Source organism: Streptomyces sp. NPDC002520, from assembly GCF_053595235.1.
On record NZ_JBSFXG010000042.1, the window covers coordinates 1 to 55610 of the forward strand.

General features: G+C 71.1%; 54 protein-coding genes, 1 pseudogene and 2 riboswitches (1 of these 57 running past the window's edge). Of the genes and pseudogenes, 36 read left to right on the forward strand and 19 right to left on the reverse strand.

Annotated features, from left to right (window positions below; all coding sequences use genetic code 11):
* The first annotated feature begins 171 nt into the window (after positions 1–171).
* Complete coding sequence (locus ACWD5D_RS37500; RefSeq protein ID WP_451377275.1) at positions 172–1005, forward strand: transposase family protein; 834 nt, start codon at positions 172–174, stop codon at positions 1003–1005.
* Positions 1006–1355: 350 nt separating this feature from the next.
* Here the strand turns inward: ACWD5D_RS37500 and ACWD5D_RS37505 are convergent.
* The 10 genes and pseudogenes from ACWD5D_RS37505 to gcvT all read right to left on the reverse strand — a co-directional run.
* Positions 1356–2048: pseudogene (locus ACWD5D_RS37505) on the reverse strand (tetratricopeptide repeat protein); the annotation flags it as partial.
* Between the two features lie 358 nt (positions 2049–2406).
* A complete protein-coding gene (locus tag ACWD5D_RS37510; protein WP_451377276.1) occupies positions 2407–2766 on the reverse strand; it encodes a hypothetical protein in 360 nt (119 codons plus the stop codon).
* Between the two features lie 1004 nt (positions 2767–3770).
* Positions 3771–4190 (reverse strand): PIN domain nuclease, encoded by a 420-nt coding sequence (locus ACWD5D_RS37515; protein ID WP_350781766.1) that lies wholly within the window; start codon positions 4188–4190, stop codon positions 3771–3773.
* A complete protein-coding gene (locus ACWD5D_RS37520) occupies positions 4190–4432 on the reverse strand; it encodes a type II toxin-antitoxin system VapB family antitoxin (protein WP_293996899.1) in 243 nt (80 codons plus the stop codon). Before ACWD5D_RS37520 ends, ACWD5D_RS37515 begins: the two co-directional genes overlap by 1 nt.
* A gap of 37 nt (positions 4433–4469) precedes the next feature.
* A complete protein-coding gene (locus ACWD5D_RS37525) occupies positions 4470–4901 on the reverse strand; it encodes a nucleotidyl transferase AbiEii/AbiGii toxin family protein (protein ID WP_451377277.1) in 432 nt (143 codons plus the stop codon).
* Positions 4901–5368 (reverse strand): type IV toxin-antitoxin system AbiEi family antitoxin domain-containing protein, encoded by a 468-nt coding sequence (locus tag ACWD5D_RS37530; protein WP_451377278.1) that lies wholly within the window; start codon positions 5366–5368, stop codon positions 4901–4903. The genes ACWD5D_RS37525 and ACWD5D_RS37530 overlap by 1 nt, the downstream gene beginning before the upstream one ends.
* Before the next feature lie 346 nt (positions 5369–5714).
* Complete coding sequence (locus tag ACWD5D_RS37535) at positions 5715–7097, reverse strand: L-serine ammonia-lyase (protein WP_451377279.1); 1383 nt, start codon at positions 7095–7097, stop codon at positions 5715–5717.
* Between the two features lie 85 nt (positions 7098–7182).
* Entirely contained in the window at positions 7183–8445 is a 1263-nt protein-coding gene (glyA, locus tag ACWD5D_RS37540; RefSeq protein WP_451377280.1) for a serine hydroxymethyltransferase, read from the reverse strand.
* A 14-nt stretch (positions 8446–8459) separates the two neighbouring features.
* Positions 8460–8837, reverse strand: a complete 378-nt coding sequence (gene gcvH, locus ACWD5D_RS37545; protein ID WP_451377281.1) for a glycine cleavage system protein GcvH — start codon at positions 8835–8837, stop codon at positions 8460–8462.
* A gap of 140 nt (positions 8838–8977) precedes the next feature.
* A complete protein-coding gene (gene gcvT / locus ACWD5D_RS37550; protein WP_451377282.1) occupies positions 8978–10096 on the reverse strand; it encodes a glycine cleavage system aminomethyltransferase GcvT in 1119 nt (372 codons plus the stop codon).
* A 37-nt stretch (positions 10097–10133) separates the two neighbouring features.
* Positions 10134–10255: riboswitch (glycine riboswitch) on the reverse strand.
* A riboswitch (glycine riboswitch) is annotated at positions 10256–10353 on the reverse strand. It lies immediately after the preceding riboswitch.
* Positions 10354–10501: 148 nt separating this feature from the next.
* Between gcvT and ACWD5D_RS37555 the strand changes: the two genes are divergently transcribed.
* From ACWD5D_RS37555 to ACWD5D_RS37600, 10 genes are all read left to right on the forward strand, one after another.
* Positions 10502–11203, forward strand: coding sequence for an AAA family ATPase (locus ACWD5D_RS37555; protein WP_451377283.1), 702 nt, complete (start codon positions 10502–10504; stop codon positions 11201–11203).
* A gap of 64 nt (positions 11204–11267) precedes the next feature.
* Positions 11268–12059 (forward strand): enhanced serine sensitivity protein SseB, encoded by a 792-nt coding sequence (locus tag ACWD5D_RS37560; RefSeq protein WP_451377284.1) that lies wholly within the window; start codon positions 11268–11270, stop codon positions 12057–12059.
* Positions 12060–12229: 170 nt separating this feature from the next.
* Positions 12230–12991 (forward strand): enhanced serine sensitivity protein SseB C-terminal domain-containing protein, encoded by a 762-nt coding sequence (locus tag ACWD5D_RS37565; RefSeq protein ID WP_451377341.1) that lies wholly within the window; start codon positions 12230–12232, stop codon positions 12989–12991.
* A gap of 322 nt (positions 12992–13313) precedes the next feature.
* Entirely contained in the window at positions 13314–14321 is a 1008-nt protein-coding gene (locus tag ACWD5D_RS37570; RefSeq protein WP_451377285.1) for an ABC transporter permease, read from the forward strand.
* Positions 14322–14389: 68 nt separating this feature from the next.
* Positions 14390–16186, forward strand: coding sequence for an ABC transporter substrate-binding protein (locus ACWD5D_RS37575; RefSeq protein WP_451377286.1), 1797 nt, complete (start codon positions 14390–14392; stop codon positions 16184–16186).
* A 110-nt stretch (positions 16187–16296) separates the two neighbouring features.
* Positions 16297–17295: an ABC transporter permease gene (locus ACWD5D_RS37580; RefSeq protein WP_451377287.1), complete on the forward strand. Its 999-nt coding sequence runs from the start codon at positions 16297–16299 to the stop codon at positions 17293–17295.
* Positions 17292–18389 (forward strand): ABC transporter ATP-binding protein, encoded by a 1098-nt coding sequence (locus ACWD5D_RS37585; RefSeq protein ID WP_451377288.1) that lies wholly within the window; start codon positions 17292–17294, stop codon positions 18387–18389. The genes ACWD5D_RS37580 and ACWD5D_RS37585 overlap by 4 nt, the downstream gene beginning before the upstream one ends.
* Positions 18390–18403: 14 nt before the next feature.
* Entirely contained in the window at positions 18404–19771 is a 1368-nt protein-coding gene (locus ACWD5D_RS37590; protein WP_451377289.1) for a dipeptide ABC transporter ATP-binding protein, read from the forward strand.
* 99 nt (positions 19772–19870) lie between these two features.
* On the forward strand, positions 19871–21262 hold the full coding sequence (locus ACWD5D_RS37595; RefSeq protein WP_451377290.1) for a M1 family metallopeptidase: 1392 nt from the start codon (positions 19871–19873) through the stop codon (positions 21260–21262).
* A gap of 65 nt (positions 21263–21327) precedes the next feature.
* A complete protein-coding gene (locus ACWD5D_RS37600; protein ID WP_451377291.1) occupies positions 21328–21987 on the forward strand; it encodes a trimeric intracellular cation channel family protein in 660 nt (219 codons plus the stop codon).
* Here the strand turns inward: ACWD5D_RS37600 and ACWD5D_RS37605 are convergent.
* Positions 21896–23179, reverse strand: coding sequence for an alpha/beta hydrolase (locus tag ACWD5D_RS37605; RefSeq protein WP_451377292.1), 1284 nt, complete (start codon positions 23177–23179; stop codon positions 21896–21898). The genes ACWD5D_RS37600 and ACWD5D_RS37605 overlap by 92 nt on opposite strands.
* 176 nt (positions 23180–23355) lie before the next feature.
* Between ACWD5D_RS37605 and ACWD5D_RS37610 the strand changes: the two genes are divergently transcribed.
* Positions 23356–24252, forward strand: a complete 897-nt coding sequence (locus ACWD5D_RS37610) for a thioesterase family protein (protein WP_451377293.1) — start codon at positions 23356–23358, stop codon at positions 24250–24252.
* Between the two features lie 95 nt (positions 24253–24347).
* Positions 24348–24806 (forward strand): WYL domain-containing protein, encoded by a 459-nt coding sequence (locus ACWD5D_RS37615; protein ID WP_451377294.1) that lies wholly within the window; start codon positions 24348–24350, stop codon positions 24804–24806.
* A 28-nt stretch (positions 24807–24834) separates the two neighbouring features.
* Here the strand turns inward: ACWD5D_RS37615 and ACWD5D_RS37620 are convergent, their stop codons facing one another.
* Positions 24835–25461 carry a TetR family transcriptional regulator gene (locus ACWD5D_RS37620; RefSeq protein WP_451377295.1) on the reverse strand — a complete coding sequence of 209 codons (627 nt, stop codon included), beginning with the start codon at positions 25459–25461 and terminating at the stop codon, positions 24835–24837.
* A 160-nt stretch (positions 25462–25621) separates the two neighbouring features.
* Between ACWD5D_RS37620 and ACWD5D_RS37625 the strand changes: the two genes are divergently transcribed.
* The 3 genes from ACWD5D_RS37625 to ACWD5D_RS37635 all read left to right on the forward strand — a co-directional run bounded on the left by ACWD5D_RS37625 (position 25622) and on the right by ACWD5D_RS37635 (position 27419).
* Positions 25622–25786: a hypothetical protein gene (locus ACWD5D_RS37625; RefSeq protein ID WP_451377296.1), complete on the forward strand. Its 165-nt coding sequence runs from the start codon at positions 25622–25624 to the stop codon at positions 25784–25786.
* A 31-nt stretch (positions 25787–25817) separates the two neighbouring features.
* Positions 25818–26090 carry a DUF4190 domain-containing protein gene (locus ACWD5D_RS37630; RefSeq protein ID WP_451377297.1) on the forward strand — a complete coding sequence of 91 codons (273 nt, stop codon included), beginning with the start codon at positions 25818–25820 and terminating at the stop codon, positions 26088–26090.
* 159 nt (positions 26091–26249) lie between these two features.
* On the forward strand, positions 26250–27419 hold the full coding sequence (locus ACWD5D_RS37635) for a cysteine desulfurase family protein (RefSeq protein WP_451377298.1): 1170 nt from the start codon (positions 26250–26252) through the stop codon (positions 27417–27419).
* A 328-nt stretch (positions 27420–27747) separates the two neighbouring features.
* On the opposite strand, the gene ACWD5D_RS37640 is transcribed toward ACWD5D_RS37635, so the two are convergent.
* Positions 27748–28383 (reverse strand): N-acetylmuramoyl-L-alanine amidase, encoded by a 636-nt coding sequence (locus ACWD5D_RS37640; protein ID WP_451377299.1) that lies wholly within the window; start codon positions 28381–28383, stop codon positions 27748–27750.
* A 93-nt stretch (positions 28384–28476) separates the two neighbouring features.
* On the opposite strand from ACWD5D_RS37640, the gene mnmA reads away from it, so the two are divergent.
* Positions 28477–29601 (forward strand): tRNA 2-thiouridine(34) synthase MnmA, encoded by a 1125-nt coding sequence (gene mnmA / locus ACWD5D_RS37645; protein ID WP_451377300.1) that lies wholly within the window; start codon positions 28477–28479, stop codon positions 29599–29601.
* A gap of 30 nt (positions 29602–29631) precedes the next feature.
* On the opposite strand, the gene ACWD5D_RS37650 is transcribed toward mnmA, so the two are convergent.
* Positions 29632–30414 carry an alpha/beta fold hydrolase gene (locus tag ACWD5D_RS37650; RefSeq protein ID WP_451377301.1) on the reverse strand — a complete coding sequence of 261 codons (783 nt, stop codon included), beginning with the start codon at positions 30412–30414 and terminating at the stop codon, positions 29632–29634.
* Between the two features lie 63 nt (positions 30415–30477).
* The gene (locus ACWD5D_RS37655; RefSeq protein ID WP_451377302.1) at positions 30478–30801 is read right to left on the reverse strand and encodes a DUF427 domain-containing protein; all 324 of its coding nucleotides are present in this window, start codon (positions 30799–30801) and stop codon (positions 30478–30480) included.
* 52 nt (positions 30802–30853) lie between these two features.
* Between ACWD5D_RS37655 and ACWD5D_RS37660 the strand changes: the two genes are divergently transcribed.
* The 5 genes from ACWD5D_RS37660 (at position 30854) to ACWD5D_RS37680 (ending at position 37864) form a co-directional block, all read left to right on the forward strand.
* Positions 30854–31393: an LOG family protein gene (locus tag ACWD5D_RS37660; RefSeq protein WP_451377303.1), complete on the forward strand. Its 540-nt coding sequence runs from the start codon at positions 30854–30856 to the stop codon at positions 31391–31393.
* A gap of 7 nt (positions 31394–31400) precedes the next feature.
* Positions 31401–32099 carry an SDR family oxidoreductase gene (locus ACWD5D_RS37665; protein WP_451377304.1) on the forward strand — a complete coding sequence of 233 codons (699 nt, stop codon included), beginning with the start codon at positions 31401–31403 and terminating at the stop codon, positions 32097–32099.
* Positions 32100–32141: 42 nt separating this feature from the next.
* The gene (locus ACWD5D_RS37670; protein WP_451377305.1) at positions 32142–33149 is read left to right on the forward strand and encodes a methionine synthase; all 1008 of its coding nucleotides are present in this window, start codon (positions 32142–32144) and stop codon (positions 33147–33149) included.
* Positions 33150–33164: 15 nt separating this feature from the next.
* On the forward strand, positions 33165–35363 hold the full coding sequence (gene ligA / locus ACWD5D_RS37675; RefSeq protein WP_451377306.1) for an NAD-dependent DNA ligase LigA: 2199 nt from the start codon (positions 33165–33167) through the stop codon (positions 35361–35363).
* A gap of 260 nt (positions 35364–35623) precedes the next feature.
* Positions 35624–37864 (forward strand): putative bifunctional diguanylate cyclase/phosphodiesterase, encoded by a 2241-nt coding sequence (locus ACWD5D_RS37680; protein ID WP_451377307.1) that lies wholly within the window; start codon positions 35624–35626, stop codon positions 37862–37864.
* 168 nt (positions 37865–38032) lie between these two features.
* Here ACWD5D_RS37680 and ACWD5D_RS37685 read toward each other — a convergent pair whose 3' ends face one another.
* The gene (locus tag ACWD5D_RS37685) at positions 38033–38611 is read right to left on the reverse strand and encodes a TetR/AcrR family transcriptional regulator (protein ID WP_451377308.1); all 579 of its coding nucleotides are present in this window, start codon (positions 38609–38611) and stop codon (positions 38033–38035) included.
* Positions 38612–38698: 87 nt separating this feature from the next.
* Here ACWD5D_RS37685 and ACWD5D_RS37690 point away from each other — a divergent pair, with 87 nt between their 5' ends.
* From ACWD5D_RS37690 to gatB, 6 genes are all read left to right on the forward strand, one after another.
* Entirely contained in the window at positions 38699–39070 is a 372-nt protein-coding gene (locus ACWD5D_RS37690) for a DUF4267 domain-containing protein (RefSeq protein ID WP_451377309.1), read from the forward strand.
* A gap of 135 nt (positions 39071–39205) precedes the next feature.
* Positions 39206–39700 (forward strand): cupin domain-containing protein, encoded by a 495-nt coding sequence (locus ACWD5D_RS37695; protein WP_451377310.1) that lies wholly within the window; start codon positions 39206–39208, stop codon positions 39698–39700.
* Positions 39701–39861: 161 nt separating this feature from the next.
* The gene (gatC, locus tag ACWD5D_RS37700; protein ID WP_073498632.1) at positions 39862–40158 is read left to right on the forward strand and encodes an Asp-tRNA(Asn)/Glu-tRNA(Gln) amidotransferase subunit GatC; all 297 of its coding nucleotides are present in this window, start codon (positions 39862–39864) and stop codon (positions 40156–40158) included.
* 6 nt (positions 40159–40164) lie between these two features.
* Entirely contained in the window at positions 40165–41658 is a 1494-nt protein-coding gene (gatA, locus tag ACWD5D_RS37705) for an Asp-tRNA(Asn)/Glu-tRNA(Gln) amidotransferase subunit GatA (protein ID WP_451377311.1), read from the forward strand.
* Positions 41655–41897 carry a hypothetical protein gene (locus ACWD5D_RS37710; protein WP_234536361.1) on the forward strand — a complete coding sequence of 81 codons (243 nt, stop codon included), beginning with the start codon at positions 41655–41657 and terminating at the stop codon, positions 41895–41897. Before gatA ends, ACWD5D_RS37710 begins: the two co-directional genes overlap by 4 nt.
* A 15-nt stretch (positions 41898–41912) precedes the next feature.
* The gene (gene gatB / locus ACWD5D_RS37715) at positions 41913–43427 is read left to right on the forward strand and encodes an Asp-tRNA(Asn)/Glu-tRNA(Gln) amidotransferase subunit GatB (RefSeq protein ID WP_451377312.1); all 1515 of its coding nucleotides are present in this window, start codon (positions 41913–41915) and stop codon (positions 43425–43427) included.
* Positions 43428–43531: 104 nt separating this feature from the next.
* On the opposite strand, the gene ACWD5D_RS37720 is transcribed toward gatB, so the two are convergent.
* Positions 43532–44335 carry an SAM-dependent methyltransferase gene (locus ACWD5D_RS37720; RefSeq protein WP_451377313.1) on the reverse strand — a complete coding sequence of 268 codons (804 nt, stop codon included), beginning with the start codon at positions 44333–44335 and terminating at the stop codon, positions 43532–43534.
* 184 nt (positions 44336–44519) lie between these two features.
* On the opposite strand from ACWD5D_RS37720, the gene ACWD5D_RS37725 reads away from it, so the two are divergent.
* The 6 genes from ACWD5D_RS37725 to ACWD5D_RS37750 all read left to right on the forward strand — a co-directional run bounded on the left by ACWD5D_RS37725 (position 44520) and on the right by ACWD5D_RS37750 (position 50054).
* Positions 44520–44849: a hypothetical protein gene (locus ACWD5D_RS37725; RefSeq protein ID WP_451377314.1), complete on the forward strand. Its 330-nt coding sequence runs from the start codon at positions 44520–44522 to the stop codon at positions 44847–44849.
* An 87-nt stretch (positions 44850–44936) separates the two neighbouring features.
* Positions 44937–45500 carry a GNAT family N-acetyltransferase gene (locus tag ACWD5D_RS37730; RefSeq protein ID WP_451377315.1) on the forward strand — a complete coding sequence of 188 codons (564 nt, stop codon included), beginning with the start codon at positions 44937–44939 and terminating at the stop codon, positions 45498–45500.
* A gap of 59 nt (positions 45501–45559) precedes the next feature.
* Positions 45560–46147 (forward strand): hypothetical protein, encoded by a 588-nt coding sequence (locus ACWD5D_RS37735; RefSeq protein ID WP_451377316.1) that lies wholly within the window; start codon positions 45560–45562, stop codon positions 46145–46147.
* A 194-nt stretch (positions 46148–46341) separates the two neighbouring features.
* On the forward strand, positions 46342–46533 hold the full coding sequence (locus ACWD5D_RS37740) for a hypothetical protein (protein ID WP_451377317.1): 192 nt from the start codon (positions 46342–46344) through the stop codon (positions 46531–46533).
* A gap of 155 nt (positions 46534–46688) precedes the next feature.
* Positions 46689–49760, forward strand: coding sequence for a helix-turn-helix transcriptional regulator (locus ACWD5D_RS37745; protein WP_451377318.1), 3072 nt, complete (start codon positions 46689–46691; stop codon positions 49758–49760).
* Positions 49761–49799: 39 nt separating this feature from the next.
* Positions 49800–50054, forward strand: coding sequence for a DUF6191 domain-containing protein (locus tag ACWD5D_RS37750; RefSeq protein WP_451377319.1), 255 nt, complete (start codon positions 49800–49802; stop codon positions 50052–50054).
* 16 nt (positions 50055–50070) lie between these two features.
* Here the strand turns inward: ACWD5D_RS37750 and ACWD5D_RS37755 are convergent, their stop codons facing one another.
* Entirely contained in the window at positions 50071–51240 is a 1170-nt protein-coding gene (locus tag ACWD5D_RS37755) for a PQQ-dependent sugar dehydrogenase (RefSeq protein ID WP_451377320.1), read from the reverse strand.
* A 143-nt stretch (positions 51241–51383) separates the two neighbouring features.
* Positions 51384–52382, reverse strand: coding sequence for an aldo/keto reductase (locus ACWD5D_RS37760; protein WP_451377321.1), 999 nt, complete (start codon positions 52380–52382; stop codon positions 51384–51386).
* Between the two features lie 74 nt (positions 52383–52456).
* Between ACWD5D_RS37760 and ACWD5D_RS37765 the strand changes: the two genes are divergently transcribed.
* Both ACWD5D_RS37765 and ACWD5D_RS37770 read left to right on the forward strand, forming a co-directional pair.
* Entirely contained in the window at positions 52457–53410 is a 954-nt protein-coding gene (locus tag ACWD5D_RS37765; RefSeq protein ID WP_451377322.1) for a 2-hydroxyacid dehydrogenase, read from the forward strand.
* A gap of 407 nt (positions 53411–53817) precedes the next feature.
* On the forward strand, positions 53818–55610 hold the 5' portion of the coding sequence (locus ACWD5D_RS37770; RefSeq protein ID WP_451377323.1) for a putative bifunctional diguanylate cyclase/phosphodiesterase. Its footprint extends 1381 nt past the window's final position; only the first 1793 of its 3174 coding nucleotides appear in the window; the start codon lies at positions 53818–53820; its stop codon lies off the right edge, out of view.

Consider the following 55610-nt stretch of genomic DNA (forward strand, 5'->3'; position numbering starts at 1 on the left):
AGCCTGGACAGGTCGAACCGGTGCGCGACAAGCTCAGGCGCCTGGCTGACCGAGGCTGGCTGCACCGCACCCCCGCCGGCCGCTTCACCGCACTGCCGCAGTCGTCCGTCTGACCGGCCGCGGCCTGATTCCGGCGTAACGCGTGTGCCCCCGGCGGGAGTTGGGGATTCCATGCGAAAGAACACCAGCCCCGCCGAGGGCACTGAAGGGCTTGTCTACCAGTGCCGCCTGCCGCTGTCGAGCGCCACCCTGGACCTGGTTGCCGGCCTGGTCCGCGGTCACCTGAAGAAGATCCGCTCCCGCTGGCGCAAGCTCCCGCCCGGCCGGATCGCTCTGATCGTCCTGGCGGTCCTCCGGCACGACCAGCGGCTTTCCGACATGGCGGGCGGCAACGACGTCTCCGCGTCCACCGTGCGCCGCTGGCTGATAGAAGTGATCGGGTTGCTGTCGGCCCGTGCCCCGCGCCTGGACCGAGCCCTGAAGAAAATCGCCCGGAAGGGTGGCGTCGTCGTCCTGCTCGACGGCACCCTCGTCCGCACCCGCCGACGCACCGGGGACGAGAACCGGCCGAACTACAGCGGGAAGCACAAGGCCCATGGCCTGCTGTTTCTCGCTCTGACCGACGAGGCGGGCAACCTGGTGTGGATCTCGGCAGCGAAGCCGGGGCGCTCCAGCGAGATCACCACCGCCCGTCACAACAGGATCACTACCCGACTGCGGGAGGCCGGTCTGGGTGCTCTGGCCGATCTCGGCTTCGTCGGCCTGGACGACGACCCCGACGACCCGGTGATCGTCACCGGCCGACGGGCGAGTCGCGGCCATCCGCTCACCGACGCTCAGAAGGAGGCGAACCGGCTGGTCAGCCGCGAGCGAGCGGCCAACGAGCACGGTTTCGCCGACCTGAAGAACTGGCGGATCCTCACCAAGGTCCGCATGAACGCCCGACATGCGACCACGCTTCTTCGGGCTCTCCTCGTGCTGACGAACGCCGAGGTCCACCGCTGACGGACGATCACCTGCCGCCGATCACACCCCCGACCGGCACGAGTATCCCAACCGCGATCCATGCCAGCCCCGGGACCTGCAACTTCAGGTTGAAACACGCTCATTGGGGACTCCAGGCGGAAGATGGCGGACGCGGTGAGGAGTGCGCCATGTCGGTGCCACCAAGTGCCGAAGCTGCGTGCACACCCCAGGAGCAGGGCCACGAGGAGCCCTGCCACCACGTTCTCGACGAGGTTCATGTTTCCAGGCTCCAGCGGCGTTGAGCCGATTGGACAGTTCTGGACAACGGGAGGCACAAGACTTGGCTTCTGCCCATGCGGCAGCGCCTGGACCTCGGCCTCCAACAGTGCAAGCGAACGGGCCGGGTACCCAGCGTCCCGGTAGGCGCAGCCGAGGTTCGCGCGGATGGCAATGGTCTCCGGGTGCGCCTCGCCGTGGACCTCCTCGCATCGGGCCAGGGCCGTTTCGAGGTGCTGCGCTGCCTGGTCGGGGCGTCCGGCGGTCAGATAGGCGTAGGCGAGGTTGTTCCGGCTGGTGATGGTTTCGGGATCGCTGTCGCCGAGAGCCTGCTGCCATTGGGCGAGGACGGCGGTGTACATCGGAATGGCGCGGGACAGGTTGCCTGAGGCGAGATAGGCCGCCGCTAGGCCGTTTTGGCTGTTCAGCGTGGCGGGATGGGTTGGTCCTAGGGATCGCTGGTGCTGCGTGAGTGTGGTTTCGTGCAGAGAGGCGGCACGATCCAGGTCGCCGGACTCCTTGTAGGTGCGAGCCAGTTCCTCGCAGCTGACGAGAGTGTCGGGGTGGTCGTCGCCAAGTGCTTGTCTACGCCGGGCCAGCGTCTCCTCGTGGAGTGTGATAGCACGGGCCAGATCGCCGGATTCACGGTAGGAGTTGGCGAGGTTGGAGGTGACGGTGAGCGTCCCCGGATGTGAGTTGCCGAAGACCTGCGCGCACTGGGCGACCATCGGTTCGAGGATCGCGATGGACCGGTCGAAGTCCCTGGCTCCGTGGTAGGCGTTGGCCAGGTTCGCACGGACCGTCATGGTGAGTTCGTGCTCGGCGCCGGCAAGTGTTTCGCAGCGGGCGTGGGCCGCCGTGAGCAGCGGAACGGCGCGGGCGTCGTGACCGAGGCCATGGAGGTAGCGCGCAGCGCTCGCGTACCGTCCGGCGGGAAAGGTGTCAGCGTGTCCGTCAGGAGTGGTGGCTGCGAGCGCGACGAGGTGCGGGAGCAGCCGTCCCAGTCGGGGGACCGGCCAGAGTTGGGCGGTTCTCTCAGTGGGGTGACCGCGGCGCACAGCAGCCGTTCGGCCTCCAGCCGACCGGCCGGTGCCGTGCTACCGAGGGTCGACTGGTTCCGGAGGGTGGTCTGAACCAGCCGGTGGACGCTCACAGTGTCCCGGGTCAGGGAGACCATGCAGTAGACGCCAAGGATCCCAAGGGCCTCATGGAGGTCGTCGCTGTCGCCGGCGGCAGGGTCAGGAGTTCCACCGGGATGTCATCGGGAGCCAGCCACGCCAGCGTGGACAGGACGGAGACTGCGAGGGGGTTGCGCTCGGTGAGGGCGCTGATCGTCTGGCTCCAGATCCGGGCGATGGTGCGCTCTGGGTCGACGCCGTCGGGAGCCTTGTCCAACTTGCCGACCAGCCTTCGGCGGTAGCTCTCGATGCCGATCGTCGGGTTCTGTGCGAGGTAGGCGCCGGCCTGCTCCAGCGCGAGAGGAAGCTGCCCGAGGTCAGCGGCGAGGGCCCGGGTCTCCTGCATCTGACGGGGGGCGGCGGAGTCCCACCGAACACGTGCCGGCAGAGGAGCTTGCCCGCTTCGGCCAGGTCGAGTACGTCCAGGGCGAGCGTCGCGACCGAGGTCGACCATCCGGCTGCCCGTCGGCTGGTGGCGATGACGTAGCCGTCCGGCGCGCCGATGTAGGGTCGCAGATCGGCCGGGTCCTCGACGTTGTCGAAGACCAGCAGCCAACCTGGATGCCACTGCAGCCACATCATCGCCCAGGCGGCACGTTCCTCGGTGGACTCGCTGCGGGCCCATGCGGGGATCAGGCGCAGAGCGAGGTCGGCCAGCGACTGCTCGATGCGGTCGGGCGAACCGGCGGTGATCCACCACGCCACGGTGTGGTCGCGACGGTGCCCGTGGGCATACGTGAGCGCGAGAGTACTCTTCCCGACGCCGCCGAGGCCTTGGATGACGGCAGCCCCGGCAGCCCGCTCCCCAGGCTGCGCCTCGAACAAGCCGTGCAGCCGATCCAACGCGTCCGTGCGACCGAGACACAGCGGGACAGGCGGCAGGTTGGTGAGCCCGCCCGGCGCCTGAACATCACGCGCCGAGTTAAGTAACTCGGCCGACAGGACGGTGACCGGGCCGGTGATCGCCGTTCCGATGCGTTGGGCGGCGATGGACCCGGCCCCTGTCGCCTCGAAGGTGAAGTTCGTCACCGCGCGGCCCGCCGACCCCCGCCGCCGAGGATGGCAGCCGATTGTTCCCCGCCGCTTTCGGGCGCGGCCCGGCCCGGAAGAGACTGCCGCACCGACGACCTGCTGCGTGCACTCATCTCAGTCCCCTCTCCGGGCCAGCCGGATGTCTCGCTCTCCAGCACGCAGCGTATGGCGTTCCCCATGGCGGGTCAGTATGGGCCGGGCTGCGGCGGCGGGCGGTGGCCTGGAGTTCTGGGCCTCCGGCACTCACGCGATCGCCGATGTCGAGGCCGGCACGCTCCCTGTAGGAGTCAGTGGTCTCAATTGCGGTCTCAGTACCGTTCAGCGGTCGGCGATGCCTGGTGGCACGACCCACTCGGTGGGTTGGCCGGTGAGGGAGGCGATCATGTCGAAGTCGCCGTCGTAGTGGAGTACGGTCAGCCGGTTCAGCTCCGCTGTGGCGGCGATGAGAAGGTCGGGGAGTGACAGTGCCCGGTGGAAGCCTGCGTTGAGAGCGTGGCGCTGGACCTCCAGGGCGCGAGTGAAAGTGTGGTCGTCACTGTGCAGGTAGTCGAAGGCACGCAGCCAGGTACTGATTCGCGTTGCCTCGGCGGTGTCCCGGGCCGAGTGGATCATCTCGTATTCGGTGGGTTGGCAGACTGAGAGCAAGTAGCGCTCGTGGAGGGGCTTGAGTACCTCTCTGACGCCGGGTTTTGTCCAGCGCGCCAGAGCGGACTTGTCGATCAGGTAGCGGTCCTGCATCAGGCGGCTCGGCCACCTTCGCGCTTAAGGGTTCCGTCGGCGTTCCGAGGGCCGGTGCTCTCGATGATCTCGCTGAAGTCGAAGTCGCCGGCGTCCATGGCGTCGAAGCCCTCCTGTCGCAGGTGCCGTTTGACGGCGTCCTCCATGGCGAGTCGTACGGCCTGGGCTTTTGTCTTGGTGCCGAAGATGCGCATGGCCTCGGCGACCATGGTCTCGTCGAGGTCGATTACTGTCCTCGCCATACTGGCCTCCTCGCGTGATCAGAACCACCAAATGATATCAGATTTGCATGAGAAGCGATATCGTATGGCGTGCCCTGGCGGGGTCCGTCATGTCGGTCGTGGAACCTGGTCGGCCTCGTCCTCCTCGCGGATGGGGACCGTCTTGAGTGTCGTGGGATCGAATGCGACGCCGTCGTCGATCTGCGATGACCGCGACCCTGCGGATGATCTCGGTTTCTGTGCCTGGGGACGAGCGGCCGAGGATGTCGATGTCGCGGATCATTCGACGTGCGCCGAACTGGGCGAGCAGCAGGCCGCCCTTGAGGACGAAGTGCTCCCGGCCCGGGGGCGATGAGGCCGGGCGGTAGAGGAACCGTTCGAGGACGTACTCGACCATGACCTCGTCCGTGGACCGGCTGTTGCGGCGGGCCAGGTTGCGCAGGTCGTTGCAGACGCGGCCTGCTGTGGTGCCGCGGGTGCGGTTGGCCATCAGGCGAGCACCGCCTCTACGGCAGGGCGGACGACGGAGAGAACGTCCAACTCGCCTGCGATGAGCTGGAGTTCGTCGACCCCGCCGGGTCCGCTCCGGCGCAGGTAGCGGCCGAGCGCGGACAGGGCGAGGGTCTCGCCGAGGCGACTGCGGTGGCGCATCGCGTCGACGACGCTGCGGGCTGCGTTGTACATGGGGATGGTCTCTCCCGGGGCTGCTTCGAACCGTTCGATACCGAGGTCGAAGGTCTTCGCGGCGTACTGCGCCACCACGGTCGGCGGGTAGGAGATCGTCGGGCGGCGTGTACCGCGCGGCACGGCGATGTGTGTTGCTGCGAGGATGTCGTCGATCAGCTCATGCAGGGCCAGGGCGGATTCACCGCACACGACGGCGCGAGGGGCCCGTGCGCACACGGCCAGCAGATCCGCGTGCGCCGTCTCCGGGGCGTCTGCCCGCCGACTCCCCACAGGACAGTTCGTCTGTCTGCGCTTCTGCGACCAAGTACGCCGGGAGAGGCCGGCCAGCCGCTGTTCCAGACGTGAGTTTTCCGCAGCGTCGATGTATCGAATGAGACCCCTCAGGCGGACTCAGGGGTTCGATTTGATGCGTCCAGTGGCGGGTGGGCGGCGCATCCGGTATTGATCACGTGCCGCGAAACTGCAGGTCAAGAGCTACTTGCATGGGGACTTCCCGGGGACTTTTCGGGGACTTTCAAGCCTGTCCCAGGGACTTCCCGGGGACTTTCCGCCGCGTAAGCAGGGAAGGCCCCGACAGCGCCGAAAGGAACAAACGCGCTGGTCAGGTCCCCTTCTCCTAGCACTCGATGATGTTGACCGCCAGGCCGCCGCGAGCCGTCTCCTTGTACTTGACGCTCATGTCCGCGCCCGTGTCCTTCATGGTCTTGATGACCTTGTCGAGGGACACCTTGTGCGAACCGTCGCCGCGCATGGCCATCTTGGCGGCCGTGACGGCCTTCACCGCGGCCATGCCGTTGCGCTCGATGCAGGGGATCTGCACGAGGCCGCCGACCGGGTCGCAGGTGAGGCCGAGGTTGTGCTCCATGCCGATCTCGGCCGCGTTCTCGACCTGTTCGGGAGTGCCGCCGAGCACCTCGGCGAGGGCGCCCGCGGCCATCGAGCAGGCGGAGCCGACCTCGCCCTGACAGCCGACCTCGGCGCCGGAGATGGAGGCGTTCTCCTTGAAGAGCATGCCGATCGCGCCGGCGGCCAGCAGGAAGCGGACCACACCGTCTTCCTTTTCTCCCTCGGAGGAAGCGCCGGCCACGAAGTTGATGTAGTAGTGCAGCACCGCCGGGATGATGCCGGCCGCGCCGTTCGTCGGGGCGGTGACCACGCGGCCGCCGGCCGCGTTCTCCTCGTTCACCGCCATCGCGTAGAGCGTGATCCACTCCATCGCGTGCGCCAACGGGTCGCCCTCGGCGCGCAGCTGGCGGGCGGAGACGGCCGCGCGGCGGCGGACCCGGAGGCCGCCGGGCAGGATGCCCTCGCGGGACATGCCTCGCTGGACGCACTCGCGCATCACACGCCAGATCTCCAGCAGACCGGCCCGGATCTCCTCCTCCGTGCGCCAGGCCCGCTCGTTCTCCAGCATCAGCGAGGAGATCGACAGGCCCGTCTCCTTCGTCAGGCGGAGCAGCTCGTCGCCCGTGCGGAAGGGGTACTTCAGGACCGTGTCGTCGAGCACGATCCGGTCCGCGCCGACCGCTTCCTCGTCCACGACGAAGCCGCCGCCGACCGAGTAGTACGTCTTGCTGAGCAGCTGCGTGCCCGCGGCGTCGTAGGCCCAGACCGTCATGCCGTTGGCGTGGTACGGGAGCGCCTTGCGGCGGTGCAGGACGAGGTCGTCGTCGAAGGAGAAGGCGATCTCGTGCTCGCCGAGCAGGTTCAGCCGGCCCGCCTTCTTGATCCCCTCCACCCGCTCGTCGGCGTTCTCCACGTCGACCGTGCGCGGAGAGGCGCCCTCGAGGCCGAGCAGCACCGCCTTCGGGGTGCCGTGGCCGTGGCCGGTGGCGCCGAGCGAGCCGTACAGCTCGCAGCGCACGGACGCGACGGAGCCGAGCAGGCCCTCGTTGCGCAGACGGCGGGCGAACATGCGCGCCGCGCGCATCGGGCCGACCGTGTGGGAGCTGGACGGGCCGATGCCGATCGAGAACAGGTCGAAGACCGAGATGGCCACGGGGTGACTCCTCAATACGGGGTGGTGCGGGGGACCGGCACCGCGCTCACCCTTCCAGTGTGCGCGGTGCCGGATGAAACAGGACTTACTTGTTCAGGCCCGGGTACAGCGGGTGCTTGTCGGCCAGGGCCTTGACCCGGGCCTTCAGGGCCTGCGCGTCGTAGGACGGCTTCAGCGTCTCGGCGATCACGTCCGCGACCTCGGCGAAGTCCTCGGCGGTGAAGCCGCGGGTCGCCAGGGCCGGGGTGCCGATCCGCAGGCCGGACGTCACCATCGGCGGGCGCGGGTCGTTCGGGACCGCGTTGCGGTTGACGGTGATGCCGACCTCGTGGAGACGGTCCTCGGCCTGCTGGCCGTCCAGCTCGGACTCGCGCAGGTCGACCAGGATCAGGTGGACGTCCGTCCCGCCCGACAGGACGTTGACCCCGGCCTCGCGGGCGTCGGCCGCCGTGAGGCGCTCGGCGAGGAGCCGCGCGCCCTCGACCGTGCGCCGCTGGCGCTCCTTGAACTCCTCCGAGGCGGCGACCTTGAAGGAGACCGCCTTCGCCGCGATCACGTGCTCCAGCGGGCCGCCCTGGAAGCCGGGGAAGACCGAGGAGTTCAGCTTCTTCGCGAACTCCTTCCTGGCGAGGATGACGCCGCCGCGCGGGCCGCCGAGGGTCTTGTGGGTCGTGGAGGTGACCACGTCCGCGTACTCGACCGGGTTCGGGTGGAGACCGGCGGCGACCAGACCCGCGAAGTGGGCCATGTCGACCCACAGGTACGCCTCGACCTCGTCGGCGATCCGGCGGAACTCGGCGAAGTCCAGCTGCCGCGGGTACGCCGACCAGCCGGCGATGATCACCTTGGGGCGGTGCTCCTTGGCGAGCCGCTCGACCTCGGCCATGTCGACCAGGCCGGCCTCGTCCACGTGGTAGGCGACCACGTTGAACTGCTTGCCCGAGAAGTTCAGGCGCATGCCGTGGGTCAGGTGGCCGCCGTGCGCGAGGTCCAGGCCGAGGATCGTGTCCCCGGGCTGGGCCAGCGCGAACAGCGCCGCCTGGTTGGCGGAGGCGCCGGAGTGGGGCTGCACGTTGGCGTACTCGGCGCCGAACAGCTCCTTGATCCGGTCGATGGCGATCTGCTCGGCGACGTCGACGTGCTCGCAGCCGCCGTAGTACCGGCGACCCGGGTAGCCCTCGGCGTACTTGTTCGTCAGGACCGAGCCCTGGGCCTCCATCACCGCGATCGGCGCGAAGTTCTCGGAGGCGATCATCTCCAGCGTCGACTGCTGGCGGACCAGCTCTGCGTCGACCGCGGCGGCGATCTCCGGGTCCAGCTCGTGCAGGGGGGTGTTCAGGACAGTCATGCGGTTACGACTCCTCAGCCGGCGGTCTCGGCGTTGTACTCGTCGGCGGAGAGCAGGTCGGCCGGCTCCTCCGTGACGCGGACCTTGAACAGCCAGCCACCCTCGAAGGGGGCGGAGTTCACCAGCGACGGGTCGTCGACGACGTCCTCGTTGACCTCGGTGATCTCACCGGTGACCGGGGAGTACAGGTCGGAGACGGACTTGGTCGACTCCAGCTCGCCGCAGGTCTCGCCCGCGGTCACCGTGGAGCCGACCTCGGGGAGCTGGGCGTACACGACGTCGCCGAGCGCGTTGGCCGCGAACTCGGTGATGCCGACCGTCGAGACGCCGTCCTCGGCGGCCGACAGCCACTCGTGCTCCTTGCTGTAGCGCAGCTGCTGCGGGTTGCTCATGGCCTGAATTCTCCTGTACGCGGGAAAGTGCTGGTCGACGGGGGAGTACGGAAAGTGCTGATGAGCAGGCGAAATGTGGGCAGGGTCACGTGATCGTCACGCGACCGGGCCTCAGCCTGCTGGCGCCCTGGGGCCAGTGTCTACTTCTGGCGCTTGTAGAAGGGCAGCGCCACGACCTCGTACGGCTCGTGGTTGCCGCGGATGTCCACGCCGACGCCCTCCGTGCCCGGCGCCGCGTGCGCCGCGTCGACGTAGGCGATGGCGATCGGCTTGCCCAGGGTGGGGGAGGGGGCGCCGGAGGTGACCTCGCCGATCACCTGGCCCCCGGCGACGACGGCGTACCCGGCGCGCGGGACGCGGCGGCCCTCGGCGATCAGGCCGACCAGGACGCGCGGCGGGTTCTGCTCGGCGCGTGCGGCGGCCTCGGTGAGCGCCTCGCGGCCCACGAAGTCGCCCTCCTTCTCGAACTTCACCACCCGGCCGAGCCCGGCGTCGAACGGCGTGAGCGAGGTGGTCAGCTCATGCCCGTACAGCGGCATGCCCGCCTCCAGGCGCAGGGTGTCCCGGCAGGACAGGCCGCACGGCACCAGGCCGACGCCCTCGCCGGCCTTGGTCAGCGCCTGCCACAGCTCCACGGCGTGCTCCGGCTTCACGAACAGCTCGAAGCCGTCCTCGCCGGTGTAGCCGGTGCGGGCGATCAGCGCGGGAACGCCGGCGACGGTGCCGGGCAGGCCCGCGTAGTACTTCAGGCCGTCCAGGTCGGCGTCCGTGAGGGACTTCAGGATGCCGGAGGACTCGGGGCCCTGGACGGCGAGCAGCGCGTAGGCGTCGCGGTCGTCGCGGACCTCCGCGTCGAAGCCCGCGGCGCGCTCGGTCAGCGCGTCGAGCACCACCTGGGCGTTGGAGGCGTTCGCCACGACCATGTACTCGGTCTCGGCCAGCCGGTAGACGATCAGGTCGTCCAGGATGCCGCCGTCGGCCTGGCAGATCATGGTGTAGCGGGCGCGGCCGACACCGACGGAGGCGATGTTGCCGACGAGCGCGAAGTTCAGCAGGGCGGCCGCCTGCGGGCCTGTCACCGTGATCTCGCCCATGTGCGAGAGGTCGAAGAGGCCCGCCTTCGTGCGTACCGCGACGTGCTCGTCACGCTCGGAGCCGTAGCGCAGCGGCATGTCCCAGCCGGCGAAGTCGGTCATGGTCGCACCGAGCGAGCGATGGACGGCGTCCAGCGCGGTGTGACGGAGTTCGGTACTGCTCATCGGTCGGTCGTCTCCCAAGGCAGAGGGGCGAGGAGGTTCCTCCCCATCTGTCATCGGAACCTGAGAGGTTCGCCATGACCACCGACTTGGAAAAGTCGCAGGTCAGGACTTGCACCTTGGGTGGAGCCACTGTCGCAGCGGCCCGCTTTTCAGATGTGCCTCGCCCGCGCGGTAACGGTGCCTGAGAGATTCAAGGGAGGGACTTGCTCCTTCGGCGCCCCAGCGAAGGCTGCTGGGAACTCTCCCGCGCGGATTCAAACGGCCGGTATGCAGTTGGCGGGCACATCATTGCACGCCACACCCCGAGCCGTCAGGGCCGCATCTGTAACCGAGCTGTGGCACTACGCGCACCGAACCACTGGACACCGCGCATTACCTTCTCTTTACATTTGACGGGCAGGGGGCATGCCCCGAGCCCAGCAGGGGAGGACGAACACGGTGAACAGGACCACGGCCTACGCCACCAGCACCGGCATCGCGGTGTCCAAGCAGCCCTCCGCCCCCGCCGTCGAGCGCGGCTCCGGCCGCCCGGCCCCCGTCGTCCGCGACCTGCGCGAGCGCGCCGGCCACAGCCCGCACGCCCTGCACTTCGGCCCGCAGGACCTGGTGGTGATCACCGGCCTGCCCGGCAGCGGGAAGTCCACCCTGATGCGGCGCGCGGTCCCCGGCCACCGGATCGACTCCCAGGACACCCGCGAGCGCTGGGACGCCCGGACCCCCCGTTTCCTCCCGTACGCGCTCTACCGCCCCCTGGTCCGCCTCTCCCACTACGCCGGGCTGCGCCGCTCCCTCGCCACCGGCGAGGGAGTCGTCGTGCACGACTGCGGCACCCAGGCCTGGGTGCGCGCCTGGCTGGCCCGCGAGGCCCGCCGCCGCGGCGGCACCCTGCACCTGCTCCTCCTCGACGTCACCGCCTCCGCCGCCCGGGAGGGCCAGCGCGAGCGCGGCCGGGGCGTGTCCCGCTACGCCTTCCGCCGCCATCGCGGTGCGACCGACCGGCTGCTGCGCGCGGTGCGACGAGGCGAGCTGCCGGCCGGCTGCGGCTCGGCGGTGCTGCTGGACCGGCCGGCGGCGGACGTCCTGCGGCGGATCGTGTTCACAGGGTGAGGCCGGTCACCGGCACCGGATAGCCTTTGGCACCACAGCACGGTTCCCAGCAGGCGGTAGGCACATGGACTTCCCGGCGGACGTTCCCGCGGACTTCCCGGCACAGGCGCACCCCCACCCGCACGGCGGTTGGCCCGGCAACGAACTGGAGGAGGTGCTCTCCGCCTCCTTGGGCGTCCCCTCCGCGGGCGGCCGGATCGTCGAGGTCCTGGGCCGCAGCTTCCTCTGGATCCCGCTGCCCAGCGGAGGCGGCCCGCACAGCGGCCCGCTGGACCTGCCCACCCTGGACATCGAAGGCCAGGTGTACGTCCCGGTCTTCAGTTCCGAGGAGCAGCTGCACCAGGCCACCGGCTCCCACATGTCGTACACCATCGCCCCCGCCGTGGAGTTCGCCCGTGGCCTGCCCCCGCAGGTGGGCCTGGCGGTCAACCCGGGCGGCGTGGTCGGCGTACCCCTGCCGCCCGAGGCGGTGGCGGACCTCTGCCGCGCCGGCCGCACCCCCCTGGACGGCCCCGCCTCCGGCGGCCGCGTCCGGCTCTTCGAGCCCGACTGGCAGGACGACCCGGTCGACTTCCTCTCCGCCGCCTCCGCCGAGTTCGCCGCGACCGGCGTCGTCCGCACCGCCCGCCGCTGCCTCGCCGCCATCGAGACGGCCGACCCCGTGATGTTCGTCGGCGTCGAACTCTCCCAGTACGAGGGCGACATCCGCGCCCTCCCCCTGGAAGCCCTGGGCCGCGCCCTCGGCAACGTCCCCGCCCCCTGGCCGGTCAACCTGGTCCTCATGGACATCGCCGACGACCCGGTGGCCGGCTGGCTCCGCACGAACGTGCGCCCCTTCTACGAGAACGGCCACTGAAGGCACCCTCAGGGGCGCGGGGAACCGAGCGGGAACCCCCACGCACCCGCACCCGCCGACGTACACAAGGCCCCCACCCCCTAGGCGCATAAGCTGTCCCCAAACGCGGGGCAGTCCAAAAAGGAAGGGCAAGTCAGGTGAGCGCGAGCCCAAGCGGCAGCGTCGAGCACATGCTGCGCCAGGCCACCCCCGGCCGCTACGACGCCTACGAAGCACTGCTGCGCGCCCTCGCCACCCCGTCCTCCGGCCAGATCTGGATGCTCCTGTGGCACGGCCAGGCCGGCTCCCCCGACGCCCAGTACGGGGACATGGAGGTCGACGGCTTCCACTACGCCCCGTGCGTGACCTCCGCGCAGGAACTCTCGGCGAGCGGCTGGAACCGTTCCTACGAGGTCGTCGACGGGCTCGACGTGGCCCGCACCCTCTACCCCGACCACTACGGCCTCTGGCTCAACCCGCACGCCCCGGGCGGCGGCGTCGGCATCCCCTGGCTGGACCTGCGCCGCATCGCCACCGGTCTGGACCGCCAGCCCGCCGGCCCCCTGCGCCTGTCCGAACCGGCCATCGAGATCCCGCAGTTCTACGCCCTGCTCGCGCAGAACGCCCACCGCACCCCCGCGCTGCGCTCGCTGCGCCGCGCCTGGGTGCAGCCCGAACTCGGGGCGCCCTACCTCGCCCTCGGCCTGGACGTGTACGACACCTCGCCGGCCGCGGTCGACTCGGTGCGCGCGATGATGCAGCAGTCCGTCGGTGCCGTACCGGAGGGCCTGCCGGTCTCGACGGTCGCGATGACCGACGACTACGACCCGGTCGTGATGTGGATGCGCGCCAACTCCCGCCCGTTCTACGACCGGGAGGCCCACGCGGCCGCCCCCCGACCGGGGCCCCAGGCCCCCGGCTACGGCTATCCGCCGGTGCACGGCGCCTACTGACGTCCGGGCGGTCCGGCTCAGTCCCGTCGGTTCCGTCCCGTCACCGCCCCTTCGGCATCGCCGACCTGCCTGACCTGCTGAAACAGTCTGTTTGTCCGAACTGGCCGTGTTCGAGAGTCGTTACGCGCTGTTCGCATAACGGGAAACAGCAGCCTGCATCACGTTTGCGCATCCATTCACCGCCAAGTCTGGCCCCTGATCGCATCAGCGTTGAAGACTCCCCCATCAAGGGGCACGTCCCCTGTGTTCGACGGACTGATTGATGCCGCTACCAGCGGCAAGTGCGGGCCGGCTACCGCCGGTTGAGAGGGGTCCCTGCCTAATGACGGCACCATTGCACGAGCCGACCGCGGAAGCAGCCCCGAGCGCCGCCGACGAGGCGGCGGTCGCCGCCGCCGGAGGCAAGGCTGTTCAGGGACGTTCCCTGGGACGGATCGCCTGGGAGCGCCTGAAGCGGGACAAGCTCGCCCTCACGGGCGGCCTCGTCGTGCTCCTACTCGTCCTGATCGCGTTGCTCGCGCCCGTCATCACGAAGCTGGTCGGGCAGGATCCCAACGCCTACCACGAGAACCTCATCGACCCGCTGTTCGGAACCCCCAAGGGCTCGTTGGGCGGCATGAGCGGCGACCACCTGTTCGGTGTCGAGCCGGTGAGCGGCCGCGACATCTTCGCCCGCGTCGTCTACGGGGCCCAGATCTCGCTGCTGGTCGGCTTCCTGTCGGCGGTCGTCGCCGTCATCCTCGGTACCGTCCTCGGCATCCTGGCCGGATTCTTCGGCGGCTGGGTCGACTCCGTCATCAGCCGCGTCATGGACGGCCTGCTGGCCTTCCCGCAGCTGCTGTTCATCATCGCGCTGGTCTCCGTCATGCCGAACAAGATGCTGGGCCTGAGCGGCACGGGCGTCCGTGTCTTCGTCATGATCCTGGTCATCGGGTTCTTCGGCTGGCCCTACATCGGGCGCGTGGTGCGCGGCCAGACCCTCTCGCTGCGGGAGCGCGAATACGTCGAGGCGGCCCGCTCGCTGGGTGCCGGGCGCTTCTACATCCTGTTCAAGGAACTGCTGCCCAACCTGGTCGCGCCGATCATCGTGTACACGACGATGATGATCCCCACCAACATCCTCACCGAGGCGGCGCTCAGCTTCCTGGGCGTGGGCGTCAAGCCGCCCACGGCGTCCTGGGGCCAGATGCTGTCGAACGCGATCGACTACTACGACTCCGACCCCATGTACATGGTGGTCCCCGGTGTGGCGATCTTCATCACCGTTCTCGCCTTCAACCTCTTCGGCGACGGTGTGCGTGACGCGCTGGACCCCAAGGGCTCCCGCTGACCCCCCCACCCCAATTGTCCCGTGGGTCCGCCCACGGGGTCTCCATCGATTCCGGAGGATCTGAGATCGTGACTACGCAACGCACCTCAGGGCGGCGCAAGCAGGCTTTGGCCGCTGCGGCTGTGGTCGCAGGGCTGCTGACCACGGCGGCGTGCGGCGGCGGCGGCGACAGCGGCAGCGGCGGTTCGAAGAACGGTGCGGCCGGCTTCGACGCGGCCAACAACAAGGTCGCCCAGGCCTCGCTGGCCAAGAAGGGCGGCACGCTGAACTTCGGTGGTGCCCAGGACGCCGACTCGTGGGACACCACGCGCGGCTACTACGGCTTCGCCTGGAACTTCATGCGCTACTACAGCCGCCAGCTCATCACGAACAAGACGGAGCCCGGCAAGGCCGGCGCCCAGCTCACCCCGGACCTCGCCACCGGTCTCGCCAAGATCAGCGACGGCGGCAAGACCTACACCTACACGCTGCGCGACGGGATCACCTGGGAGGACGGCAAGCCGATCACCTCCAAGGACGTCAAGTACGGCATCGAGCGCGTCTGGGCGCAGGACGTCCTGTCCGGCGGTCCCACGTACCTGAAGGACTTCCTGGACCCGGACGGCAAGTACCAGGGCCCGTACAAGGACAAGTCCGCGGACCACCTCGGTCTCAAGGCGATCGACACGCCCGACGACAAGACGATCGTCTTCCACCTGCCCAAGGCCAACGCCGACTTCGAGGACGTGCTCGCGCTGACCTCGGCGTCCCCGGTCCGCCAGGACAAGGACACCAAGTCCAAGTACGGCCTGCACCCGTTCTCCTCCGGCCCGTACAAGTTCGAGTCGTACAGCCCCGGCAAGGACCTGACCCTGGTCCGCAACGACCAGTGGAAGCAGGCCTCGGACCCGGTCCGCAAGGCGTACCCGGACAAGATCACGATCAAGTTCTTCACGAACGCCAACGACCTCGACCAGCGCCTGATCAACGGTGACCTGGACCTGGACATCAACCAGACCGGCATGTCGCCGCAGGGCCGTACCGCCGCCCTGAAGCAGCACAAGGGCAACCTGGACAACCCGGTCTCCGGTTACATCCGTTACGCGGTCTTCCCGCAGAGCGTGAAGCCGTTCGACAACATCCACTGCCGCAACGCCGTGATCTACGGCGCGGACCACGTGTCGCTGCAGACCGCGCGCGGTGGCCCGATCGCCGGCGGTGACATCGGCACCAACATGCTGCCGCCGTCCGTCCCGGGTTCCGAGGGCCAGCAGTACGACCCGTTCAAGATCTCCGGCGCGAACAAGAGCGGCAACGCGGCCAAGGCCAAGGAAGAGCTGAAGGCCTGCGGCCAGCCGTCCGGCTTCTCGACCACGATCGCGGTCCGCAACAACAAGCCGGTCGAGGTGGCCACCGCCCAGTCGCTGCAGGCGTCGCTGGCGAAGGTCGGCATCAAGGCCGAGATCGACCAGTACGACGGCTCGCAGACCGCCGGCATCATCGGCAGCCCCTCGAACGTGAAGAAGAAGGGCTACGGCATCATCATCATGGGCTGGGGTCCGGACTTCCCGTCCGTCCAGGGCTTCGGTCTGCCGCTGTGGGACAGCAAGTACATCCTGCAGAGCGGTAACAACAACTACGGCCTGATCAAGGACAAGGCGATCGACGGGCTGTTCGACCAGTACGTGAACACCCTCGACGCGGCCAAGAAGACCGAGCTCGCGACGCAGATCAACCACAAGGTCATGGAGGGCGGTTACTACCTGCCCTTCACCTTCGAGAAGTTCCTCAACTGGCGCGCGAACCGGCTGGCCAACGTGTACACGACCGACGCGTACAGCGGCCAGTACGACTTCGTCAACCTCGGTCTGAAGTCCTCGAAGTAGTCCCGGCACACCCGCCGCACGGCACGAAAGGCAGGTGAAGGCCGGCGCGGCGGGGTCGTGGGCCCCCGGAAGACCTCCGGGACCCACGGCCCCGCGGCGGGCCGTTAGCTGTGCTCGCTTACCTCATCAGGCGGCTGTTCGCCGCCGCAGTGATGCTGGTGGTCATCATCCTGGTGGTCTTCGGTATCTTCTTCCTCGTCCCCAAGTGGGCGGGCGTCGACATCGCCACGAGTTTCGTGGGCAAGCAGGCCGACCCGGCCGCCGTCGCGGCGGTGCGGGAGAAGCTGGGCCTGAGCGACCCGGTCTACCTCCAGGCCTGGCACTTCTTCAAGGGCATCTTCGTCGGCCGCACCTACGCGGCGGGCGGTGACGTCACCCACTGTGCCGCGCCGTGCTTCGGGTACTCCTTCCGCAGCGAGCAGGCCGTCTGGCCGGTGCTCACCGACCGGTTCCCGGTGACCCTGGGTCTGGCGCTCGGTGCGGCCGTGCTGTGGCTGGTCTTCGGTGTCGCGGCCGGTGTGCTCTCCGCTCTCAAGCGGGGCAGCCTGTGGGACCGCGGCGCGATGATCGTCGCCCTCAGCGGCGTCTCCCTGCCGATCTACTTCACGGGTCTGCTCTCGTTGGCGATCTTCGTCTTCGGACTGAAGTGGTTCGACGGCCAGTACGTGCCCCTGAGCCAGAGCCTCACCGGCTGGATCGGCGGCATGATCCTCCCCTGGATCACCCTCGCCTTCCTGTACGCGGCGATGTACGCCCGGATCACCCGCGCCACCATGCTGGAGATCCTCGGCGAGGACTACATCCGCACCGCCCGCGCCAAGGGCCTCACGGAGCGGACCGTCATCGGCAAGCACGCCATGCGCTCGACGATGACCCCGATTCTGACCATGCTCGGTATGGACCTCGGCGCCCTCATCGGCGGCGCGATCCTGACCGAGACCACGTTCAGCCTTCCCGGCCTCGGCCAGAAGGTGCTCGACGCGATCAAGAACCAGGACCTGCCCTTCATCCTGGGCGTCACCCTGATCACCTCCCTCGCGGTGCTGATCGCCAACCTCGTGGTGGACCTCCTGTACGCCGTGATCGACCCCCGAGTGAGGCTGTCATGACCGAACTCAGCAAGACGGGAGCGGCCGTGGGCGAGCCCGCGAGCACCTCGCCCGCCCCGACCTCCTTCCTGGAGGTGCGCGACCTGAAGGTGCACTTCCCGACCGACGACGGTCTGGTCAAGTCCGTCGACGGGCTCAGCTTCCAGCTGGAGAAGGGCAAGACCCTCGGCATCGTGGGCGAATCGGGCTCCGGCAAGTCGGTGACCTCGCTCGGCATCATGGGCCTGCACACCGCCGGCCAGTACGGCAAGCGCAAGGCCCAGATCTCCGGTGAGATCTGGCTGGACGGCACCGAGCTGCTGTCCGCCGACCCCGACCACGTGCGCAAGCTGCGCGGCCGCCAGATGGCGATGATCTTCCAGGACCCGCTGTCGGCGCTGCACCCGTACTACACGATCGGCGCGCAGATCGTGGAGGCCTACCGGATCCACCACGACGTCGACAAGAAGACCGCCCGCAGGCGGGCGATCGAGATGCTCGACCGGGTGGGCATCCCGCAGCCGGACAAGCGCGTGGACAGCTACCCGCACGAGTTCTCCGGCGGTATGCGCCAGCGCGCGATGATCGCCATGTCGCTGGTCAACAACCCCGAGCTGCTCATCGCGGACGAGCCGACGACCGCCCTCGACGTGACCGTCCAGGCGCAGATCCTCGACCTGATGCGCGATCTGCAGAAGGAGTTCGGCTCGGCGGTCATCATCATCACCCACGACCTGGGCGTGGTCGCCGAACTCGCCGACGACATCCTCGTGATGTACGGCGGCCGCTGCGTCGAGCGCGGCCCGGCGGAAGAGGTGTTCTACGAGCCCCGCCACCCCTACACCTGGGGCCTGCTCGGCTCGATGCCGCGTCTCGACAGGGATCAGCAGGAGCGTCTCATCCCGGTCAAGGGATCCCCGCCCTCGCTGATCAACATCCCGTCCGGCTGTGCTTTCAACCCGCGCTGCCCGTACGCCGATGTCCCCAAGGACAACGTCACCCGCACGGTCCGTCCGGAGCTGACCGAGGTCGGCAACAAGCACTGGGCCGCCTGTCACATGTCGCAGGAACAGCGGGAGCGGATCTGGATCGAAGAGATTGCGCCGAAGCTGTGAGCGACGAAAAAGCAGTGACCATCCCCGCCCAGAACGACGGTGCCACCCTCACCAAGGACGCCGCTCCCGGCGAGACCCTGCTGAAGGTGACCGGCCTGCGGAAGCACTTCCCCATCCGCAAGGGCCTGTTCCAGCGGCAGGTCGGCGCGGTCCGCGCGGTCGACGGACTCGACTTCGAGGTCAAGGCCGGCGAGACGCTCGGCGTCGTGGGCGAGTCGGGCTGCGGCAAGTCGACGATGGGCCGGCTGATCACGCGGCTCCTCGAACCGACGGCCGGCAAGGTCGAGTTCGAGGGCAAGGACATCACGCACCTCGGCGTGGGCGGCATGCGCCCGCTGCGCCGCGACGTGCAGATGATCTTCCAGGACCCGTACTCCTCGCTGAACCCGCGCCACACCATCGGCACGATCGTCGGCGCTCCCTTCCGGCTCCAGGGCGTCACGCCCGAGGGCGGCATCAAGAAGGAAGTGCAGCGGCTGCTCTCGGTCGTGGGTCTCAACCCCGAGCACTACAACCGCTACCCGCACGAGTTCTCCGGCGGTCAGCGCCAGCGCATCGGCATCGCCCGCGCGCTCGCGCTCAACCCGAAGCTGGTCGTGGCGGACGAGCCGGTCTCCGCGCTGGACGTGTCGATCCAGGCGCAGGTCGTCAACCTCCTGGACGACCTCCAGCACGAGCTGGGCCTGACATACGTGATCATCGCGCACGACCTCTCGGTCGTCCGGCACGTCTCGGACCGGATCGCGGTGATGTACCTCGGCAAGATCGTCGAGCTGGCCGACCGGGAGTCGCTGTACAAGGCGCCGATGCACCCGTACACCAAGGCGCTCATGTCGGCGGTGCCGATCCCGGACCCGAGGCGCAAGAACGCGAAGAGCGAGCGCATCCTGCTCAAGGGCGACGTGCCCTCGCCCATCGCGCCGCCCACGGGCTGCCGTTTCCACACCCGGTGCTGGAAGGCCACGGAGATCTGCAGGACGGTCGAGCCGCAGCTGCTGGAGCTGCAGCCCGGTCAGCAGGTCGCCTGCCACCACCCGGAGAACTTCGCCGACCAGGCTCCGCAGGACACGGTCCTGCTGACCGCCGCGAAGGAGGCGGCGGAGCTGGTCGCCGACGAGGTCCTCGCGGAGTCCGCGGAGACGTCGGCGGCGGTGGCGGCCGAGGTCGCGGAGGCTGCGGCGGAGGCGGCGGAGGCCGAGGCCGAGGCCGAAACCCGCGAGCCCGAGGCCACGGCAGAGGAGTCCGAGGCGCCTGCGTCCTCGGCCCCCGAGGCCCCCGAGGCCCCCGAGGTCTCCGAGTCCGACGCGCCCGAGGCAGCGGCCTCCGACGCCGAGACCCCCGAGTCCCCGGCCCCCAAGTCCCAGGAGTCAACTGACCAGTAGCACATGACGACTGGGCAAAGTCATGTACATGCCTGAACGGGAGAGCGCAGAGTCGTCCGTGACCGTCTACCGACCGGTACACGCTCGAAGGGACGATTCATGGCATTCTCCCGTTCGGCACGTTCAGCGGCCGTCGCCACCGCGGCGGCCTCCTTCCTGGCCATCGGCGCCTCCTCCGCCCCCACCCCCGGCTCGCCCGGCGTCGGCGACCCCTACTTCCCCAGGCTCGGCAACGGCGGCTTCGACGCCCGGCACTACGACCTGGACCTCGCCTACGCGCCCGACACCGGCCGCCTGGACGGCCGTACGACCCTGACCGCCCGCCCCACCCGGAACCTCTCCTCCTTCGACCTGGACCTCCAGAAGCTGGAGATCACGCGCGTCGAGGTCGACGGCAGACAGGCCCGCTTCACCCGGGACGGCGACGAGGTCACCGTCACCCCGCGCGGAACCCTCTCCAAGGGCCGGGACTTCACCGTCGCCGTCACCTACGGCGGCATACCCGAACCCCTCAACGGGCCCATCGTGTTCGGCTCCGACTACGGCTGGATGAAGACCACCGACGGCGTCTTCGTCGCCTGTGAGCCCAACGCCGCCTCCACCTGGTTCCCCTCCAGCGACCACCCCTCCGACAAGGCCACCTACGACATCCGGATCAAGGCGCCCAAGGGGCTGACCGGCGTCTCCAACGGCCGGCTCGTGTCGACGTACGACAAGGGCGACTCGACGTACACGCACTGGCGGGAGAGCCGCCCGATGGCCACGTACCTCGCGACCGCCACCATCGGGAAGTTCGACGTGCGCACCGGCCGCACCCCCGGCGGAACTCCCATATACGTGGCCGTCGACCCGGTGCTGAAGAACAGCAGCAGCGTCGACGTGTACGCCGTCACCGCCGCCGCCACCGACTACTGGTCGCAGGTCTTCGGGCCGTACCCGTTCGAGGAGACGGGCGCGATCGTCGACGACATGCCCCAGGCCGGGTTCTCGCTGGAGGTGCAGAGCAAGCCCGCGTACTCGGCCGTGCGCAGCGAGTCGACCATCGTGCACGAGCTCGCCCACCAGTGGTTCGGCGACTCGGTGTCCGTGGCGCAGTGGAAGGACATCTGGCTCAACGAGGGCTTCGCCACCTACGCCCAGTGGCTGTGGGCGGAGCACCAGGGCACCCGCTCGGCCCACGACTCCTTCCGCGCCGCCTACGACGCCCGCCCCGCCGACTCCGCCTTCTGGCAGACCGAGGTCGCCGACCCGCAGCGCGACACGATGTTCGCCCGCGCCGTCTACCAGCGCGGCGCGATGGCCCTCCAGGCACTGCGGGAGCGGATCGGCGACACCGCGTTCTTCGAGCTGCTGCCCGCCTGGACCAGGAGCCACCGGTACGGCAACGCGGACACGGCCGACTTCGTCCGGCTCGCCGAGCGGATCAGCGGGCAGCAGCTGGACGACCTCTTCCACACCTGGCTGTACACGACGGGCAAACCGGCCCTCTAGCTCCGCCCGTCCCTGCTGGCCTGGCTTTGTAAGGTCCACATCCCTTGACAGGTGAGAATGTCAGGGTGCAGGTACAGCAACTCTTCAGTCCCTCCGTCCAGCACACGCTCGATGTCATCGGCATCTTCGTGTTCGCGATCTCCGGCGCGCTGCTGGCCGTCCGGAAGAACTTCGACGTGTTCGGCATCGCCGTGCTCGCCGAGGTCACCGCGCTGGGCGGAGGACTGTTCCGTGATCTGGTCATCGGGGCCGTCCCGCCGGCCGCCTTCACGGACCTCGGGTACTTCGTCACCCCGCTGCTCGCCGCGCTCGTGGTCTGCTTCCTGCATCCCCACGTGGAGCGCATCCAGTCGTCGGTCCTGGTCTTCGACGCGGCCGGCCTCGGCCTGTTCTGCGTCACCGGTACGACCAAGGCGTACTCCTACGGCCTCAACCTGACCGCGTCCGCGACCCTGGGCCTCGCCACCGCCGTCGGCGGTGGCGTGCTCAGGGACGTGCTCGCCAACGAGGTTCCCTCGCTGCTGCGCTGGGACCGCGACCTGTACGCGGTCCCCGCGATGGTCGGCGCCGCCATGGTGGCGGTGTGCATCCACTACGCCGCGCTGACCCCCTTCACCAGCGGTCTCGCGGTCGTCACCGCTTTCGCCCTGCGCCTGCTGGCGATGAAGTTCCACTGGCGAGCGCCGCGTGCGTGGAACCGGCGCTCGACGGTGACCGAGGAGTAGCCCCGGTCGCGGACCCGGCCGTGGTTCCGGCCTTCGTCCCCGCGACGGAGCGGTCGATGCCCCTGGCCCGGTTCTGCCCCATCTGGAGGGTCAGCCAGCGGAACACCGCGGGCACCTGAGGCCGCCACAGCGCCATGGTGTGCCCGCCCGCGCTGCGCGGCAGGAACACCACGTGCACGGTCGTCGGCGCCTTGGCGACCGACTCCAGCGCCACGCCCCCCTGGTAGCCGTCACCGGACTCGCCGGAGACGTACAGCGCGATCCGGGGCGGCACGGCCCGCTTCCTGAGGAGCAGGTAGGGGTTGTTGGCGGCGCGCAGCTGGGGGCTCTGCGCGGCGAGGGAGTTGCGTTCGCCGATCGGGTCGTTGTAGCCGGACATGCTCACCGCGGCCCGGTAGCGGTCCGGGTGGGCGACGGCCAGCTTGAGCGCGCAGTGCGCGCCCGCCGAGTAGCCGGCGACCGCCCAGCCCTGCGGCGCCGGCTGGGCGCGGAAGTTGTCCATGACCATCTTCGGCACGTCGACGCTGAGCCAGGTGTCGGCGTTGACCTGGCCGGGGATGTTGGCGCAGCCGGTGTCCACGCCGGCCAGCAGGTTGGTGCGGGGGGCGACCAGGATGAAGGGCGCCACCTGGCCGCTGCGCATCAGCGGCAGCAGCTGCTCGTGCGCCTTGAGCGACCCGTACCAGGCCTTCGCCGAGCCGGGGTAGCCCGGCAGCAGTTCCACGACCGGGAACTTCTTGTTGCGGTAGGCCGGTTCGCCGTACTGCGGCGGCAGCCAGACGTAGACCTCGGCGTTCACCCCGGACACCTGGCCCTTGAGCTGGGTGACCCGCACTCCGCCGGCCGCGCGCATGCCTGGTCCGTCGGCCGGCTTGAAGACCTGCCTCACCTTGGGGAGCTTCTTCAGCGCTATGCCGCCCGTACCGTCCCTGCCGAGGTCGGCGGCCTGCTGGACGTGGTCGCCGGTGCCGAGCAGGTCGGCCCAGTTGTCGTACAGGTTGTTCTGGTTGTTGACCAGCACGAAGACCAGGGTGACGGCCGTGCCCTGGGTGAACAGCAGCATCAGTACCCGGGCGGCGGTGCGCAGGGGCTGGGGGCCCCGTAGCCGTGACCAGAGCACGAGCGGCAGTATGAGGGCGACGACGGACAGCACGATCGTCGTGTAGAGGAACGGAGTCCCGGTGAGGCTCATGTCCCCATAGAGGGCGATGAACGGCCCCGGGTTGTGGACGTGTCCGGACACTTACCGAGAAATTGCCGGAACCTCACCCGGGAGTGGGATCCGGTCAACCGGGTGACTCGATCCCGTCAACATGCCTTCAAGCTAAAAAGCTACTGCTTAGTAATTGCTTGCTGTACCGTTCAGGCATGCCAGAAGCAGCTTCCGCACCCTCTCCCGCTCTCGGCATTGATCGAGCGGGGGAACCCCGATCGCGGGCCGTGGTCGGCGACAGCGAGTTCGACCGCGACACCGAGGTCACCCGGCGCGAGCCCGGCGTCTACGACATCGACCTCTCGGCCGGCTGGACCATCATCAACGCCGTGAACGGCGGATACCTGCTGGCCGTGCTCGGCCGGGCCCTCGCGGACACGCTCCCGCACCCGGACCCGTTCACCATCTCCGCGCACTACCTGACCGCCTCCCGGCCGGGCCCCGCGGTCGTCCGCACCGAGACCGTCCGCACCGGCCGCACCCTCTCCACCGGCCAGGCCTCCCTCCTCCAGTACGACGACGAGGGCAACGAGGTCGAGCGCATCCGCGTCCTCGCCTCCTACGGCGACCTCTCCACCCTCCCGGACGACGTCCGTACGGCGGCCACCCCGCCCGCGATGCCGCCGATGGACCAGTGCTTCGGCCCCCAGGACGGCCCTGCCCCGGTCGAGGGCAGCTCGGCCATCGCCGACCGGCTGATGCTCAAGCTGGACCCGGCCACCCTCGGCTGGGCGCTCGGCGCACCCTCCGGCAAGGGGGAGATGCGCGCCTGGTTCGGGCTCGCCGACGGCCGGGACGCGGACCCGTTGTCGCTGCTGCTCGCCGTGGACGCCCTGCCGCCCACCGCCTTCGAGATCGGCCTCAAGGGCTGGGTACCGACGGTCGAGCTCACCGCCCACGTCCGCCACCGTCCGGCCCCCGGCCCGCTGCGGGTGTCGATCACCACCCGCAACCTGGCTGGCGGCTTCCTGGAGGAGGACGCCGAGGTCTGGGACAGCGAGGACCGCCTGGTCGCCCAGTCCCGCCAGCTCGCCCGCGTCAGGCTCGGCTGAGCGGCACCCGCCCCGTCAAGGTGGCGCCCGGCCGGCGCATCCTCGTCGACACCGCACGCCGACGCGGCGGCCCGTAGGACGCCGTCGACCTGGAGGTGGTCCAGGAAGCCGTGTTCCTCGACCGGCGCCTGCGGCTGAGCGGCCGGCACAGTGGCGGACGGGGCGTGCGGACGTACACCGCCGGCCCCTACGGCCTCGCCGTCAAGGCCGGGGTCCGGTGCCTGGTCGCCGGCCGGCGTTCCCGGCCCCGGCTCTCGCGCGCCGACCGCGTCCACTCGGCCCGCCCTCCGGACGATCCGGTGCGCCGCCGGGACGGTGTCGAACTCGCCGGCGTCTGGGAGAAGGTGCGACGCCGGGTGGAGGAGCGGCCCGAGGGCGGGATCGACGTCATGGTCCGGCTGCGGCGCGAGCGCCTCGGCGTGTTCCGGCGCACGGCCGCGTCCCGGATCGCCGAACTCCCTGACGGTGGCGGCGACGGCGGGGGCGAGGGGGGCACCGCCCGGTTGTCGTACCCGGTGCCGCGCGCGGCGCGTCAGCCGGACGGCGGCGGATGACGTCCCGGCGGGCCGGGGCCGGGGCCGGTCAGTCCAGCCAGTGTCGGCGGCCGATGCTGATGAGCCGCATCTGCCGGGCAGCCCGCTGGGCGACGCGGACGCGCTCGTCCTCGGGGCCGTCCAGTACCTCCAGGAACAGGGAGGCGGTGATGAGCATCTGGTCGACGTAGAGGTGCGCGAGCATCAGCAGGTCCTCGTCGTTCCACTGCTCGGCCTGCGGGTCCTTGGCCAGCTCGGCCTTCACCTCCTCGGCGAACCGGGCCAGTTGGGCCTGTATCGCCTCGCGCACCGGCTGGACCCCGCCGTGCCGCTCCCGGGCGATGAAGCGGACGTGGGCGGGATGCGTGTCCACGTGATCGGCGATCAACTCGATGGCGCGGCGGATGCGTTCCTCGTTGCTTTCCGTGGTCGCCACGATCGTCCGCACCGTCGGGTGCAGGCTGCCGAGCGCCTCGTCGACCAGGGCCACGCCGAGGTCGGCGGTGGACCGGAAGTGCCGGTAGAAGGCGGTCGGGGCCACCCCTACGGCCCGCGTGACCTCGCGCAGCCCCAGGCTGCTCAGGCTCTGCTCCTCCAGCAGCGCGAGCGCCGCGTCCAGGAACGCCTGCCGGGTCTTCTGCTTCTGGGCCTGCCGGATGCCGAGCGTGTGACTCATGTCATCCAGTTAACAACTGTTCTCTGGAATTGAAAAGCCACGGAAGGCGTTAGACTCGAAGTCAGTGAACAACTGTTACTACAACTGTTCACTCAGACTTCACAAGGAGCCTCCACGCGAGGCATCGACACGAGGCATCCCTGAGGGGGGACCCGAACCCATGCTGTTCCTCGTCGCCGCACTCATGCTGCTCGGCGTCGTACTCGGCACCGTGGCCCACGCGCCGCTGACCGTCAGTGCCGCCGTCGCCGCCGCCATCGCCGTCTGGCTCGGCGTCTTCGCGATCCGCGAGCGCCACAGCCGCCGCCACAACTCGGCCAACTGACCGTCCGTACGACATCCAGGAGCTGAGCACCATGCAACTCACCGCACCGGCCGACGGTCACACCGACACCCGTCCGCGCGACGCCGACGGCATGGCCGTGGCGTCCTTCATCCTCGGCCTTCTCGGCCTCCTCGTCCTCAACGTCTTCCTCGGTCCCGTCGCCGTCGCCCTGGCCGCCGTCGCCCTCTGGCGCGGCACCGCCCGCCGCGGCCGTGCCTACCTCGGCCTCACTCTCGGTGTCGCCGACCTGGCGGTCCTGGCCGTCGCGATGGAGATGTCCCACACGGTGTCGTGGAGCCTGTGAGCCGCTCGGCCGTGGCCTGACCCGGGGCCCCCGGAGGGCGACGGGGGCAGGGCGGGCACGGCCGGCAGTGCCGGGTGCCTCGCCGCCGAGTCCCGTACGACCCGGTCAAGCGCCCACCGCCCGGGCCGGCTGCGGAAGGCCCGTAGAATCGGCCGCACCATGGCTTACCTCGACCACGCTGCCACCACCCCGATGCTCCCCGAGGCGGCAGAGGCGCTGACCGCCCAGCTGAGCGTCACCGGCAACGCGTCCTCCCTGCACGCCTCCGGCCGCCGGGCCCGCCGCACGGTCGAGGAGTCCCGCGAAACCCTCGCCGGCGCACTGGGTGCCCGCCCCAGCGAGGTCGTCTTCACCTCGGGCGGTACCGAGGCCGACAACCTCGCGGTCAAGGGCCTGTACTGGTCCCGCCGTGACGCCGACCCGTCCCGCACCCGCGTCCTGGCCAGCCCCGTCGAGCACCACGCCGTCCTGGACGCCGTCCACTGGCTCGGCGAACACGAGGGCGCCACCGTCGAGTACCTCCCGGTCGACGCCCACGGCCGCGTCCACCCGGACGCCCTGCGCGAGGCCATCGCCCGCAACCCCGACAATGTCGCCCTGGCCACGGTGATGTGGGCCAACAACGAGATCGGCACCGTCATGCCGGTCCGTGAACTCGCCGGCGTCGCCGCCGAGTTCGGCGTCCCGCTGCACGCCGACGCCGTCCAGGCCTTCGGCCAGGTCCCGGTCGACTTCGCCGCCTCCGGCCTCGCCGCGATGACCGTCTCGGGCCACAAGATCGGCGGCCCCTACGGCATCGGCGCGCTGCTCCTCGGCCGCGAGTACACCCCCGTCCCCGTGCTGCACGGCGGAGGCCAGGAGCGGCACGTCCGCTCCGGCACCCTCGACGTCCCCGCCATCGCCTCCTTCGCGGTGGCCGGCCGCCTCGCCGCCGAGCAGCAGGAGTGGTTCGCCCGCGAGATCGGCGCCCTGCGCGACCAGTTGGCCGACGCCGTCCGTGCGGCGGTCCCGGACGCGGTCCTCGGCGGCGACCCCGCACCCGGCGGACGCCTCCCGGCCAACGCCCACTTCGCCTTCCCCGGCTGCGAGGGCGACTCCCTGCTCCTGCTGCTGGACGCCCAGGGCATCGAGTGCTCCACCGGTTCCGCCTGCACGGCGGGCGTCGCCCAGCCCAGTCACGTCCTGCTCGCCACCGGCACCGACCCGGAACTGGCCCGCGGCACCCTGCGCTTCTCCCTCGGCCACACCTCCACGGAGGCGGACGTCGAAGCGGTCGCCAAGGCGATCGGTCCCGCGGTGGAGAGGGCCCGCGCGGCGGGGCTCAGCTGAGCCGGCGCGATCTGTCGCGGGCACGAGAACGACCTACGAGACGGGTTCCCTTCGCCGGTATTGTCCGGATCAGGTGACTGGGGGTCGCCATCAGGTCAGTCCTTGCACCTTCTGGCCTCTCAGTCCGACCGTCGACGTCGGCACCAGCGGAAGCGGAAACTTACGTTTCTCGCTGACGTCGGCTACTCCGCTCGAACTCCCTCACTCGCCTCGTAGGCCTGCATTCAGCATAGAACCGCCCATACGGAAAAGAACAGGCGAAACCTGGATTCTTTACCCGGTTACGTTCCGCGCCGCGCCGTGACCGTCCGTGCCCGCCGCGCCGGCTTCATGCCGCCCGCCGCACCAGTTTCATGTAGCGCTCCCAGTCCCAGTGCGGACCCGGATCCGTGTGGTCCGTGTCGGGCACCTCCACGTGCCCGACCACGTGCTCGCGGTCGACGGGCATGCCGTACCGCCCGCATATCGCCGCCGTCAGCCGCGCCGAGGCCTCGTACATGGCGTCCGTGAAGGAGGAGGCGTCCTCCACGAAACCCTCGTGCTCGATGCCGACACTGCGCTCGTTGTACTCCCGGTTGCCCGCGTGGAAGGCCACGTCCAGCTCCCGGATCAGCTGGGTGATCCGCCCGTCCTTGCGCACGATGTAGTGGGCCGCCGCCCGGTGCGCCGGGTCCTTGAAGACCTGCACCGCCGACGCGTAGCCGCCCTGGGTGACATGGATGACCACCCGGTCCACGGGATAGTCGTCCGGCCTGTCCGCCCGCCGGTAGTTCGCGGGCGAGGCAGCCACCCAGCGCGCACCCCGGAAGTCGACCGCCCCCGCCACCCGGGACTTCTCCACCCCGGGCAGCCGCCACCACAGATGGGACAGCTCCTCCCGGGCCAGCGCGGCCGTGCCCAGGGCGGCCGCGGCCCCGCCGACGAGCAGTGCCCGCCGCCCGAGCCGCCGATCCGAGTCGGTCATACCCACCCCCTGGCCTGTCCCCGATACCCCCACGTGATCGTCAACGCATATCCGGCGGCCCCGGTTCCCGCGGCCCCGTACCCTGGAGGGGCTATGACCGATACCCCGCAGCGCCCCCTCCGCGTCCTCGCCGCCATGTCCGGCGGCGTCGACTCCGCCGTCGCCGCCGCGCGCGCCGCGGAAGCCGGGCACGACGTGACCGGCGTCCACCTCGCGCTCTCCGCGAACCCGCAGTCCTTCCGCACCGGTGCGCGGGGCTGTTGCACCATCGAGGACTCGCGTGACGCCCGCCGCGCCGCCGACGTCATCGGCATCCCGTTCTACGTCTGGGACCTCGCCGACCGCTTCCGCGAGGACGTCGTCGAGGACTTCGTCGCCGAGTACGAGGCCGGCCGCACCCCGAACCCGTGCCTGCGCTGCAACGAGAAGATCAAGTTCGCCGCGCTGCTCGACAAGGCGCTGGCCCTCGGCTTCGACGCGGTCTGCACCGGTCACTACGCGAAGGTGATCGTGAACGAGGACGGCACCCGCGAGCTGCACCGCGCCTCCGACATGGCCAAGGACCAGTCGTACGTCCTCGGCGTCCTGGACGACAGGCAGCTCGCCCACGCCCTGTTCCCGCTCGGCGACACCGTCACCACCAAGGACGAGATCCGCGCCGAGGCCGAGCGCCGGGGCCTGGCCGTCGCCAAGAAGCCCGACTCGCACGACATCTGCTTCATCGCCGACGGCGACACCCAGGGCTTCCTCGCCCAGCGGCTCGGCAAGGCGGAGGGCGACATCGTCGACGAGTCGGGGGCGAAGATCGGCACGCACGAGGGCGCGTACGGCTTCACCATCGGCCAGCGCAAGGGCCTGCGCATCGGCACCCCGGCCGCCGACGGCAAGCCGCGCTACGTCCTCGACATCTCGCCGGTGACCAACACGGTGACGGTCGGCCCGGCCGCCGCCCTCGACGTCACCGCGCTGACCGCGATCAAGCCCCGCTGGTGCGGCACCGCCCCCACTGGCTCCGGCACCTACACCGCGCAGCTGCGCGCCCATGGCGGCGAGACCGAGGTCACCGCCGAACTGGTCGACGGCACCCTGGAGGTGTCGTTCACGGAGCCGGTCCGCGGTGTCGCCCCCGGCCAGGCGATCGTGCTGTACGACGGCACGCGCGTGGTGGGCTCGGCGACGATCGCGACGACCACGCGCGCGACGGCGGCGTCCGTCTGACCGGCGCGGGGCCCGCGCCCCCGGCGGCGCTCAGCCGGTGAGGAAGTCCGCCAGCACCGGCCCGAGGACGCCCGGCTCGACCATGTGCGTCTGGCCCTCCAGCTTGAGGTACGTCCCCCGCGGCACCGCCTCGGCGACCGCGAGGGCCGCCTCGCGCATCCACGCAGGGCTCGCCCCGCCCGCCACGGACAGCAGCGGCACGGAGACCGCGGCGAGCCGCTCCCGGGGGAGCAGGCCGTCGCCCATGACCGCGTTGTCGTACGCCAGGCTCGGTGCGACGGCCTCCATGCCGGCCCACATCGGGGACTGGCGGGCGCGCTCGATCATCTCCTCGGCCAGCCCGGTCAGCCGCAGGAACAGCGCCACCGCTTCCCCGCGCCGGCCCTCGCCCAGCGCCTTGTTCAGGTTCGCCGTGTACGCGGCATTCTGCTCGGCGCCGCCGCGCAGGAAGTCCGCGAACGGCGTCTCGTACACGGCCGCCTGACGCACCGCCAGCCCGCTCGCCACGGCCTCCAGCACCAGCGCGCCGCCCGAGGACACCCCGAACAGCGCCGCCTCGCCGCCCACCGCGTCGAGCAGCGCGCTCAGGTCCTCGATCTCGCGCTCCACCGCGTACGGCGCGGTGTCACCGCTCCCGCCGCGGCCCCGACGGTCGTAGACGACCGCGGTGCAGCGCTCGGCGAGCCGCTGCGCCAGGGGTGCCAGGGTGCCGCCGGTCGACATCGCGCCGCTGACCAGGATGACCGTGGTTCCCTGGCCGACCACCTCGTAGGCGAGGGAGGTGCCGTCGCGGGAAGTCGTCTTCTTGTCCATGCCGGTGCAGACTGCCGCACCGCGGCCGACTCATCGGTCACGACACGGCGGTTAAGGGGAAGGTCAGGCCACTTCGACCTCGTAGAAGCACAGGTGGTCCTTGATCTGCGCCACCTCCGGCTTCGGGTCCGGGTACCCCCACACCAGGTCCGGGGAGTCCGGCAGCGACCAGTAGGACGCCGTGCCCTTGAAGGGGCAGACCGTGTGGGTGCCGGAGGGGATCAGCAGATCCATGCGGACGTCCTCGGCGGGGATGTAGTACCGCACCGGACAGCCCGTCTCGCGCAGCAGCAGGGACCGGTCGCTCTCCGCGACCACCGTGCCGCCGTGCACCACGCGCACGTGCCGGTCGCCCTGCTCGATGGTGATGGTGTGTCCTTCGGCCATATCAGGACAAGCGCGTGCGGGGCCCCGTCTTGTTCCCGATACGGTGGAGGACATGAACATCTGCGTCTTCCTCTCCGCCGCCGACCTGGACGAGCGTTACACGCGCCCCGCGCGCGAGTTCGCGGAACTGATCGGCAAGGGCGGCCACACCCTGGTGTGGGGCGGCTCCGACGTCGGTCTGATGAAGGTCGTCGCCGACGGAGTGGAGGAGGCCGGCGGCAGGCTGCTGGGCGTGTCCGTGGACTTCCTCGCGGCCAAGGCGCGGCCCGGGACAGACGAGATGGTCATCGCGCCCGACCTCGCCGAGCGCAAGAGGCTGCTGCTGGAGAAGGCCGACGCCGTGGTGATCATGGTGGGCGGCACCGGGACCCTCGACGAGGCCACCGAGATCCTGGAGCTGAAGAAGCACGGGCGCACCGAGAAGCCGGTGGTGCTGCTGAACACCGCGGGCTTCTACGACGGCCTCAAGGAGCAGTTCCGCCGTATGGAGGCCGAGGGCTTCCTGCCGCGTCCGCTGTCCGAGCTGGTGTTCTTCGCCGAGGAGCCGGTCGCCGCACTGGCCTACCTGGAGGACTCCTCGCGCGCCCGGTGATGCGAGCATGGCGGGCATGGCTACTCATGTGATCACCGGGGCCGGTTCCGGCATCGGCGCGGCCGTCGCCCGGCGCCTGCACGCGCGCGGGGACGATCTCGTGCTGCACGCGCGCGACGCGGGCCGCGCGAAGGAGCTGGCGGCCGCGTTCCCGGGGGCGCGCACGCTGGTGGGCGACCTCGCCGACCCCGACCGGCTGTCCTGGGCGTTCTCCCACCAGACACTGCCGGACCGGGTCGACTCGCTGCTGCACGTCGCCGGCGTGGTGGACCTCGGCGAGGTCGGTGAGCTGACCCCCAAGGCCTGGCGCCACCAGCTCGACGTCAACCTCATCGCGCCCGCCGAGCTGACCCGGCACTTCCTGCCCCAGCTCCGCGCCACCCGCGGCCATGTGATCTTCGTCAACTCCGGTTCCGGGCTGAGCGCGCACGCCGGCTGGTCCGCGTACGCCGCCTCCAAGCACGGGCTCAAGGCACTCGCCGACGCCCTGCGCCAGGAGGAGCACGCAAACGGCGTCCGCGTCACCTCCGTCTACCCCGGCCGCACCGCCGGCCCCATGCAGGCCAAGGTCCACCAGCAGGAGGGCAAGGAGTACGACCCCGCGAAGTGGATCGACCCCGAGTCGGTCGCCACGACGATCCTCATGGCCCTCGACCTCCCGAGGGACGCGGAGGTCAACGACCTGACGGTGCGCCCGGGCCGCTGACGGGCGGGGCCCCTCGGCGGCGCCACGGCATACGCTGCCGGGGTGAGTGAGAAGAGCGTGTTCAGGTTTCCGGGAGCCACCGGCGTCGGGTCCATGCCCGGCACGGACGCCCGGGAGGCCGCCAAGACCGTGACCGGCAGTTTCGAGGACTTCCCGCACCTCGCCGAGCTGCCCGCGCGCGGGCCCGGCGCCGACATGATCGGCCGCAGCGCGGGGATGCTCGTCGAGCTGTTCGCGCGCGTGGAGCCCAGCGGCTGGCGGATCGGCGACCGGCCGGGCCGGGACACCAGGCGGGCCCGGTCCTGGCTGCGGGAGGACCTCGACGCCCTCGAGGAGTTCACGCAGGGCTACGAGGGCGATCTGAAGGTGCAGGCGGTCGGGCCGTGGACCCTGGCCGCCGCTCTGGAGCTGAAGAACGGCGAAGCCGCGCTGTCGGACCCCGGCGCCTGCCGCGACCTGGCCGCCTCCCTGACCGAGGGGCTGCGGCTGCACCTCGCCGAGGTGCGGCGCCGCATCCCGGGCGCCCGCGTCGTCCTCCAGCTCGACGAGCCCTCCCTCACCGCAGTGCTCCGCGGCCAGGTGAGGACCGCCAGTGGCTACCGCACGCACCGGTCCGTGGACCGGCAGGTCGTCGAGGCCACCCTGCGGGACGTGATGGCGGCTCACGCGGGCGGCCCGGTGGTCGTGCACTCCTGCGCCCCCGACGTGCCGTTCGCGCTGCTGCGCAGAGCGGGTGCGGCCGGTGTCTCCTTCGACTTCTCGCTCCTCACCGAGCGTGACGACGACACGATCGGCGAGGCCGTCGAGGCGGGGACCCGCCTGTTCACCGGTGCCGTGCCGGGCACGGACGGCCCGTTGTCAGACCCTGCCGGTAGCGTCATGGGTGTCAGGACGTTGTGGCGCAGGCTGGGGCTGCATGCGGGGCTGCTCGCGGAGGCGGTCACGGTCACCCCGGCGTGCGGTCTCGCGGGCGCTTCCCCCGCCTACGCGCGCGAGGCGCTCGCCCACTGCGTCCGGGCGGCGAGATCCCTCGCGGACAACCCTGAGTAACGGGAGGACACAACGGTGGCCGGCGACAAGCAGCAGGCGCAGACGGCGGTTCCCGCCGAGGCACGGGAGAAGCACGCCCACCTCGCGGAGCAGGTCGAGGAGCACCGCTTCCGGTACTACGTGAAGGACGCTCCGGTCGTCAGCGACGCGGAGTTCGACAGGCTCCTGAAGGCGCTGGAGGCGCTGGAGGCGGAGTACCCGGAGCTGCGCACCCCGGACTCGCCGACCCAGAAGGTCGCGGGGTCGTACGCGACGGAGTTCACCGCGGTCGAGCACCGCGAGCGCATGCTCTCCCTCGACAACACCTTCAACGACGAGGAGTTGGCCGCCTGGGCCGACCGCATCGCACGCGAACTGGGCGACCAGGAGTACCACTTCCTGTGCGAGCTGAAGGTCGACGGCCTCGCGGTCAACCTCACCTACGAGCACGGCCGCCTCACGCGCGCGGCCACCCGCGGTGACGGCCGCACCGGCGAGGACATCACCCCGAACGTCCGGACGATCGCGGAGATCCCGGACCGCCTGCACGGCGAGGACGTCCCCGACCTCGTGGAGATCCGCGGCGAGGTCTACTTCCCGATGGAGAAGTTCGAGGAGCTGAACGCCCGGCTGGTCGCGGCCGGCGACAAGCCCTTCGCCAACCCCCGCAACGCCGCCGCCGGTTCGCTGCGCCAAAAAGACCCGCGCGTCACCGCCACCCGCCCGCTGCACATGGTCGTCCACGGCATCGGCGCCCTGGAGGGCTTCACCGGGATGACCCGGCTGTCCCAGGCGTACGACCTGCTGAAGACCTGGGGCCTGCCCACCTCCACGCACAACCGTGTGGTCGACGACCTCGACGGCGTACGGCAGTTCATCGCCTACTACGACGGCGAGAACCGCCACTCCGTGGAGCACGAGATCGACGGCGCCGTCATCAAGCTCGACGAGATCCGCCTCCAGGGCCGCCTCGGCTCCACCGCGCGCGCCCCGCGCTGGGCGATCGCCTACAAGTACGCGCCGGAAGAGGTCAACACCAAGCTCATCGACATCAAGGTGGGCGTCGGCCGCACCGGTCGGGTCACGCCGTACGCGCAGGTCGAGCCGGTCACGGTCGCGGGCAGCGAGGTCGAGTTCGCCACCCTGCACAACCAGGAGGTCGTCAAGGCCAAGGGCGTGCTCATCGGCGACACCGTGGTCATCCGCAAGGCCGGTGACGTCATCCCGGAGATCCTCGGCGCGGTGGTCGACCTGCGCGACGGCACCGAGCGGGAGTTCGTGATGCCGAGCGAGTGCCCCGAGTGCGGGACGCCGCTGCGGCCCATGAAGGAGGGCGACATCGACCTCCGCTGCCCGAACGCGCGCACCTGCCCCGCCCAGCTGCGCGAGCGCGTCGCCTACCTCGCCGGCCGTGAGTGCCTGGACATCGAGAACTTCGGCGCGGTGGCCGCCGCCGCGCTCACCCGGCCGCTGGAGCCGGCCACCGCGCCGCTGGTGGACGAGGGCGACCTGTTCGACCTGACGGTGGACAAGCTGCTGCCCATCAAGGCGTACGTCCTCGACCCGGACAGCGGTCTGCCCAAGCGGGACCCGAAGACCGGCGAGGAGAAGGTCGTCACGGTCTTCGCCAACCAGAAGGGCGAGCCGAAGAAGAACACCCTCGCCCTGCTGGAGAACATCGAGGCGGCCAAGACGCGTCCGCTCGCCCGCTTCCTGAACGGCCTGTCCATCCGGCACGTCGGCCCGGTCGCGGCGCAGGCCCTCGCGCGCGAGTTCCGCTCGATCGACCGCATCGAGGCGGCGAGCCAGGAGGAGCTGTCGAACACCGACGGCGTGGGGCCCATCATCGCCGCCGCGCTGAAGGACTGGTTCGCCGAGGAGTGGCACCGCGAGATCGTCCGCAAGTGGAAGGCGGCCGGAGTCCCGCTGGAGGACGAGTCGACCGGCGAGGAGGAGGGACCGCGCCCGCTGGAGGGGCTCACCGTCGTCGTCACCGGCACCCTGGAGAACTTCACCCGGGACGGCGCCAAGGACGCGCTCCAGGGCCAGGGCGCCAAGGTGACCGGTTCGGTGTCGAAGAAGACCGCGTTCGTCGTGGTGGGTGACAACCCCGGATCGAAGTACGACAAGGCGATGCAGCTCAAGGTTCCGGTTCTCAACGAGGCCGGTTTCGCCGTCCTCTTGGAGCAGGGCCCCGAGGCCGCGGCGGAAGTCGCGCTTCCGACCGAGGAGTAGCGGTTGAAGGCCACCCGTTCGGTGCATATCAGTTGCATACGGGTGGCCCGGGCGTATTCGGGCAACCGTCGACGACCGCTGCCCGAGGAAGCCTTCCGCGGCCTACTGTTGAGATGTGCACCCGCCGTGCCCAGCTACGGCTGGCGCATCCCCGTGCCCGCAAAACGGCACAGGGAAGGGCAAATCGACGCGGAGCCGCTGATGGTTGTCGGGCATCGGGCCGCGTGGCGTGGGCACCGCCGGCTGTGAGAGGGACGGGAATGGAACCGACCGAGAGCGCCGCCCCGGATTCACGGGTGCGCCTGCGCCTCCGCACGGTCGTGTGGCGGGGGACCCGGTGGACCGGCCGTATGGCCGCACGTACGGGCATGCGTGCCCGCCGGGCCGGACCGCCCGCCCCGGCCCAGGCCCCCACCGCCTTCCCCCTGGCCGTCCCGGCCGTCCCCGGCCTGCCCGGCACCGATCCCGAACGACATCTGTCCTGGCCCGCGCTGCCCGCGGGCGTCGTGGCCGCCGCCGGACTGGCCCTCGCCGTCGGCTTCTACCGCGCCTTCGCCGGCGACCACGCGCTCTTCCCGTCCGGCGCGGTCGGCTGGTCGCTGGCCCTGCTCACCGGCATCATCGTCGGCCACCTCGTCATGCTCGGCCGCGCCCGCTGGTGGGGCGGCACCGGCTCCGGCGCCGCCCTCACCGTCGCCGTCCTGCTGCTGTACGGCTGGGTGCCGGCCGGCATGGTCAGCCTCACCGTCGTCGTCCTGGTCGGCATAGCCAGGCGCCAGAGCTGGCGCCAAGGGGTGCTGCACGGCGCGGTGGACATCCTCGGCATCGGCGCCGGGGCCCTCGTACTCGTCGCCTTCGGCCGCGTACCGAGCGTCGAGGAGCCCTGGCGGCCCGACAGCTGGAGCATCGGCACCGTGCCCGCCGTGGTGCTCGCCGCGGGCGCCTATCTCGCGGTCAGCCGCGGCCTGCTGTGGTATCTGCACGCCCCGCGCAGCGGCGGACTGCCCACCGTCGCCCGCACCGCCCTGGTCCGCCAGGGCCTGGTGGCCGCGGCCCTGCTCGGCATCTCGCCGCTGCTGTGCGTGGTCGCCGACGCCCAGCCGATCCTGCTGCCGCTGTTCGCCGTCCCGCTGGTCGCCCTCGACTCCACGCTGTGGATGGCCAGGGCCCGCGCGGAGGAGCAGCTGCGCGACCCGCTGACCGGACTGCCCAACCGGCAGTGGCTGCTGGAGCGGATATGGACCGCCCTCGACGACGCCGAACGGATCGGCGCGCGCGCGGCCCTCATGCTGATCGACCTCGACCGGTTCCGGTCGGTGAACGACACCCTCGGCCATCTCGCCGGTGACCGGCTGCTGCTGCAGATAGCCGACCGGCTCCGGGTGGCCCTGCCGCGGGGCGCGGAGGCCGCCCGGCTGGGCGGTGACGAGTTCGCGGTGTTACTGCCCGTCGCCGACTCCACGACATCGGCCACCCGGATCGCCCGCGGCCTCGTCGCGGCGCTCAGCTCCCCGCTCGACCTGGACGGGCTCACCCTCGTCCTCGAGGCCAGCGCGGGCGTCGCCGTCTTCCCGGACCACGCCCTGGACGCCGAGGGGCTGCTGCGGCGTGCGGACGTGGCGATGTACCAGGCGAAGCGGGACCGTACGGGCGTCGAGGCGTACGAGTCCAAGCGGGACTCCAACACCCCGGACCGGCTGGGCCTGCTGGGGGACCTGCGGCGGGCGCTGGACGCGCACGAGGTGCAACTGCACTATCAGCCGAAGGTCCGCTTCGACGGGCAGGTCGCCGGGCTCGAGGCGCTGGTGCGGTGGGTGCATCCCGAGCGGGGGAAGGTGCCGCCGGACGAGTTCATAGCGATAGCCGAGTCCTCGGGTCTGATGCCCCATCTGACGGAGTACGTGCTGGAGACCGCGCTCGGGCAGGTCGCCCGGTGGCGGGCGCAGGGGCTGCGCGTGCCGGTGGCCGTCAACGTCTCCCCGCGCGACGTCCACACGCCCGGCTTCGCGGGGTCCGTCGCGGCCCGGCTGGCCCGGCACGGTGTCCCGGCCGGAGCGCTCCAGTTGGAGATAACCGAGCACGTGCTGCTGGAGGACCCGCAGCGGGCCGCCGACACGCTCGCCGGGCTGACCGGGCACGGCGTGAAGATGTCCCTCGACGACTTCGGTACGGGCTACTCCTCCCTGGTGCATCTGCGCCGGCTGCCGGTGAGCGAGCTGAAGATCGACCGGTCGTTCGTCGCGCGGCTGGCGGTGGACGCCGAGGACGCCGAGATCGTGCGGTGCACCGTGGATCTGGCGCACTCGCTGGGGCTCGTCGTCGTCGCCGAGGGCGTGGAGGACGACGAGACCTGGGAGCGGCTGCGGGATCTCGGGTGCGATGCGGTGCAGGGGTGGCTGGTCGCCGCCGCGATGCCGCCCGAGGAGACGACGGCGTGGCTGCGGGCGCGGGGGTCGCGCGGATGGCAGCGGCCGCGCGCCGCGCTTCCAGCCGCCGAATAGTTTTCCCGCCCGGCTCCGCTCGGCCCGGCTCCGCTCCGCCCGTTCGACCTGGCCGGGTCGTGGGCGTGTCCCGTGGGCGGCTGATCGTCGTCGGCGCTCGCGGGTGTCGTGCGGCTGGTCGCGCCGTTCCCCGCGCCCCTTCAGTGGCGCTCGGTCGGCCAGTGGCGCTCAGTCGGCCGTGAAGCGTTCGATCAGCAGGTTCAGTCGGGCCTCGTGGGCCTCCTTCGGCAGGCGGCCGCTGCGTATGAGGGTGGCCAGACCGTGCAGGGCCGCCCAGAACGTCTCTGTCAGCAGGCCGGGGTCCTCTTCCTCGGCCGAGATCGGCTGCACCGCGAGGAACAGCTCGCCGAACGCCTCGCGCAGCGGTGCCGGGGCGTCCTGCGTGGCGAACGGCAGGGACACCAGGTGGGTGAACATCGCGTCGTAGAGGGCCGGGCGGCGGCGCGCGAACGCCGTGTACGCCTCGCCCACCGCCGCCAGCGCCTCCCGCGTGCCCCCGGCCGCCGTGCGCGCCGTGCGCAGCTCCGTCGCGAACTCCGCGAAGCCCTCGACGGCGACCGCCGCCATGATCGCTTCCTTGCCCTTGAAGTGGCTGTAGAGGACCGGCTGGCTGTACTCGATCTCGGCGGCCAGCCGGCGTGTGGTCACCGCGTCCCAGCCCTCCGTCTCGGCCAGCTCCCGGGCGGCCGTCACGATCAGCCGTTCGCGTTCCGCTCGTTCGCGCTCCCGGCGCGCCTGTATCGACATGGCTGGGATTCTAGCAGCGCTAGCCAATCTGTCGACGCTCTGCTAGCTTCGCTCCAGTACCTAGCGTTGCTAGCAAGGAGTTCCGGCATGACAGTCACCGCGTACACGCTCGCCGTCCTGCTCGACTTGTTCTGCGTGTTCCTCGGCTACCGGTTCTGGTTCCAGCCCGGCCCCGCCGCGGCCGGCTACGGCGTCCCTGTCGACCCCACGGGCGACGCCCGCGCCTATCTGTCGGTCAAGGGGCTGCGCGACGGCACCTTCGGCCTGGTGGGCCTGGCGCTGCTGGCCTTCGCCGGGACGCGTGCCGAGGCCTGGTTCATGGTCTGCGTGGCGCTCGTCCCGCTCGTCGACACCCTGACGGTCCTGCGCAACGGCGGGACGAAAGCGGTCGCTTTCGGGATCCACTTCGCCACCGCGGTCGTTGTACTGATCAGTGCCGGACTGCTCTTCGCGGTCTGACGACGTCACAGGTGTGGAGCCCGTAGCCCGTAGCCCGTAGGGAGCCCGTGGGGATACGACCCGCAGACGTACGGCCCACAGACATAGAGCGCCACAGACGCACATAGAGCGCCGCAGACGCAGGGGGAGAGTTCCATGTCCTTGTTCGTGCCGAAGTTCGATGACACCGTGATCGTCCGTGACACCGACGCCGAGGTGGTCGGGGGAGATCCCGTCGGCGTGAAGCTGCTCGCCGACAGCAGCGCGAGCGGAGGCGCGCTGTCCACCGTGCGCGTCACCCTCGCGGAGGGCGCCGACGGGGCCCACCCGCACACGCACCGCGACTCCGCCGAGATGTTCTACCTGCTCGACGGCACCGCCGAGGTCCTCTCCGGCGACGACGTCGTCACCGCCGAACGCGGCGACCTGATCATCGTCCCCCCGGACCGTCCGCATGCCTTCGCCGCCGCCCCGGGCGCCACGGCGGACCTGCTCATCGTCATCACACCGGGCGTCGAGCGCTTCGAGTACTTCCGTCACCTGCAGCGCATCCGCCTCGGCGAGCTCACCCCGGAGAGCCTGCTGGAGGTCCAGGAGCGGTACGACAACCACTTCCTGAGGAGCGAGGCGTGGGACGCCCGGCACCGCTGAGGCCGCCCTGGGCGACCCCCTGAGGACGCCGAGTCGATCCCCCGGGAACGGCCGGGGCGGCACCCGGACGGCGGGGCGCCGGGAAACCGTTTCACGGGCACAGGGCCCCGCCCCATAGGATTGGCCCCAAAGCACACACACTCACCCCAGAGGATCGCTGCATGCCTGGCATCACGCGCGAGGAGGTCGCCCACCTCGCCCGGCTGGCGCGTCTGGAGCTGAAGCCCGAAGAACTCGACCACTTCGCAGGCCAGCTCGACGACATCATCGGCGCGGTCGCCCGCGTCAGCGAGGTCGCCGACCAAGACGTACCGCCGACCTCGCACCCGCTCCCGCTGACGAACGTCATGCGGGCGGACGAGGTCCGTCCGTCGCTCACCCCCGTGCAGGCGCTCTCCGGCGCCCCGGCCCAGGAGCAGCAGCGTTTCAAGGTGCCGCAGATCCTGGGGGAGGACTAAGAAGTCATGACGGACATCATCAAGCTCACTGCCGCCGAGATCGCCGAGAAGATCGCCTCCGGCGAGCTGACGGCCGTCGAGGTCACCGAGGCCCACCTCGTCCGCATCGAGGCCGTCGACGAGAAGGTGCACGCCTTCCTGCACGTCGACCGCGAGGGCGCCCTCGCCCAGGCCCGCGCCGTGGACGAGAAGCGGGCCCGCGGCGAGAAGCTCGGCCCGCTGGCCGGCGTCCCGCTCGCGCTCAAGGACATCTTCACCACCGAGGGCGTGCCGACGACCGTCGGCTCGAAGATCCTCGAGGGCTGGATCCCGCCGTACGACGCGACGCTCACCAAGCGTCTGAAGGCCGCCGACGTCGTCATCCTCGGCAAGACCAACATGGACGAGTTCGCCATGGGGTCCTCCACGGAGAACAGCGCGTACGGCCCGACCGGAAACCCGTGGGACCTCACCAAGATCCCCGGTGGCTCCGGCGGCGGTTCCTCCGCCGCCCTCGCCGCCTTCCAGGCCCCGCTCGCCATCGGCACCGACACCGGCGGCTCCATCCGCCAGCCGGCCTCCGTCACCGGCACGGTCGGCGTGAAGCCGACGTACGGCGCGGTCTCCCGCTTCGGCATGGTCGCGTTCTCGTCCTCGCTCGACCAGGGCGGCCCCTGCGCCCGTACGGTCCTGGACGCGGCGCTCCTGCACGAGGTCATCGCCGGACACGACCCGCTGGACTCCACCTCCATCGACGCCCCGGTCCCGCCGGTCGTCGAGGCGGCCCGCAACGGCTCGGTGCGGGGCATGCGTGTCGGCGTGGTCAAGCAGTTCCGCGGCGAGGGTTACCAGGCCGGTGTCATCCAGCGCTTCGACGAGTCCGTCGAACTGCTGAAGGAACTGGGCGCCGAGATCGTCGAGCTGGACTGCCCGTCCTTCGACCTGGCGCTGTCGGCGTACTACCTGATCGCGCCGTCCGAGTGCTCCTCCAACCTCGCCCGTTTCGACGGCCTTCGCTACGGCCTGCGCACCGGCGACGACGGCAGCCACTCGGCCGAGGAGGTCACCTCCCTCACCCGTGAGGCGGGCTTCGGCCCCGAGGTCAAGCGCCGCATCATGCTCGGCACGTACGCGCTGAGCTCCGGCTACTACGACGCCTACTACGGCTCCGCCCAGAAGGTACGCACGCTCATCACGCGCGACTTCGAGAAGGCCTTCGAGCAGGTGGACGTCATCGTCTCGCCGACGACGCCGACCACCGCCTTCGCGATCGGCGAGCGTGCCGACGACCCGATGGCGATGTACCTCGCGGACCTGTGCACCATCCCGACCAACCTGGCGGGCAACGCGGCCATGTCCCTGCCCTGCGGCCTCGCCCCGGAGGACAACCTCCCGGTGGGCCTGCAGATCATCGCCCCGGCGATGCAGGACGACCGCCTCTACAAGGTCGGCGCCGCTGTCGAGGCCGCGTTCGTGGAAAAGTGGGGTCACCCGCTGCTGGAGGAGGCTCCGTCGCTGTGAGCAATGCACTGTCGAAGGCCAAGGGCTTCAAGAAGTCCAAGTCCGGTACGTACCTGTCGATGGCCACCACCGCGTTCGGCGCGGTCGGTGTCACCAAGCAGATCAAGAAGGCTCGCGCCGAGCACGACACGCTGCGGCTCATCGACGCCACCGTCTCCGCTGTCGCCATCGTCACCGGCCTCGCCATCCTGTACCGCGAGCTGAAGCGGCTGGGCGACGACGACGTCCTGCTGGGCTGAGAGGGAAGTTTCACCGTGACCACCACGACCGACCTGGTGTCGTACGAGGACGCGCTGGCGTCGTACGACCCCGTCATGGGCCTCGAGGTCCATGTCGAACTCGGCACCAAGACCAAGATGTTCTGCGGGTGTTCGACCGAGCTGGGCGCCGAGCCCAACTCGCAGACCTGCCCGACCTGCCTCGGCCTGCCCGGCGCGCTCCCGGTCGTCAACGCGACCGGCGTCGAGTCGGCCATCAGGATCGGCCTCGCGCTGAACTGCGAGATCGCCGAGTGGTGCCGCTTCGCCCGGAAGAACTACTTCTATCCGGACATGCCGAAGAACTTCCAGACCTCCCAGTACGACGAGCCGATCGCCTTCAACGGCTACCTCGACGTGCAGTTGGAGGACGGCGAGACCTTCCGCGTGGAGATCGAGCGCGCGCACATGGAGGAGGACACCGGCAAGTCGACCCACGTGGGCGGCGCGACCGGTCGTATCCACGGTGCCGTGCACTCGCTGCTGGACTACAACCGCGCCGGCATCCCGCTCATCGAGATCGTCACCAAGCCGATCGTCGGTGCCGGCGAGCGCGCCCCCGAGGTCGCGCGGGCGTACGTCCGTGAGCTGCGCGAGGTCATCCGTGCCCTCGGTGTCTCCGAGGCCCGCATGGAGATGGGCCAGATGCGCTGCGACGTCAACCTGTCGCTGATGCCCAAGGGCAGCGAGAAGTTCGGCACGCGCTCCGAGACGAAGAACGTCAACTCGCTGCGTTCCGTGGAGCGTGCGGCCCGCTTCGAGATCATGCGCCACGCGGCGGTGCTCTCGTCGGGCGGCACGATCATCCAGGAGACCCGCCACTTCCACGAGGACACGGGGTCCACGACCTCGGGCCGCGTGAAGGAGGAGGCCGAGGACTACCGGTACTTCCCGGAGCCCGACCTCGTCCCGGTGGCCCCGGCGCGCGAGTGGGTCGAGGAGATCCGCGCCGCGCTGCCGGAGATGCCGCTGGCCCGCCGCACCCGCCTGCTGGCGGACTGGGGCATCTCGGCCACCGACATGCAGGCGATCCTCAACGCCGGTGCGCTGGAGCCGATCGTCGCCACGATCGACGCCGGTGCCGACGCGGCCTCCGCCCGCAAGTGGTGGATGGGCGAACTGGCGCGCAGCGCCAACGAGTCGGGCAAGGCGCTGGACGAACTGGCCATCACGCCGGCGCAGGTCGCCCGGCTCACCGAGCTGGTGAACTCCGGTGACCTGAACGACAAGCTGGCCCGCCAGGTCATCGAGGGCGTTCTCGCGGGCGAGGGCACCCCGGACGAGGTCGTCGACAAGCGCGGTCTGAAGGTCGTCTCGGACGACTCCGCGCTGGGCGCGGCCGTCGACGAGGCCATCGCCGGCAACCCGGGCGTCGCGGACAAGATCCGCGGTGGCAAGGTGGCCGCGGCCGGCGCCCTGGTCGGCGCGGTCATGAAGGCGACCCGGGGTCAGGCCGACGCGGCCCGCGTCAAGGAGCTGATCCTTCAGAGGCTGGGCGTCAGCGAGGGCTGAGCCGGCTGAGCCGACGCCGCTTCGTACGGCCCCGGAGGACATGCCTTCGCATGTCCTCCGGGGCCGTTGTCGTAGCCGACGACCAACTCCGCGGCGCCCGACGCCTAGTCGCGGCGCCCGACGAGCCGGGCGAACCCGAGCAGACGGCCCTCGTCGGCGTTGATCAGCTCCACCGAGTCGCGCGCGAGGCCCGCCATGAACTCGCTCGGGCTCTCCTCGGCGCACACCTCGCTCCACAGCAGCCAGTCACGCCAGCCGTCCTCCAGCCAGTCGGCCGTCTCGACGGTCACGGCACCCGTGCGCGTCCAGTTCCGGCGCCACCAGGCGGGGGAGTGGAACGACCAGAAGCCCGGCTCCCAGTGGGGTGCGAGATGTGCGGGCGGCTCGGTCCCGTCGACCTCCTCGCGCACCGACGGCACGACGACGCCGATCCGGCCGCCCGGCCTGAGCAGCCGGGTCACCGTGGGCAGGTACAGGTCGTCCGTGCCGAAGTAGTGGTAGGCGTCGACGGACACGATCGCGTCGAAGCTTCCCTCGGCGAACGGCAGGTCGTGAGCCTCCGCGTGCACGGGCAGCACCCGGTCGGCGACGCCCGCCTCGGCGAGGCGTACGGCGTTGTCGTCGGGTTTCACCCACAGGTCGGCCGCGACGACATGGACGTCGTACTCCCGGGCCAGGAAGACGGACGTCATGGCGCGCCCGCAGCCGAGGTCGAGCACGCGGGCGCCGGGGCGCAGCCGGTCGAGGCCGAGCGCGGGCGCCAGCCACTCCAGCAGCCACAGGGCGTGCGGCCCCATCTGGTTCTCGACGGTCCAGCGGGCGTCGTAGCGGCTGCTGCGGGGGTAGCGGGGGTGGGTGAGACGGTCAGCGAGCGGGGTGTCCGGGGTCCTCGGGGTGATGTCGGACATCGGCGAACGGGCTCCTTGGTTCCTTCGTACGGGAAAGGGATGTGTGGGAGCTCGGTCGGACCGTCAAAAAAAGCACCTGCTTCGGTCGTCGGCGACATGCCGGGAACGGACGACGGGACGCTAACAGCGCCCCCGGGCGCACCGCATCCGAATTGCTCCCCCACGGGTACTACGCTCGACCGTCATGAGTGGACGCACGGATTCCGGCACCGGCACCGACCCCGCCATAGCCGAGGCGGACGAACGGGCGGACGACGCGTACGACGTCTCGGAGGCCCACCGGGCCCGCTGGACCGCCGCGGGGGCCGGAGCCCTGCTCACCCTCGCCGGGCTGGCCGCCGCGCTGCTCCGGCTCACCGGTTCCGCGCCCGCCCTCGTGCCCGCCGCCTACGCCCTCGGCGCCGCCGTGTGCGCGTGCGCCGCGTTCCTCGGCTTCCGGGGCCGAACCCGCCGGGCTCTGTGGCTGCTGATCGCCGGGACGATGGTCATGGCGCTCGGAGACCAGTTCGACTGAAATGCCTGCCCCCGCCCGAGTCCCGCGCCGTCCATGAGAGGCTCGACAGGTTGGCGGTCGAGGAACTGCGGAAGGAACGACAGCGCGATGTACGCGACATCACTGGGTGACGACGGTGCCGAACTGCGGCCCCTGGAGGTCTGGCACGCGGCGGACCTGCTCGCCAACATCGACCGCGGACGGGAGTTCATCGGCCGGCACATCGGCCTGCCGGACGTGATCACCGACCTGGACTCCGCCCGCGCCTACCTGAAGTCGTACGCCGACAAGCGCGCCGCCGACGCCGGCAGCCTGCACGGTGTCTGGCTGGATGGGAAGCTCGCCGGCGGTCTGCTGTTCCGGGTCTGGGACACCCCGAGCGGCGTCTGCGAGGCCGGCTGCTGGCTGGAACCCGCGGCGGCCGGGCGGGGGCTCGTCACCCGCGGCATGAGGGCGCTGCTGGACTGGGCGTTCGACGAGCGAGGCATGCACCGAGTGGAGTGGTTCGCCTCCTCCGCCAACCGGCCCAGCGTCCAGGTGGCCGAACGGCTAGGGATGACCCGCGAGGGCATGCTCCGGCAGAACTACCCGCACCGCGGTGGGCGCACGGACACCGAGATCTGGGCGGTGCTGGCCCCGGAGTGGCACGCGGCACGCGCGCGTACCGCCTGAGACGAGCATCGAAACGATCATTAAGGCCCCTCTCAGAGAGCGTCCGTACGGTGCCGGGCATGGCAACGAAGACAGACGACGTCACGAAGACAGACGAAGAGCAGGCACCGGCCGTCGACACCGAAGCGGAGGGTGCGGAAGCGGCCGGGGAACTGAGCGAGGAGCCCGGGGAGAGCGGTGAGGCCGGGGCGTCCGAACCGTCCGAGGAGTTTGAGGAGCTCGAGCCGTCCGAGGAACTCCAGGAGAAGACCCCCTCCGGAGTCGGCCAGGGCGCCGGTGCCGTGGTCTCCGCCGCGCTGGGCCTCGTCTCGCTGAACGGCGGCTGGATCGGCAGCGTCGCCTCCGCGCGCGAGCAGCTCATCGGCCAGCTGCGGACGTCGTCCTCGGCGGGCGTCGCCCAGCAGCTCAAGGCGGTCTACGGCAACGCCTGGCAGACCACAGCCCTGTGGGCGGGCCTGTTCGCGCTGACCGCGCTGATCACCGGCGTGGTCGTGCTCGCCCGGCCCGCGTTCGGCGCCCCCGGCCGGCCGCAGGCCGGCTGGATCCGGTCGGTCGCGTGGGCGGGCGTCTCGCTCGGCGTCGTCGGTCTGATCCTGGCCGTCCTCAAGTACACCGACGCCCTGCTCGGCCTGCCCTCGGCCGGCTGAGAAACCACACGTCAAGGGGGGCCTTAGGGCGTCCGTAAGCACCTTACGGACGCCCTGAGGCCCCTTATCCGTGTCCAATGGCCCGCCACCCGGCCGAAGATGCGGAACTCTCCCGATGTGGCGCACCCCCTTGGGGGACGAAGGTGGAGGCATCGCAGACAGCGAGGCACGACACCCGCTCTCGAGGAGACGCCATGTACGAGTACGAACTGCACCGGATGCGTTCCGCCGAACTGCGCCGAGAGGCCGCCTCCGAGCGCCTGGCCCGCGAGACCGCCCGCGCGGTGCGCGCCGCCCGCCGCGAGGAGGCGGCGCGGCACGACGGCGCCGGTGCCGGGACCCATACCGACCGGCCTCGCCGGCTCCGGCTCCCACGCACCGCGTGAACGCCGGGCCGGCGGGACGGGGAGGTACGACCGGTTCACCCGTCGGTACACCTCGCACACCCCGTCCGCCTGCCGGCACGACCGTCCCGCCTTCCGCTACGACCATCGCACCGCGCCTGTGGAAAACCGGTGACCCGCTGTCCGGGCCTCGTGCGATGCTCGGGCTCGTGGAGAACAGGTCCGTCAGTCCCGTGTTCGTCGGCCGCACCGATGAGTTGGCCATTTTGAACGACGCGCTCACCCGTGCCGCCGGTGAGGGTACCTCCCAGGCTTTCGGCACTGGGGGAGAGCCGCAGGCGCTGCTGCTCGGTGGCGAGGCGGGGGTCGGCAAGACCCGCCTCGTCGAGGAGTTCGCCGCGGCGGCCGCCCGCCGCGCCGTCGTCGCCGTGGGCGGCTGCGTCGAGATCGGCGCCGACGGGCTGCCCTTCGCCGCCTTCTCCAGCGCGCTGCGCGCCCTGCGCGACGCCCTGCCCGACCGGTTCGCCGCCGCCGCGGCCGGACAGGAGGGGGAACTGGCCCGGCTGCTGCCCGAGTTGGGCGAGGCCACCAGCGGCCGTCACGACGAGCAGGGCATGGCCCGCCTGTTCGAACTCACCGCCCGGCTGCTGGAACAGGTCGCCGCCGAGCACACCGTCGTCCTCGCCCTGGAGGACCTGCACTGGGCCGACGCCTCCACCCGCCACCTCCTCGCCTACCTCTTCCGCACCCTGCGCACCGGACGGCTCGTGGTCCTCGCCACCTACCGCTCCGACGACATCCACCGCCGCCACCCGCTGCGCCCCCTGCTCGCCGAGCTCGACCGGCTGCGCACCGTCCGCCGGCTCGAACTCGCCCGCCTCACCCGCGAGGAGGTCGGCCGCCAGATCGCCGGCATCCTCGCCACCGAACCCGACCCCGCCCAGGTCGACGACATCTTCGAACGCTCCGACGGCAACGCGTTCTTCGTGGAGGAACTCGCCGTCGCCGCCTGCGAGGGCTGCTGCACCGGACTCACCGACTCCCTGCGCGACCTGCTGCTGGTCCGGGTCGAGGCGCTGCCCGAGACCGCCCAGCGGGTCGCCCGGGTCGTCGCCGAGGGCGGCTCCACCGTGGAGTACCGGCTGATCGCCGCCGTCACCCGGCTCGCCGAGGACGACCTCATCGAGGCGCTGCGGGCCGCCGTCGGCGCCAACATCCTCATCCCGGCCCCCGACGGCGACGGCTACCGCTTCCGGCACTCCCTGGTCCGCGAGGCCGTCGCCGACGACCTGCTGCCCGGCGAGCGCTCACGGCTGAACCGCCGCTACGCCGAGGCGGTCGAGGCCGACCCCACGCTCGTCCCCGCCGACGCCCGCGTGATGCGCCTGGCCAGCTACTGGTACCACGCCCACGACCCGGCCAAGGCCCTGCCCGCCGTCCTGGACGCCTCCGTGGTGGCCCGCCGCCGGCACGCCTACACCGAGCAACTGCGGCTTCTGGAGCGGGCGATGGAGCTGTGGGACGAGGCGCCCGAGGAGGTCCGCTCCGCGCTGCGCCCGCTCGACCACGCCGAGGTCTACCCTCCCTGCGGCTGCGACAGGTCGACCACCCCGCTGTGCTACCTGGACCTGATGGCGGAGGCGGCGGTCGCCGGCCGCTTCGGCGGGGAACGCGAACGCGCCCTGAAGATCACCAAGCGGGCGCTGCGGCTCCTGGAGGAGGACCCCGACCCGCTGCGCGCCGCCTGGTTCTGGGTGCAGCGCTCCCGCCTGGTCCAGGCACAGGCGCGGGGCGACGGCTGGCAGGAACTGGCCACCGCCCAGGACCTGGTGCGCGGTCTGCCGCCGTCGGAGGTGCACGCCGAGGTGCTGGCCGTCGTCGCCAACTGGTCCATGCTGCACCGGCCCGGACCCGAGGCCTTCGCCGCCGCCGAGCGGGCCGTTCAGTACGCGCGCATGGTCGGCGCCCGCGAGATCGAACTGCACGCGCGCCTCACCCTGGGCGGCCTCAGCGTCGACGCGGGCGAGAGCGACGCCGGGCTCGCGGAGCTGCGCACGGTCCTGGAAGAGGCGCTGGCCGAAGGCATGGCCCACGTCGCCGGTCGCGCCTACATCAACCTCCCCTCCTGCCTGCAGGCCGTCGGCCGTGACGGCGAGGCCCGGCCCGTGCTGCGCGAAGGGGTCGCCTTCAGCCGCCGGCACGGGATGCCGGACTCCGAGGCGTGGACGTGGGGCAACCTCTCCGAGGCCGGCTACGCGCTCGGTCAGTGGGAGGAGGCCGCCGAGGCCGCCACGAACGCGGCCCGGATCGGCCAGAGCACCAAGCCCCGCGGCATGGGCGCCCTGCACCTCGCCCACCTCGCCCTGGCCCGCGGCGACCTCGCAGGCGCCGCACGCCACCTCGACACGGCCCGCAGCCACTACGGCAGCCACGACCCGATGCCCCAGCAAGGGCTGCCCGTCGCCCGGGTCGCCGTCGGCGTGGCCGCCGCGGATGGCCGCATTCTCGACGCCCGCGCAGAAGTCCTGCAGGCGCTGGACGCCGGCTTCCCGCCCGGCACCCACCGCTACGCCTGGCCCCTGCTGCGGGCCGCCGCCGGCGCCGAGGCCGACGCGCGCACCCTGCCCGCCGCCGACGCCGGTCGCGCCGAACTCCTCCACCGCCTCTTCGAGACCGTCCGCACCCTCACCACGGGCGTGCCGCTGTGGCAGGCGTACGAGCAGTGGACCCGCGCCGAACTGCTCCGCGCGCAGGGCCGGGACACCGCGGACTCCTGGGCGCCGGTGGTAGCCGCCTTCGAGTGCCTGGACCGTCCCTACGACCTGGCCCGCGTCCGGTACGGGCTCGCCCGGGCCCTGCTCACCGACGGCGGCGAGGACGAGCGCGACCGTGCCGCGGAGCTGCTGAGGCTGTCCGGAGCGGTCGCCGAGCACCTCGGTGCCCGGCCGCTGGCCGACGCGGTCACCCGCCTGGCCCAGCGCGCCCGCCTCATGCTCACCCGTGCCCCCGGGCGGGCCCTCGCGCCGGCGGATCCGGCCGAGGCCCTCGGCCTCACCAGCCGGGAGCGGGACGTCCTGCGCCTGGTCTCCGCCGGCCGCACCAACCGACAGATAGCCGAGGAGCTCTTCATCTCGCCGAAGACCGCGAGCGTCCACGTCTCCAACATCCTGGCCAAGCTCGGCGTCGCGGGCCGGGGCGAGGCGGCGGCGATTGCGCATCGGCTGGGGCTGTTCCCGGCCGACGCGCTCACTGCCCGTGCGCCGGACTGAGCCGTACGCTGGGGGAATCCGGCAGAGGGGGGAAAGGCCGTGTTCAACGTCTTCGAGGAACTGTTCGCGCCGGGCCGCAAGCACACCAAGGACGAGCAGAAACGCCTGGAGCTGACCCGGGAGGACGTCGGGGACAACGATCCCGGGCGGGGACCCATCGACCTGGCCTCGGGGAAGGTCGTCGTACGCCCGCCCGCGTCACCCCCGGCCGGACAAGAGCCCGCGACGGAGACGGATGAGGCGACGGAAGAGGAAACGACGACGGCCACCCGGGAGGAACCCGGAAAGGTGTGAGGCGTGAGCCGGCGGGCTACTCCACCCGCACCTCCAGCACCCGGTCGTCCCCCTTCTTCGGCTTCCCCCGGCCGTCCGTGTTGCTCGTCACCAGCCACACCTTGTCGTCGCCCGCCGCGACCACCGTCCGCAGGCGGCCGTACTCGCGGGTGAGGAAGGATTCCGGGGCCGCCGAGGCCTCGGTGCCCCGCAGCGGGATGCGCCACAGCCGCTGCCCCCTCAGGGCGGCCATCCAGATCACGCCGTGGACCCAGGCGATTCCGCTGGGGGAGGCCTCGTCGGTGTGCCACTGGGCCAGCGGGTTCTGGAAGCCGGGGGTGGAGGACCTGCCCTCGGCGTCCGGCCAGCCGTAGTTGCCGCCGGGCTTGACCGCGTTCAGCTCGTCCCAGGTGTCCTGGCCGAACTCCGAGGCGAACAGGCGCTGTTCGGCGTCCCAGGCCAGGCCCTGGACGTTGCGATGGCCGTACGAGTACACGGGGGAGCCGGGGAAGGGGTTGCCCGGGGCCGGTGCGCCCTCCGGAGTCATCCTGAGGATCTTGCCGCCCAGGGACTTCTTGTCCTGGGCCAGTCCCCGCCGGCCGCTCTCGCCCGTGCCCGCGTAGAGCATTCCGTCGGGGCCGAAGGCGATCCGGCCGCCGTTGTGGATGAAGCCCTTCGGGATGCCCCTGAACACCGTGTCGGGGGCGCCCAGTTGCTCACCGGCCGGCTTCCGCTCGTCGTACAGCATCCGCACGATGCGGTTGTCCGACGCCGAGGTGAAGTAGGCGTAGATCATGTGGTCCGAGGCGTAGTCGGGGGACAGGGCGATGCCCAGCAGGCCGCCCTCGCCGGCCGGGGAGACCCCGGAGACCGTGCCCAGCTCGGTTTTTTTGCCCGTCAACGCGTCGATCCGGACGATCGTGCCGTCGTCGCGGGAGGAGACGAGCAGATCCCCGCCGGGCAGCGGCGCCAGGCCCCACGGTGTCTTCAGGCCCTCGGCCACCGTGCGCAGCACCTTCACCGAGCCCGTGGCGGGAGGGACCGACTCCGTGGCGTTCGGGGCGGAGGCGGTGCCCGACACCGTACTCCCGGGTGCCGTGCTCCGGACGCCGGCCGGGAGCCCTCCGCCGCCGGAGGAGCACCCCGCCGTCAGCAGGAGCGCGGTCGCGGCCAGCACGGCCGACACAGCACGACGTCGCACGTTCATGTCCCTTCGCAGTGGCGGCCCAAGACGGCTTCTCCTTCTCATACACCGCTCGCCCCGCCCGGGTTCCCGGTCCGCCGAAACCGTATGCGGAAACCTCCCGGGGCCCCGGACGCCACCGTGTCAGTTCCAGCATGCCCCTCGCGTCAGTCCCAGGACCCCTGCGCGGCCGGCAGCCGGGACACCTCGGCGAGATCCTCGGCGGTCAGCCGCAGGCCGGCCGCCGCCGCGTTCTCCTTCGCCCAGCGTTCCTGCTTGGTGCCCGGCACCGGGACCACGTGCCTGCCCTGCGCCAGCACCCACGCCAGCGCCACCTGCGCCGGGCCGACCTCCTCGCCGTGGCGGCGGGCGACACGCCGCAGACCGGCGACGATCGGCTGGTTGGCCGCCATCATCTCGGCGGTGAAGCGTGGATGGCGGGCGCGCACGTCGTCCGGCTCGAAGCCCTCGCCGGGGGTGAGCGTGCCGGTCAGGAAGCCGTTGCCCAGCGGCATCGCCGCGAGGAAACCCACGCCCCGCGCCTCGCACCACGGCAGCAGCGCGTCCAGCGCCTCGGGCGACCACACCGACAGCTCCGCCTGCACCGCGCTCACCGGGAAGACCTGCTGCACCCGCTGGAGCTGGCGCAGCGTCGTGTCGTGCAGCCGCGCCCCCGAGCGGCGCCCGCCGCGCGCGCCGACCGCGCACAGGCCCAGCGCCCGCACCTTGCCGGCCTGGACCAGTTCGGCCATCGCGCCCCACGTCTCCTCGACGGGCACCTCGGGGTCGGCGCGGTGCAGCTGGTAGAGGTCGATCACGTCCGTCTGCAGGCGTCGCAGCGAGGCGTCGCAGGCCCGCTTCACGTACCCGGGGCGGCCGTTGGCCACGATGTGCTGCTCGCCCACCAGCAGCCCCGCCTTCGTCGACACGAACGCGTCCGCCCGCCGCTCCTTCAACACCCGCCCGAGCAGCAGCTCGTTGGTGAACGGGCCGTACATGTCCGCCGTGTCCAGGAGGGTCGAGCCCATGTCCAACGCCCGGTGCACCGCCCGGAGCGACTCCTCGCCCCGCTGCCGTGAGCCGCTGTACGCCCAGCTCATCGGCATGCACCCGAGACCGACGGCCCCCACCGCAAGCGCCCCCGCGCCGATCGTCCTGCGCTCCACCTGCCCGCGAACCTCCCTCTTCCGGGTCCCCAACCTAACCTCTGCGTCTTCGGGGCCTGACATAGCCTCCATGCATGACTGCTGATGTGTGGCTTCCCATCCCGCCGGAGGAGATCGAGGGGCTTCCCGACGGGCCCCGCTACCTGTTCTGGGACGGGGGCGAGGACGGCGGCCAGGAGTTCCCGGGCGACCCGGCGGACTGCGTCATGTACGTGGTGCCGTACATGAAGCGGTACCCGGTCAAGGTGCGCCCGCTGGAGCGGCTGACGAACGTCCGGGTCATCCAGACGCTCACGGCCGGCGTCGACGACATGACCGCCCGACTGTCCTTGATCGTGCCCGGTGTGCAGTTGTGCAACGCACGCGGGGTGCACGAGACGAGCACGGCCGAGCTGGCACTCACCCTGATCCTCGCCTCCCTGCGCGGCATCCCCCAGTTCGTGCGCGCACAGCAGGAAGGGCACTGGCAGAGCGGGTTCCACCCCTCCCTCGCCGACCGGAGCGTGCTCATCGTGGGCTACGGCGCCATCGGCGCCGCCATCGAGGACCGGCTCGCGCCCTTCGAACCGGCGCGGGTGGCGCGCGTCGCGCGCTCCCGGCGTGCCACGGCGCGCGGTCCCGTGCACCCGCTCACCGAATTGCCGGCACTGCTCCCGGAGGCCGATGTCGTGATCCTCACGACGCCCCTCACGGACGAGACACGAGGCATGGCCGACGCCGGCTTCCTGGGCCGGATGAAGGACGGCGCGCTGCTCGTGAACGTCTCCCGGGGACCCGTCGTGGACACCAAGGCGCTGCTCGACGAGCTGGAGAGCGGCCGCATCACGGCGGCCCTCGACGTGACCGACCCCGAACCGCTGCCGCCGGGGCACCCCTTGTGGCACGCGCCCGGCGTGCTGATCAGCCCGCACGTGGGCGGACCCAGCTCGGCCTTCATGCCGCGCGCCAAACGCCTGCTCGTGGACCAGTTGAACCGGTTCGTGAACCACGAACCCCTGCGGAACGTGGTTCTCACCACAGGGGCCTGACCCCCCTGGGCTCGGCTTCGCGCGTGCGGAGGGGACCCCGAGCGGGCACCCTCCGCAGCCGTTCGGGCGCGGTGCGTGTCCGTATCTCCGCTGGTCGTCACTGAGCGTAGAGAAGCTATGTCCCTGAGTGACGATACTGGTGTATCGTCCCGACAGGGGCTGCGCCGCCGACCGTTCGGCGCCGGGGATGGACGTTTCAGATCTGTGAGGGGGCGACGGGCGATGCACGGCCTATGGACGAACGATCCGACGCGGCGGAGCCGCCGACGGCGGCCCGGGCTCACGGCCACGCGCAGACGCGGCCGCCACGCGACCCATCACAGCCACCACCGCAGGCACACCAGCCGCAGGAGGCATGCGCACCGGGACCCGAGGGACCCGGGAGCGCCCCGGACCTGGAGGCCCCGGTGAACGCGCCGGCCTCCGTGACGCCCCCGCGCGACGGAGCCCGGCGCGCACCGCAGCGGCGCGGTGCGCCGCCGTTTCGTCCGCGGGTGACCGGCGACGGGAAACGGCTGGCCCAGCAGCTCGCCCTCGCGCTGCTCTGCGCGGCCTACGGTGTCGGATCCGCCTTCGACTGGGGCTCGGAGGAAGTCGCACTGTTCATGGGCGACTTCGGCCTGAGCGCCGCGGCCGGCACCGCCGCCGTCTCCTGCTTCTTCTTCGCCCGCAGCCCCCGGGTGCGCTTCCGCCCGGCCTGGCTGCTGTTCTCCCTGTCCTCGGCGATGGCCGCCCTGGGCAACGCGGTCTGGGGGTGGTACGAGGTCGTCCTGGGCCAGGCCGTGCCCAGCCCGAGCTATGCCGACCTGTTCTTCCTGTGTTTCGCGCCGCCCGCCATCGTGGGCCTGCTGGTCCTCGCCAAGCGGCCGGTGACCAGGGCGGGATGGATCTGCCTGGCGCTGGACGCCTGGCTGATCGGCGGCTCGCTGCTCACCCTGTCGTGGAGTCTCGCGCTCGCCCAGGCCGCCCGCTTCGACGGCCCGAGCGTGGCGCACACCGCGCTGTCACTGGCGTACCCGCTGCTCGACATCGCGCTCGTCAGCATGGTCCTCGCGCTGCACTTCCGCCGCACCCCGGGCAACCGCACCGCGGTGAACACCGCGATCGGCGCGCTCGCCCTCACCGTGATGTGCGACGCGCTGTTCACCTCGCCGCTGCTGCACAGCAGTTACCACTCCGGACAACTGCTGGACGCGGGCTGGTTCGCCGGGTCGCTGCTGCTCGCCTACGCCCCCTGGGCCGCGCCCCGCGGCAAGGGCGCGCAGGCGGCGCACGGACCGGACGGGCACACGCGCGTGGTCCACGAGCACGTCCCCGGTCAGCGTGGCGGCCGCCCCGCACAGCCGCACGCCGACGCGCCCGCCGAACACGCGCACCCGCCGGTGTCCGCCGAACTCGCGCACCCGCCCGCGTCCGACGCGCACCCGCACCCGCCCGCCCCCGACGCGCACGGGCCCGTGCCCGCGCCGGGCGGCGAGCACGGCCGGTACCAGGCCGGCGGGCCGCTCACGGGCTCGCTCGCCGCGCTCACCCCGTACCTCGCCGCCGCGGTGTGCACCCTCGGCATCCTGTACAACGTCCTCAACGGCCGCAGGCCCGACCAGGTGGTGCTGATCACCGCGGGAGCCGTCGTCCTGGCGCTCGTCATCCGCCAGGGCATCATGCTGCTGGACAACATCACCCTCACCCAGGAACTCGCGCAGAAGGAGAACCACTTCCGCTCCCTGGTGCAGGGCTCCAGCGACGTCATCATGATCGCCGCGCCCAACGGCATCCTCCGGTACGTCTCCCCGGCCGCCGCCGGGGTCTACGGCTGCCCCGCGGAGGACCTGGTGGGCACGGAACTGGCCGGTCTCATCCATCCCGAGGACCTGGGCTGCGTGGTGCACGAGGTGCGCCGCTTCCTCGCCGCCAGCCCCCTCGACGAACCCACCACCCGCATCGAGTGCCGCTTCCGCTCCGGTGGCGGGGGAGGCTGGCTCAACGTCGAGTCCACCGTCAACCGCCACCACGGCGGCCTCATCTTCAACAGCCGGGACGTGACCGAGCGGGTGCGCCTGCAGGCCCAGCTCCAGCACAGCGCCGAGCACGACCCGCTCACCGACCTGCCCAACCGCGCCCTGTTCACCCGGCGCGTGCAGCAGGCGCTGTCCGGCCGCCGCGCCACCGACCGGGGCGCCGCCCTGTTCGGCACGGCCGT

Coding starts and splice junctions, on each gene's coding strand:
- ACWD5D_RS37525 (WP_451377277.1), bottom strand. CDS start 4,901: ATGGCCAACCGCACCCGCGGCACCACAGCAGGCCGCGTCTGCAACGAC.
- ACWD5D_RS37725 (WP_451377314.1), top strand. CDS start 44,520: ATGAGTGGACGCACGGATTCCGGCACCGGCACCGACCCCGCCATAGCC.
- ACWD5D_RS37685 (WP_451377308.1), bottom strand. CDS start 38,611: ATGTCGATACAGGCGCGCCGGGAGCGCGAACGAGCGGAACGCGAACGG.
- ACWD5D_RS37520 (WP_293996899.1), bottom strand. CDS start 4,432: ATGGCGAGGACAGTAATCGACCTCGACGAGACCATGGTCGCCGAGGCC.
- ACWD5D_RS37515 (WP_350781766.1), bottom strand. CDS start 4,190: ATGCAGGACCGCTACCTGATCGACAAGTCCGCTCTGGCGCGCTGGACA.
- ACWD5D_RS37605 (WP_451377292.1), bottom strand. CDS start 23,179: ATGAGCCTCACCGGGACTCCGTTCCTCTACACGACGATCGTGCTGTCC.
- gcvT (WP_451377282.1), bottom strand. CDS start 10,096: ATGAGCAGTACCGAACTCCGTCACACCGCGCTGGACGCCGTCCATCGC.
- ACWD5D_RS37625 (WP_451377296.1), top strand. CDS start 25,622: ATGCTGTTCCTCGTCGCCGCACTCATGCTGCTCGGCGTCGTACTCGGC.
- ACWD5D_RS37665 (WP_451377304.1), top strand. CDS start 31,401: ATGGCGGGCATGGCTACTCATGTGATCACCGGGGCCGGTTCCGGCATC.
- ACWD5D_RS37680 (WP_451377307.1), top strand. CDS start 35,624: ATGGAACCGACCGAGAGCGCCGCCCCGGATTCACGGGTGCGCCTGCGC.
- ACWD5D_RS37650 (WP_451377301.1), bottom strand. CDS start 30,414: ATGGACAAGAAGACGACTTCCCGCGACGGCACCTCCCTCGCCTACGAG.
- ACWD5D_RS37555 (WP_451377283.1), top strand. CDS start 10,502: ATGCCCCGAGCCCAGCAGGGGAGGACGAACACGGTGAACAGGACCACG.
- ACWD5D_RS37655 (WP_451377302.1), bottom strand. CDS start 30,801: ATGGCCGAAGGACACACCATCACCATCGAGCAGGGCGACCGGCACGTG.
- ACWD5D_RS37635 (WP_451377298.1), top strand. CDS start 26,250: ATGGCTTACCTCGACCACGCTGCCACCACCCCGATGCTCCCCGAGGCG.
- ACWD5D_RS37630 (WP_451377297.1), top strand. CDS start 25,818: ATGCAACTCACCGCACCGGCCGACGGTCACACCGACACCCGTCCGCGC.
- glyA (WP_451377280.1), bottom strand. CDS start 8,445: ATGACTGTCCTGAACACCCCCCTGCACGAGCTGGACCCGGAGATCGCC.
- ACWD5D_RS37765 (WP_451377322.1), top strand. CDS start 52,457: ATGACTGCTGATGTGTGGCTTCCCATCCCGCCGGAGGAGATCGAGGGG.
- ACWD5D_RS37690 (WP_451377309.1), top strand. CDS start 38,699: ATGACAGTCACCGCGTACACGCTCGCCGTCCTGCTCGACTTGTTCTGC.
- ACWD5D_RS37620 (WP_451377295.1), bottom strand. CDS start 25,461: ATGAGTCACACGCTCGGCATCCGGCAGGCCCAGAAGCAGAAGACCCGG.
- gcvH (WP_451377281.1), bottom strand. CDS start 8,837: ATGAGCAACCCGCAGCAGCTGCGCTACAGCAAGGAGCACGAGTGGCTG.
- ACWD5D_RS37755 (WP_451377320.1), bottom strand. CDS start 51,240: ATGAACGTGCGACGTCGTGCTGTGTCGGCCGTGCTGGCCGCGACCGCG.
- ACWD5D_RS37695 (WP_451377310.1), top strand. CDS start 39,206: ATGTCCTTGTTCGTGCCGAAGTTCGATGACACCGTGATCGTCCGTGAC.
- mnmA (WP_451377300.1), top strand. CDS start 28,477: ATGACCGATACCCCGCAGCGCCCCCTCCGCGTCCTCGCCGCCATGTCC.
- ACWD5D_RS37640 (WP_451377299.1), bottom strand. CDS start 28,383: ATGACCGACTCGGATCGGCGGCTCGGGCGGCGGGCACTGCTCGTCGGC.
- ACWD5D_RS37720 (WP_451377313.1), bottom strand. CDS start 44,335: ATGTCCGACATCACCCCGAGGACCCCGGACACCCCGCTCGCTGACCGT.
- gatA (WP_451377311.1), top strand. CDS start 40,165: ATGACGGACATCATCAAGCTCACTGCCGCCGAGATCGCCGAGAAGATC.
- gatC (WP_073498632.1), top strand. CDS start 39,862: ATGCCTGGCATCACGCGCGAGGAGGTCGCCCACCTCGCCCGGCTGGCG.
- ACWD5D_RS37735 (WP_451377316.1), top strand. CDS start 45,560: ATGGCAACGAAGACAGACGACGTCACGAAGACAGACGAAGAGCAGGCA.
- ACWD5D_RS37560 (WP_451377284.1), top strand. CDS start 11,268: ATGGACTTCCCGGCGGACGTTCCCGCGGACTTCCCGGCACAGGCGCAC.
- ACWD5D_RS37660 (WP_451377303.1), top strand. CDS start 30,854: ATGAACATCTGCGTCTTCCTCTCCGCCGCCGACCTGGACGAGCGTTAC.
- ACWD5D_RS37745 (WP_451377318.1), top strand. CDS start 46,689: ATGCTCGGGCTCGTGGAGAACAGGTCCGTCAGTCCCGTGTTCGTCGGC.
- ACWD5D_RS37740 (WP_451377317.1), top strand. CDS start 46,342: ATGTACGAGTACGAACTGCACCGGATGCGTTCCGCCGAACTGCGCCGA.
- ACWD5D_RS37510 (WP_451377276.1), bottom strand. CDS start 2,766: ATGCAGGAGACCCGGGCCCTCGCCGCTGACCTCGGGCAGCTTCCTCTC.
- ACWD5D_RS37500 (WP_451377275.1), top strand. CDS start 172: ATGCGAAAGAACACCAGCCCCGCCGAGGGCACTGAAGGGCTTGTCTAC.
- ACWD5D_RS37610 (WP_451377293.1), top strand. CDS start 23,356: ATGCCAGAAGCAGCTTCCGCACCCTCTCCCGCTCTCGGCATTGATCGA.
- ACWD5D_RS37595 (WP_451377290.1), top strand. CDS start 19,871: ATGGCATTCTCCCGTTCGGCACGTTCAGCGGCCGTCGCCACCGCGGCG.
- ACWD5D_RS37730 (WP_451377315.1), top strand. CDS start 44,937: ATGTACGCGACATCACTGGGTGACGACGGTGCCGAACTGCGGCCCCTG.
- ACWD5D_RS37570 (WP_451377285.1), top strand. CDS start 13,314: ATGACGGCACCATTGCACGAGCCGACCGCGGAAGCAGCCCCGAGCGCC.
- ACWD5D_RS37565 (WP_451377341.1), top strand. CDS start 12,230: ATGCTGCGCCAGGCCACCCCCGGCCGCTACGACGCCTACGAAGCACTG.
- ACWD5D_RS37585 (WP_451377288.1), top strand. CDS start 17,292: ATGACCGAACTCAGCAAGACGGGAGCGGCCGTGGGCGAGCCCGCGAGC.